Here is a 52984-nt window from a genome sequence, read left to right on the forward strand (position 1 = left end):
TGGTCTGGTCGTACCGGTCGTTGTAGACGTAGTCGACGTGCGGGAACGCCTCGACGATCGTCTCAGCGCGGTAGCCGACCACGGTCGTGATCTTGGCGTCGCTGCCGAACGCGGCACGGATGTTGTCGTGCTGCTGCTGCATGATGCTGCGGCCGTCGCTGAGCTCGGTGAGCGGCTTGGGAAGGCTGCGTCCGAGACGCGAGCCCATTCCGGCTGCGAGGATGACGGTCTGAAGGGTCAAAATCTGCTCCTGAAGTGCGTGATTCACTGCCGGTTCACCGGCGCGACACCCCTTCGTGCCTGGACCAGGGTATCGAAGGCAACTGAAAAGGTGCAGAATGAGCGGCTCCCGTTGCCGTTTCGTGACATAACGCAATTGCAGAGACTCGGCGACACGATCTGCCCCGCGATCAGGCCCGCTTGATACGTTGGTGCGGTGACAGCCTCCCTCCCGGTGCCGAACGACATCGATCCGGAAGAGCCGGACCGTCACTCGAGCGCGCGCGTCGTGCGGATCTCGGACTCGGTGTCGCAGCCGTCCGAGAAGCCGCGGCGTCCGGCTCGCGCATCGCGCCAGGGCGGCAAGTCCGCCCCGCGCAAGAAGCGCGCGGCCGCCGCTCCGGTGGACCCCGGCCCTCCGCCGCCCCTGCCGAGTGATCTGGAGATCGCCGCATCGGTCGCCGCCGCCATCGTGGTGCCGCCCAGACCGCCGCTGCCCGCCGAGCCGCGCGCCGACGCGGGCGACGGCGCTGCGGCGGAAGTCCCGGACACCGACACTCCCGCCGCGGAGGCCCCGGCCGCGGAAGCACAGCCCGCTCCCGAGGTCGCCGAGCGCGTCCCCACCGTCGCCGAGCCCGCTCCCGAGGTCGCCGAGCGCGTCCCCGCCGTCGCCGAGCCCGCTCCCGAGGTCGCCGAGCCGGTCGAGGCGCCGGAGCCCGTCGCCGTCGCCGAACCGGCACCCGTCGTCGCGCCCGCGCCGCCCGCGCCTCCGGTGGCAGAGCCCGTCTCGGTCCCGCCTGCGGAGGCGGAGCCCGAGGCGGCCGCGGACCCCGCCGAGACGGCATCCCTTCCCGAGTCCATCGTCGTGCCGACACTGGCCGCCGCGGCGGGCGATGCGCTCGTGCTGCGCGGCGTCACCAAGCGCTTCGGCAGCACGCACGCGGTCGACGGCATCGACCTCACCGTGCCGGCCGGCACGTTCTACGGCCTGGTCGGCCCGAACGGCGCCGGCAAGACCACCACGCTGTCGATGATCGCCGGCCTGCTGGAGCCCGATCGGGGCACGATCCACGTGGCGGGGGTGGATGCCGCAGCCCACCCGCTCGCGGCGAAGAAGCTGATGGGCGTCCTGCCCGATCGGCTGCGCACCTTCGACCGGCTCACCGGTCGCCAGCTCCTCTACTACTACGGCGTGCTGCGCGGACTGCCGCCGGCGGTCGTCGAGAGTCGCACCGCCGACCTCGCCCGCGCGTTCGATCTGCAGGATGCTCTCGGGCGCAGCGTCTCGGACTACTCCGCGGGCATGCTCAAGAAGGTGATGCTGGCGGGCGCCCTCATCCACTCGCCGCGTGTGCTGGTGCTGGACGAGCCGTTCGAGGCCGTCGATCCGGTCTCCAGCGCGATCATCCTCGACATCCTCTCCGCGTACGTCGCGCACGGCGGCACGGTGATCCTCTCCAGCCACGGCATGGAGCTCGTCGAGCGCGTCTGCACGCGCGTAGCGGTCATCGTGGCGGGCCAGGTGCTCGCCGAGGGGACCGTCGACGAGGTGCGCGGCGAGCTCACACTCGAACAGCGGTTCGTGGAGCTCGCCGGCGGCCTCAGCGACGTGGAGGGCCTGGAGTGGCTGCACACGTTCTCCGGCTGAGGCTCGCGCTGCTGTTCGGCGCGCTGCGCGGCCATACCGGGCACGTCGTCCGTGTCGTGCTCGGGCTGATCGCGCTCGTCGTCGCCACGGCCGCGGCCTGCTGGGCCCTGCTGACGATGCGGGATGCCTCGACCGACACCGTGCTGACGGTCACCGTACTGGGCGGCTCGGCCGTCACGCTCGGGTTCGCGCTCGCGCCCCTCTTCGGAGCCATCGACGATCCGCTGGACCCGCGGCGGTTCGCCCTGTTCGGCCTGTCACGCGGGCGGCTGTCGGCGGTGCTGGCGGTTGCCGGGCTCATCAGCGTCCCGATCCTCGCGCTTCTCGCGGTGGCCGTGTGCTCGGCGATCGTCTGGGCCGACCGCGGCGTACCCGTCGCCATGGGCGTGATCAGCGTGATCCTGGGCGTCCTCACCTGCTCGCTGCTGGCCCGCGTGTGCGGAGCGGTGGCGTCGCTCTTCCTCCGCGAGCGGCGCTCTCGCGAGCTCTCGGGCGTGTTCGTCCTCGTCGTCCTCGTCGTCGTCGTGCCGGTGGGCGTCTTCCTGGCGTCGCTGGAATGGCGAGGCGCGGTGCCTCAGCAGCTGCTGCAGGCCGTCGATGCGCTCGCGCTGACCCCCTTCGGCGCGGCGTGGGCGCTTCCCGGCGCCGTGGCCACGGGGCGATCCGTCTGGCTCGTGGCCCTCGTGGCCGTCGCGACGGTGGTCGCGCTGAGCCTGCTGTGGCTGTGGGCGGTCCGGCGTCTGCTCACGACCACGGAGCGTCCGGGCACCGGGCGCGAGCGGGCCGGGCTCGGCTGGTTCGGCGTCGCGCCGGGCACGCCCGGCGGCGCGATCGCGGCCCGCAGCCTCGTCTACTGGTTCGGCGACCGCCGCTACGTGGTCAACGCCCTCGTGATCCCCGTCGCCGCGGCGATCACGACGGTGCCGCTGCTGATCGCGGGAGTGCCGCCCGAGATCGTCGCGCTCGTGCCCGTGCCGTTCGCCGCGCTGTTCCTCGGCTGGCTGCCGCACGACGACGTCGCCTACGACTCGACGGCGATCTGGATGCACATCTCGGGCGGTGTGCGCGGAGTGTCGGATCGCGTCGGCCGCCTCGTGCCGGTGCTGCTCGTGGGAATCCCGCTGCTGGCTGTCGCCGTGCCGGTGGCGACGGCGCTGCACGGTCGCTGGGCGATCCTTCCGGCCCTCACCGGCGTGAGCGCCGTCCTCTTCCTGGCAGGCCTCGGACTGTCGAGCATCTCGTCAGTCGTGGCGCCGTATGCCGTGTCGCGGCCGGGCGAGAGCCCGTTCCAGCAGCCGCAGCGCACAGGCGCCGGGGGAGCGGTGGCGCAGGGTGTCGTCATGGCCGGAGTGCTGGTGCTGTCGGCACCGGTGGTGTGGTGCGGCTGGCTCGCGCTCGACGGTGACGCCGAGGCCGCGACGACCGCGCTGTGGGGCGGGCTCGCGATCGGGCTGGGCGTGCTGGTCGTCGGGGTCGTGATCGGCTCGATCGCGTTCGAACGTCGCGGAGGACGCCTGATGGAGTTCGCCGAGTCCACCTGAGTCGTGTCGACCCACCCCGGGAGGGGCTGGCCGCGACTACACTGGCAGACCATGAGCACGCCCCTTGACAGCCCCGACCAGGGCGGTATCGCGACCCTCGATCGCGAGCTCGAAGAGCTCCTGCGCGAAGAGCAGATCGAGCCGGGCGATCATGAGCGTTTCTCGCACTATGTCAAGAAGGACAAGATCCTCGAATCCGCGATCACCGGCAAGCCGGTGCGCGCACTGTGCGGCAAGAAGTGGACCCCTGGCCGCGACCCCGAGAAGTTCCCGGTCTGCCCGACCTGCAAAGAGATCTACGAGTCGCTCGGCAGCTGACGCTCCGACAGGCTCAGCGACCTCGACGGCGGCCGGCGGCTACTCGGCGTCGACGTAGACCGTCGGGATCGCAGGGTCGGACCGGCTGAGCGCGAGCGCCCGCACGGGCAGCTCCTCGCGCACGCGCAGGTGGTGCGCCCGCGCCGCCTCGACACCCGCGGGGCCCTCGTGGGCGGTATCCGACTCTCCGTCGACGACGAGGGAGACCTGGAGCGGCCGGGCGTCCGGGTACGACGCGGCGGTGCCGAGCGCCTCGAAGCCGTCCGACACGACGATGAGCTCGCTCGTGGCGGTGCCGGCGTCGAGGGTGCGGAAGGCGGCCTTGCGCCCGCCCTTTGAGGCCTTGTCGGTCGACGCCTTCGCGACGCCCACCCAGCCGCCCGCCGCGTCCTGGCGAGCGACCAGCTTGTAGACCATGCCTGCCGTGGGGGTTCCCGATCCGGTGACCACCGACGTGCCGACGCCGTAGGCGTCGACAGGGGATGCCGCCAGCGCCGCGATCGCGTACTCGTCGAGGTCGCTGGTCACCGTGATGCGGGTGCCCGTCGCGCCCAGCCCGTCGAGCTGCTCACGCACCTGGGCCGCCACGGTGGGCAGGTCGCCGGAGTCGATCCGGACGCCGCCGAGGCCGGTGCCCGCGACGCGGATCGCCGTCTCGACGCCCGTGCGGATGTCGTAGGTGTCGACCAGGAGCGTCGTGCCGACTCCGTGCGCGGCGATCTGGGCGCGGAACGCATCCTCCTCGGTGTCGTGCAGCAGCGTCCAGGCGTGCGCGGCGGTCCCCATGGTCGGGATGCCCCACCGCCGCCCCGCCTCGAGGTTCGAGGTCGCCCCGAACCCGGCGATGTACGCCGCGCGGGCCGCGGCGACGGCGGACGACTCGCCGGCGCGGCGCGAACCCATCTCGGCGAGCGGCCGGTCGCCCGCGGCGAGGCTCATGCGCGCGGCGGCGGTCGCGACGGCGGAGTCGTGGTTGAGGACGCTGAGGGCGAGCGTCTCGAGCACCACGGCCTCGGCGAAAGTGCCCTCGACGGTCAAGAGCGGCGATCCGGGGAAGTAGGGCTCGCCTTCGCGGTACCCCGAGATCGATCCGGTGAACCGATAGCCCTCGAGGAAGGCGAGGGTGGCGGCATCCACCACCCGTTCGTCGCGGAGGAAGCGCAGCTCGTCGTCCCGGAAGCGGAAGTCGCGCAGCAGCGACAGCAGCCGACCGGTGCCGGCGACCACGCCGAAGCGGCGTCCGCCCGACAGTCGACGGCCGAACAGCTCGAACACGCAGCGGCGGTGGGCGGTGCCGTCCCGGAGCGCGGCGTCGAGCATCGTGAGCTCATAGCGGTCCGTCAGCAGAGCGTTCGAATCACCCATGCGGGTCAGCCTAGTGAGCGCCTGGCGTAGGCTGGAGCATCGTGAACGACGCGCCGATCGGAATCTTCGACTCCGGAGTCGGCGGACTCACCGTCGCGAGGGCCGTGTCTGCGCTGCTGCCCCGGGAGTCGATCCTCTACATCGGCGACACGGCGCGCTCGCCGTACGGACCGAAGCCGATCGCCGACGTCCGCCGCTACTCGCTCGAGGTGCTCGACGACCTGGTCGACGAGGGCGTGAAGATGCTCGTGATCGCCTGCAACACGGCCTCGGCCGCCGTGCTGCGCGACGCACGGGAGCGGTACGACGTGCCGGTGGTCGAGGTGATCAACCCGGCCGTGCGCACGGCGATGTCGACGACCCGCAACGGGCGCGTGGGCGTCATCGGCACGGCGGGCACGATCGGCTCGGGCGCCTACCAGGACATGCTGGGCGTCAACGAGCGCCTGACGGTCTTCGCGCAGGCGTGCCCGCGTTTCGTGGAGTTCGTCGAAGCCGGTGTCACCGATTCGCCCGAGGTGCTGGCGGTCGCCGAGGAGTACCTCGCACCGCTCCGGCACGCCGGCGTCGACACGCTCGTGCTCGGCTGCACCCACTACCCGTTCCTCGAGGGCGCGATCAGCTACGTCATGGGTCCCGACGTGTCGCTCGTGTCGAGCGACACCGAGACCGCCAAGGACGTCTACCGTCAGCTCGTCTCGCGCGACCTCCTCGCGGGGACGGATGCCGCACCCCGGCACGTCTACGAGGCCACCGGAGCCTCGGCCGACGACTTCCTGCGTCTCGCACATCGCCTGATGGGCCGCGAGGTGACCGACGTGCGGCTCGTGCAGACAGGCGCCATCGACCTGCCCCGCTTCGGCGAGGCAACCGTTCCCGTCCCCAGAGGAGAATCCGCATGACCGACATCACCCGTGCCGACGGCCGCCGCGTCGACGAGCTGCGCACCGTCACGATCGAACGCGGCTGGAGCGCCCAGGCCGAGGGGTCGGCGCTCGTCTCGTTCGGCGGCACGAAGGTGCTGTGCACGGCGTCGTTCACGAACGGCGTGCCGCGATGGCTGACCGGCAAGGGCAAGGGATGGGTGACGGCCGAATACGCGATGCTGCCGCGCGCGACCAACAGCCGCAACGACCGCGAGAGCGTCAAGGGCAGGATCGGCGGGCGCACGCATGAGATCTCGCGCCTGATCGGCCGGGCGCTGCGCGCCGTCGTCGACACCAAGGCCCTCGGCGAGAACACGATCGTCATCGACTGCGACGTGCTGCAGGCCGACGGCGGCACCCGCACGGCCGCCATCACGGGCGCCTATGTCGCACTCGCCGACGCGATCGAGTGGGGCCGCGGCAAGAAGTTCATCGGGCAGAAGGCGAACGTGCTGTTCGATTCCGTCTCTGCGGTGTCGGTCGGCATCATCGACGGCGAGCCCATGCTCGACCTCGCGTACGTGGAGGACGTCCGCGCCGAGACCGACATGAACGTCGTGGTCACCGGCCGCGGCCTGTTCGTCGAGGTGCAGGGCACCGCCGAGGGCGCGCCGTTCGACAAGCGAGAGCTCGACGCGCTGCTGGAGCTCGGCGTCAACGGCTGCGCGTCGCTGCGCGACATCCAGGCCGCCGTCCTGGCCACCGAGTCGTGACCGGAACCCTGGGCCTGCCGCAGGGGCCGCGCCGGATCGTCCTCGCCACGCACAACCCGCACAAGGTCGAGGAGTTCCAGGCGATCGTCGCCGCGACGCGCCCCGACATCGAGGTCGTCGGCTACGACGGGCCCGAACCCGTCGAGGACGGCGTGACGTTCGCCGACAACGCGCTCATCAAGGCCCGCGCCGCGGCGGCCCACACGGGGCTGCCGGCGCTCGCCGACGACTCGGGCGTGTGCGTGGACGTGCTGGGCGGGTCGCCGGGCGTGTTCTCTGCCTACTGGGCCGGTCACGCGAAGGATGCCATCGCCAACCTGAACCTCCTGCTCGATCAGATCTCCGACATCGCCGACCCGCACCGCGGCGCGCAGTTCGTCTCGACGATCGCGCTCGTCGTGCCGTCCTCCGCCGGCGGCGAGCCGGCCGAGCATGTGGTCGAGGGTGTGTGGCCCGGCCGGATCGCGGCGGCGCCCTCGGGCCGCGGTGGGTTCGGGTACGACCCGGTGTTCGTGCCGGACGGTCAGGAGCCCGGCGCCGAGCGCAGTGTCGGCGAGTGGACGGCCGAGGAGAAGAACGCGGCATCCCACCGTTCGCGGGCGTTCATCGCGCTCGCACCGCTGCTCTCGTCGCTGTGACGTCGATGCCGCCGGCGCGGCGCTGCGAGTGAGAATCACGATCATTCCCGACTAGCGAGGACAGCGCTTCCCGCTGCCGGCCCGGGCTTAGCCTGGGCACATGCACGATCACGCGCCCACCGGGATCCGAGGCTCCGGCAATCGCCGGCTGCTCGCGATCTCGCTCGCGATCACCTCCACCGTCATGGTGGTGCAGGTGGTCGGCGCCGCGCTGTCGGGGTCGCTCGCGCTGCTCGCGGACGCCGCCCACATGTTCACCGACGCGGCGGCGCTCGTGGTCGCACTGATCGCGAGCACGGTCGCCGCGCGGCCCGCCAACGACCGCCGCACGTTCGGGTATCAGCGCGCCGAGGTCTTCGGTGCGCTCGTCAACGGCATCATCCTCATCCTGCTGTCGGCGTGGGTGGCGTTCGAAGGCGTCACGCGCCTGCTCCACCCCGCCGACGCCGAGGTGCAGGGCGGCCTCATGCTGGTGGTCGCGATCGTGGGCCTGGTCGCGAACGGCGTCGCGATGTGGCTGCTGAGCTCGGCGCAGCGGCACAGCATCAACGTCCGCGGGGCCTACATCGAGGTGCTGGGCGACCTGATCGGCTCCGCCGCCGTCATCGTCGCGGCGATCGTCGTCGTCACCACCGGCTGGAACCAGGCCGACGCCATCGCGTCGCTGTTCATCGCCGCCATGATCGTCCCGCGGGCGTTCAGCCTGCTGCGCGAGGTCGTCTCGGTGTTCGCCGAGTCGGCACCCAAGGGCACCCACGTGCAGGACATCCGTGCGCACATCCTTCGCACTCCGGGCGTCGTCGACGTCCACGACGTGCACGTGTGGCAGCTGACTCGCGGCGCGCCGGTGTTCACCGCCCACGTCGTGGTCGACGAGGACGCGCTCGCCGACGGACGGGCCGCCGGCATCCTGAGCGGCCTGCAGAACTGCCTGTCGGAGCACTTCGACGTCGAGCACTCCACGTTCCAGCTCGAACCGGCGGGGCACGTCGAGCACGACGCGCACGCGTGACCCCCTTCGGTCGAGTCAGGACCCGGGCGGCTCGGGCCGCACCTCCCGCGGAGATTTGTCGGGCCGCAGGCCCCGCCAGCGCGCCTGGCGCAGGATGCCACCCGGTGTGAACTCCGCGAACTCGACCTCTCCGACGACCTCGGGCCGTACCCACAGCGCGTCGCGCGCGTCGAGGTCGGGCACGCCCTCGAACGGGTTCTCGTCGCTCCGCAGCGGCCGGAGCACACTCTCGAGCGTGGCGAGGGTCGCGTCCGAGAACCCCGACCCCACGCGCCCCGCGTACCGGATGCCGCCGGTCGCGGCATCCGGGATCCCGACGAGCAGTGAGCCGATCGCACCCGAGCGCCCGCCCTTTCCGGGGCGGATCGCGCCGATCACGACCTCCTGCGTGCGGGTCAGCTTGAGCTTCAGCCAGTCCTCCGACCGCAGCCCACGGCGGTAGGCCGAGGCGGGGTTCTTCACGACGATGCCCTCGAGCCCGAACCGCCGCGAGGCGGCCAGTGCGTCGTCGACGTCGTCGAACACCGGCGGCACGACGATCGCGGGGATCGCGTGGCCGCCGAGCTCCTCCAGCAGTCCCCGGCGCTCCTGCAGGGGGAGGGATGCCGCATCCGCCGCGCCCCGCGCCAGCACGTCGAAGAGGTAGTAGTGGACGGGGGTGCGGGGCGCTTCGCGCTCGATCTCGCGGGGCTTGGAGAGGTTCATGCGGCTCTGCAGCCGGGGGAAGCTGGGGCGTCCGGCGGCGTCGAGGGCGACGATCTCGCCGTCGACGACGGCCGGCTCGGGGCCGAGTCCCGCAGCGACACGGGTGAGCTCGGGGTACTTGGCGGTGATGTCGTTGCCGCTGCGGGCGCGCAGCCGCAGGCGCTGTCCGTCCCAGACGCCGATGGCCCGGATGCCGTCCCACTTCATCTCGACCCACGCTTCGCCGTAGCCGCTCGCCTCGGCCCACTCGCGGGCGGCGGAGCGGGCGAGGCCGACGGTCGTCGAGGTGGCGAGCATCGGACGCAGCTGGGAGGGGGCGGGCATCGGCGCAGGCTCGGTCGGCGCCCTGTCCGTCCGTGCCGCGTCGCCGCGCGGGACATCGGCCTGCTCGGACGCGACGACCACAGGGCCGTCGTGCTGGGGCCGGCCACCGGCATCCGTCTTCATCCGATGCAGCAGCCACTGCGACTTCTCGCCCTGCCCCGACGTGCGGATGAGCGCAAGCCGTACGCGGCCGAGCGGGCCGCCGGGGCGCCCCTCGGCGGTGAAGATGACCTCGTCGTCGCGCCACTTCTCCAGCTCGTAGCGGCCGTCGTCCCAGATCGTCATGCTGCCCGCGCCGTACTCGCCGCGCGGGATCGTGCCCTCGAACGTCGCGTACTCCATGGGGTGGTCCTCGGTGCGCACGGCGAGGCTGTTGCGCGAGGTGGTGGGAGGGATGCCGCGCGGCACCGCCCAGCTGGCCAGGACGCCGTCGCGCTCCAGGCGCAGGTCCCAGTGCAGGGCGGTCGCGTGATGCTCCTGGATCACGAAGCGTGGCAGTTCTCCCGACGCGGATGCCGCGCCCAGCGCGTTCGACGGCACCGGCTCGGGGGTGCGCGACGCGCTGCGCTTCGCGATGTAGGCCGCCAGCGGGCCGTCGGCGGCCTCGCGCCCGCCGGCGTGGAACCCGAGCGCGGCCATCGGGTCGCCGATCGCCGCCGCGCGCTCCAGCACCTCGTCGAACAGCAGGTGCCGCAGCCCTGGGTCGTCGAGCTCGTCCCACGTGCGCGGCGCGGCGACCGTCGGATGCGCGCGACCGCGCAGCGAGTAGGGGGCGATGGTCGTCTTGGCGCCGTTGTTCTGGCTCCAGTCGATGAACACGCGCCCGCCGCGGGCGGCCTTCGCCATCTCGCTGACCACCAGGTCGGGGTGGTCGGCCTCGAGCGACCGGGCCAGCTCCTTCGCCACCGCTGACGCCTGCTCGGTGGAGTGACCCGGCGGCAGCGCCGCGTAGAGGTGGATGCCCTTGCTGCCGCTGGTCACCGGGTACGGCTCGAGCCCCGTCGCCACGAGGATCTCGCGCGCCCAGCCGGCGACGGCGGCGCACTCGGTCAGGCCCACGCCGGGGCCGGGATCGAGGTCCAGCACCAGGCGGTCGGCGTCGCCGCGATCGCCGTCAGGAGTGAACCGCCACTGCGGGACGTGCAGCTCCAGGCTCGCCACCTGGGCGAGGTAGACGAGCGTCGGCACATCGCCGATGAGCGGATAGTCCTTGGTGCCCGTGGAGTGGGGGATCGGCATCCGCCTCACCCACGACGGCGCGCCGCGCTCGAGGTCCTTCGCGAAGAACTCGGGATGGTCGACGCCTTCCGGCCAGCGCTTGCGGGTGACCGGACGCCCGACGACGTGCGGGATGAGGAGCGGCGCGATGCGCGAGTAGTAGTCGATCACCTCGCCCTTGGTGGTGCCCGTCTCGGGATACAGCACCTTGTCGAGGTTCGTCAGGCGCAGGCGGCGGCCGTCGATGCGCACCAGCTGCTCGTCGCCCGCCATGGGGCCAGGCTACTGGCGCCGCGTCGCGCAAGGGGGTGGCTCGCTGTCGGCGGCCTGGTGTTCACTGGTGGGGTGAGAGCGATCTGGAAGGGTGCCCTGACGTTCGGCCTCGTGAACGTCCCGGTCAAGGTCTACGCCGCGACCGAGGACCACGACGTCTCGCTGCATCAGGTGCACAACAAGGACGGCGGCCGCATCCGCTATCAGCGCAAGTGCGAGGTGTGCGGCGAGATCGTCGCGTTCCAAGACATCGACAAGGCGTACGACGACGGCGAGCGCACGGTCGTGCTGACCAAGGACGACATCGACTCGCTGCCCGCCGAGCGCAGCCGCGAGATCGATGTCGTCGAGTTCGTTCCGAGCGAGCAGATCGACCCGCTCATGCTCGACCGCTCGTACTACCTCGAACCCGACTCGATGTCGCCCAAGGCGTACGTGCTGCTGCGCAGGACGCTGGAGCAGACCGACCGCACCGCGATCGTGCGGTTCTCGCTGCGGCAGAAGACCCGGCTGGCGGCGCTGCGCGTGCGCGACGACGTGCTCGTGCTGCAGACGCTGCTGTGGGCCGACGAGGTGCGCGAAGCCGCGTTCCCGGCCCTCGACGAGCCGGTGCGCATCTCGGCGAAGGAGCTCGAGCTGTCGGCATCCCTCGTCGAGAGCTTCGCGGGCGACTTCGATCCCGAGGCGTTCACCGACGAGTACCAGGACGAATTGCGCACCCTCATCGAGGCGAAGCTCGAGAAGGGCGACGCGCTCGACACGTCCGAGACGTTCGGCGAGCAGGAAGAAGAAGAGACCGGCGGCGAGGTCATCGACCTCATGGCCGCGCTGCGCGCCAGCGTCGAGAAGTCGCGCGCGGCCCGCGAGGGCGGCGCCGCGAAGGCGGGGAAGACGAAGGATGCCCCGGCCCCCGCGAAGAGCGAGGCCGAGGCATCCGCCGACAAGCCGGCTGCGAAGAAGGGCGCCAAGAAGAAGGCCTCCTGACGCCCGCGGTGGATCAGGCCTTGGGGGCCTCGCCGTGCTCGGGGCCGCGCTCGAACACCTCGGGGTCGAGGACGAGCGCCTCGGCTTCGGCGTGGTCGGTGACGACATCCATGCCGGCAGCGGCCTCCTTGCGGGCCTTGCTGCGCTCGCGCAGGTAGTGCCACAGCGTGACGACCGCGGTGCCGCCGACCGCGGCGAGCAGGATCAGGTCGATGTAGTTCTCGACGAACGTGGCCACGGGCGGGATGAACCCGATCAGGTAGCCGAACATCGTGAGGCCGAAGCCCCACAGCACCGCGCCGATGAAGTTGTACAGCGTGTACATCCACTTGTTCATGTGGCCGACGCCGGCGGCGACGGGCGCGAACGTGCGGACGATGGGCACGAAGCGGGCCAGGATGACGGTGACGCCGCCGAAGCGCTCGAAGAACGCGTTGGTGCGTTCGACGTTCTTGACGCTGAACAGGCCCGATTCCTTGCGCTCGAAGATCGCAGGTCCACCCTTGTGGCCGATGTAGTACCCGACTTCGCCGCCGATGAACGCCGCGACGCCGATGAGCAGCGCCACCCACCACACGCTGAGTCCGAACACGCCGTGGGGCGCCTGCGGGGAGGGGTGCGAGAGCAGTCCCGAGATCACGAGGAGCGTGTCGCCCGGCAGCAGGAACCCGATGAGCAGGCCGGTCTCGGCGAAGACGATGAAGCAGACGACCAGCAGGGCCCAGGGTCCTGCGGCCGAGATGATCATCTCGGGATCCAGCCAGGGGATCAGGGCGGTAGGAACAGCGTGCACGGTTTATCCCGTCGTTGTCGGCGGAGGGCGCGAGAGTTCGCGTGCGGAAGGTGGGACTTGAACCCACACGCCCGAAGGCACAGGAACCTAAATCCTGCGTGTCTGCCGATTTCACCACTCCCGCGAGTGGGTTTCAGTCTACTGAGGCGCCTGACGATCGGCTGTGGGGCTGACCCCCGGAACGGCTGCGAGCCGACGCTGTGCCGTCAGCGGCGGATGCCGAACAGGAAGTAGCTCGCGGGCCCGATCCAGTTGACGAGGATCGCCGGAATCCACGCGGCCTTCGGTCCCCGGACCTCGTCGGCGTCGCGGTGCGCGAGATCCCAGAACGCGAGGAACGCGAAGGCCACCTGCACGATCCCGGCGAGCCCCAGCCCTGCCTGCACCCGGGGGGAGAGGTCCTTCTTCGCCTGCGTCATCATCGTCCCTTCGTCGGTGGGTTCCATCCTGCTCCACCCCGCCGGCGCGCGCACGTCTGTGGATAACTTTCCGGCCGCATCTGCGTTTCTTGCGAGGATGCTCCGGTGACCTCCCCGACCACCCCCGTTGCGACCCTGGTCGCGGAACGGGTGCGGGAGCGGCTGCGCGCCGAGCGCTCGGACCCGACGCGCGACCCCGAGTTCGCCGCCCAGGTGGCGCGGCACGAGGTGCGTCGCCACAACGACTACGCCCTCGCCCGCGGGCTCGCGACCGTCGACGACGAAGCCGCCTGCGTGCGCGACGTGCTGGCCGTCGTCGCCGGGTACGGGCCGTTGCAGGCGTTCCTCGACGACCCGACGGTCGAGGAGCTGTGGATCAACGCGCCCGACCGCATCTTCGTCGCGCGCGGCGGTGTCGCGAAGCTCACGCCGCTGACCCTCACCGACACGGCGGTGCGCGACCTCGTCGAACGGATGCTGCAGTCCAGCGGCCGGCGCGTCGATCTGAGCCAGCCGTTCGTGGATGCCTCGCTGCCGGACGGCTCCCGGCTGCACGGTGTTGTGCGCTAGCCGACAGGAGCCCACGTGGGTGTGATGACGACACGCTCGCGCCACACACCGATGCCCTGACGCGCAGGCTTCACGATGTCCACCCGGCGCACGACGGTGCGGAGTAGCCGGCGCCGCTCGTCGGCAGTCGCGTCCTCCCACCGCTGGTCCAGTTCGATAAGGATCTTCGTCGGGTCGACCTCGACGCGCTGGCGCGGTGTCGCGGCCCGCCGCCGCTGCTCATAGGTTTCGAGGTCGGCGTCGAGCTGTGTGGTCGCGGCGTCGTACGCGGCGTCGGACATCTTCTGCGCAGACCAGCGGACGGCGAGGCGCCCGAGCTGCTGCTTGATGTCGGCGATCTTCTTGTCGAGGGTTTGCACGTTGTCGAGGCGCACGACGGTGCGCGCCCGGTGTGCGGCGGCGACGGCCGCGAGCTTGTCGACGTCGGTCGCGAGTTCGCCGACCCATTCGCGGACGCGTTGTTCGACGAGCGCTCGCGTCATGTACATGCCCTTCACGTCGCGCTGCTGCGCGGCGCGTGAGCACTTGTAGTCCTTGAGTCCCTGGTTGCCGACGTGCATCGGTGCGCCGCAGTCGCCGCAGAAGATCAGGCCTGTCAGCATGTACTTCCCCGCGATGACGCGGGAGGGTTCGGGGGCCTGAAGGCGACGGTCGCGGTACTCGGTCCACTCGGCCTCGGTGATGACGGCGGGGTGCGCGCCGGGGTGGTAGGTGGCGGTCGCGATGCGCCAGTCGCGCTTGCCGCCCTTGCCGACCTTCCTGTGGATGAGCAGCCCGGCGCCGAACCCGGCATCCAGCATGTGAGTGAGGACGACGCGCGACCACGGCCGGTCGCTTCGGGTGAGGTGCCCGGAGCGGTTCAGCCAGGCGACGATCTTTGTGTACCCGTCGCCGGCGAGGTAGCGCCGGTACATCTGCGCGAGAAGCTGCGCCTCTTCGGGATGGGGCAGGTACGTGCCGTCGGGCTGCTTGACGTATCCGTAGCGGGGTCCGCCTTCGGCGGTGAGGCCGGCGCGGCGGCGGCGCATGTGGGTGTCCTTCCACGACTCCGACATCAGGTCGGCGTAGTAGGCGTTGAACTCGCCCGTCATGCCGCGGAACAGCTTCCCTGATGCAGTGGCCGCTTCGACAGGCTCGGTCACCGCAATCAGCTCGCCGTCCGTGCTGTCGACGCGGTCGAGAGCAATCGCCCACTTGAGCCGGTTGCGTGCGGTGCGAGAGAACTTCCACACGAGGATCAGGTCGACCTCGCCTGACTCGACACGGTCGATCGCGTCGTCCAGCTTCGGCCACCACAGTGAGTCCTCGCGCGATCCGGAGTACTTCCGCTCGTCGACACCCTCGATCCACCCCACGATGTCGACTTCGTGGGCATCTGCGTACGACTGGATGGTGTGCCGCTGGATGTCGGGAGACGTGCCGCCGTCCTTCTCCATCGACACACGGATGAGGCCGAGCGCGCGCCGCCGCGGCCGCACGATACGGATCGGGGCGGGGCTCATTGCTCAGCGCCCCGTATGCGGATCGGATGGGAAGCGTCAGGCGACGAGCCAGCGGCGACGAGTTCGCGCGTCAGCGAGTCGCACACCGCGGGGGAACAGCTCATGCGCCGACCTCCGCCCGGTAGACCCACTGGCCGAGGCCCATCTTCGGCCGCACGTACGTGATCCCGCGCACGCGCTGCAGGCAATGAGCTTCGAACGCGTACACGACGTCGACCGTCACGTCGAGCTCCTCAGCGAGGTAGTGCTGATCGGGGTTCACCCGCTCGTGGCGTGCGTACTCCTCGGGATCGATCAGCAGTCGTGCGGCGTAGATGTCGGCCTGGCGCTCGGCGACCGCATTGTCGGCGCACTGGTAGCGGTGACCGTGGAACGCATGCCCCAGCTCGTGGGCGAGCACGGACCGCTGCTCCGCCGGAGTCAGCCTGAGGTCGAAGTAGACCTCCCGCTCGTCGGCGTAGTACTCCCCGAGCACCCCCTGCTCGAGCCGTGCGCTGTGGACGGTCACTCCCAGCTTCGCCGCGTGGCGCAGAAGTCTCCTCATAGTTCCCCCGATCCGGAACGGCTAGTCGGCGTGCTCAGCGCTGTCGGCCTTCCGCGTGCCGTTCTTGGCCGCATCGGCCTGCCGTGCCGGTGGCTGCTTCATGGTCGGCTCATCCTCCGATGAGGCACCGACACCGAAGGGCGCGTGGATGACCTCGCCCGCCCGCTCGACCGCCTCACTGATCGGCGCATCGAACAGGGGCGACAGCTCGACGACACCAAGTCGCCGGCCGATCTCCAACACCACCTGCTCGTCCGACGCAGCCCGCAGCGCGGTGTCGATGTCGCCGACTCCGGCATCACTGGGCGCGAGGTGACCAGTCGCGATGAGGTCGGCCAACACCGGCCGCTCGTACGCGCGCGCGATGTCTCGGACCGACTCGAATGTGAGCTGGTCGAGGTTGATCTGCCTGCTCAGCGTGGCCTGATGCACGCGCGCACGGCGTGCGACTTCGCGCAATGAGTCGGCTCCTCGGACTTCGTCAATCCACTTCATGGCGAGGTTCATGTCTCAAGCATGAGGCATCGGCGATGCATCTGCAAGACAAATGTTTCACAGGCTTGACACAGTGAATCATGTATCAGACGATCGACTCATGACTCATTCACTTGATGCGGCAACGAGCCAGCCGACGATTCGGATCCGTCCGAACCTGCTCGAGCGGCTCAAGGACAACGCCGGCATCCGCACCGACGACGCGTTCGCTCGCACCATCGGCATCAGCCGCGCGACGCTCGATCGACTCCGCACGGGCGGCGAGCCGAACCTGCGCACGGTCATCCAGATCGCGCAGACATTCGGCCTCGGCCTCGGTGAGGTCGTCGTCTCCGAGGAGGCCCCGGTCGAGCACGTCGCGGTGGCGTCATGACGACCTCGGCACCCGTGCAGGTCACGCGCGAAGAGGCGCTCATGGCCGCTGCTGAGGTGCTCGTCGACATCGCCGTCCGCGTCGAGACCGAGAAGGCGCTCGCAGCGGCCGCGGCAGAGTCGACGGAGCGTGCCGCGTGAACCGCGCGCTCGCCGAGGCTCGCCGCTGGTTGGTCGGTGGCGCGATCGTCGCTGGCCTCGTAGTCGGGGTCCCAGCCCTGGTCGCGTTCGCCGAGTGGGTGCGGACGCTGACGGCACCGGACCTCGTGATGCTCGCCTACTGGATCGTCATGGTGGCGCTGATCGTGATCGCGGTCGCCTACGCGCTGTGGTTCTCGGGGCTCAGCCACCGGCCCGCTGCCCGCGAGTCGCTCGACTGCATGGACGGGAAGCACCTCGCCTGCGACGGGTGCGAGGGCTGCGCGTGCCACCGAGGCGGCGTCCGATGATCGTCGCAGCGTTCGATACGTCGCTGACGTGCTCGGGATGCGCGACGGTCGAGTTCGGTGACGCGCTCGCGGGTGACGGCGTGAGCTGGCAGACGTGGCGGGCGAAGGCGCCCGTCCCCGCCGACACCTCGCCGGCGGCCGAGCGTCGCCGCATCCGGATCATGCTGCGCGAGATCCTCGCGCTCGTCCCGTTCTCCGTCGACCTGTCGGTGGTCGAGGGGCCGGCACCGCAGGCGAAGTTCTCGGGGAAGGCCGACGAGCGGTCGGGGCTGCGGTGGATGCTCATCGATCAGCTCTGCGCCCGCGGCCCGGTCGTGATGGTCGACCCGCAGACGCGCGCGGTTCTGGCGTGGGGCAAGGGGATGCCGCGCCGACGCAAAGGGCAGTCGTCCGCGGCGGCGAAGGCGCCGGTGCTGGACGCGGTGCGGGCGCTGGTGCCCGGGGCGCACGTGCCCGATCACAACGTGGCGGACGCGGTCGCGCTCGCCGTCGCCGGGGCACACCGCCTCGGCATGCCGGTCGAGTACTCGGCCGCGCAGCTCAAGGCGCACACGAAGGTCGCGTGGCCGCAGGAGACAGCGGCCGCGTAGGCCGCTGGAAGGGATGAGAGACATGGCAGTGATGTTCTCGGGCCAGCGGCCCGGCGAGGAGCTGAACGGGCTCGAGCGTCTGCACGACGCGTTCATGGAGGCGGACGCTGACGACGTGGTCGTGGTGGCGCTGGTGCGTCGCTCGAAGCGGACGATCAATGACGAGAAGGGCGAGGCGTACCCGACGGTGCGGTTCGCGCGGGTCGAGCCTGTCACCGACAACGACCATGCGGCAGCGCTGGCGATGCTCGACCGGGCGTACAAGGCGCGCACCGGCAACGAGGCACTCGAGCTGCCTGGGTTCGACGACGAGCAGGTCGACTGATGGCCCGGGCAATCGAGCTGATCGCGGCTGAGCGCGATCGTCAGGTGTCCGAAGAGGGCTACTCGCCGGAGGGCGACCGAGGTCGGGGTGCGCAGCTTGCGTATGCGAGCACCGCCTACGCCGTCGAGTCGGCCGTCGTCATCGAGGAGCTACAGGCCGGACGTGCGATCGGGCAGGACGGGCTGGCGCTCGTTCCGCAGTGGTGGCCGTGGGCACCCGAGCACTGGAAGCCGACCGGCGACCCCGTCCGCGACCTCACCAAAGCTGGCGCGCTCATCGCGGCTGCGATCGACACGCTGCTCGCCGACAACGACGAGGTGCGGTCGTGAGCGGGTGGCCGCCGGAGGACGGCGCGACGCTCGTCGAGGCGATGCCCGAGGAGGAGTACCACGCTCACCCCGCGCTGTCGGCGTCGGGCATGAAGCAGCTCCTGCGCTCGCCGCTGCACTACCAGCAGTCGCGCGCAGTGCGGGTCGAGAAGCCGGCGTTCGACGTCGGGCACGCAGCGCACTCGCTCGTGCTCGGTGTCGGCAAGGAGCCGGTCGAGATCCCCGAGAACCTGCTCACGACCCGCGCTGACGGTGTCGTGGTGATCGCGTCGGCGAAGGCGAAGGAGTGGCGCGACAACGCGTACGCCGAGGGGAAGGTGCCGCTCAAGCCGAAGACGTACGCCGAGGTGATCGGGATGCGCGACGCGATCCTCGCGAACCCGAAGGCCCGTGCGCTGCTCGAACTGCCGCGCATGACCGAGGTGTCGCTGTTCGCGCTCGACCCGGAGACGGGCGTGCCGCTGCGTGGCCGCCTCGACATCCTGGCCGGTGCGAAGTGCGGCGACGTCAAGACGACGTCGGACGTGCGGACATTCAAGCTCCGCTCGGTCATCTACGAGTACGGGTACGACGTGCAGGGCGAGGTGTACCGGCTGCTCACGCAGCTCGTGCTCGGGGTCGACCCGGAGCCGGTCGAGCTGATCTTCGTGGAGAAGGCGGCGCCGTACGAGGTGCGGGTGGTGCGTCTCGGCGAGGGGTGGCAGGTCGGTGGGTATGCGCGGATGCGCACGGCGATCGACATCTTCCAGTCGTGCATCGAGTTCGACGTGTGGCCCGGTGACGACTACGAGGACGGCCCGGTCGAGGAGATCGAGCCGCCCGCGTACTACCTCTCCGACGTGGATCGGCTGACCGGGGCGGGGGTGCTCTGATGGTGCTGCAGACCAGGAAGCCGACGGGGCTGCCGTCGTGGCCGGTGGTGCTGCTCGGCGGCCGTGAGAAGGCGGGCAAGACGTGGACGGCTTTGCACGGGTCGACGTCGCCGCTCGTCGGCCGGACGCTGTACATCGGCATCGGTGAGGACGACCCGGACGAGTACTCCGCCATCCCGGGCGCCGACTTCGACATCGTGCTCCACGACGGCACCTACGCGGGCATCCGTGGCGCCGTTGAGGACGCGGTCGCGGAGCCTCGCGTTGACGGGAAGCCGACGCTGATCGTGCTCGACTCGGCGACGCGGGCGTGGAACCTGATCGTCGACAACGCGCAGGCAGTCGCGAACCGGAAGGCGAAGGGCCGTCAGGACCCGCTCACGGGCGACTACTCGGTGACGCCGGATCTGTGGAACGCCGCGGCGGCGCAGTGGGCGGGGATCATCAACCCGCTGCTGCGCCACCAGGGCCCCGTCGTGGTGACGGCGCGCATCGACAACGTCATGGTGATGCGGAACGGGCAGCCGACGCAGGAGAAGGAGTGGAAGATCCAGGGTCACAAGACCCTGCCCTTCGACGCCTCTGCCGTGGTCGAGATGCACGAGCGCGGGCACTTCCTGCTGACCGGTGTGCGCTCGGCGCGCATCGCCCTGCCGGAGCCGCGTGCGATCCCGGAGTTCTCGCTGCCGTGGTTCTGGGAGCTGCTCGGCCTGGCGGCCGGCGCGGTCGGTGAGCGCAGCCACTCGGCGATCGTCGGCGACTCGGGCCTGGAGGATGCCGTCGCGGCGATCCAGGGTGCGCGCACCATGGCGGAGCTGCAGAAGGTGTGGGGCGACGTCGTGAAGGCTGGGCTCGGCAAGGAGCCGGAGCTGATCGAGGCGAAGGACATCCGCAAGCACGAGCTGTCGGCAACGCCTCCCGCTGACGCGACGACCGCCGACGAGGCACCCGTCGCCCCCGACGTCGCGCCCGACGCGGCACCGGAGACCACGGAGCCGGAGAACACGTCTCCGGCCGAGGGATGGCCGACAGCGGACGTGCCCGCCGACGAGGTGGTGCCGGCATGAGCCCGACCCTGACGCGGTGCCGCGCTGACGCCGTGCGCGTGGGCGACGAGGTGGAGCTCGGCGGCGAGATGGTCACGGTCACGAACAACGTGCTCGGCGCGAACCTGCAGCGATACGTGATGACGGAGTCGAAGGACGGGACGATCGTCGTCGTCGAGCGCGACCCCGCCGAGCCGATGAGCGTGTGGCGATGAGCGCGCCGGAGCTGCCGGAGAAGATCCAGTCGGCGGCCGACGTCGACGCGTGGGCGGACTACGTGCGTGAGCGCGTGACGCCTGTGCTCGACGGCGGCTTCGTGCGGGATCCCGACTGGGTGATCTACGAGCTGGAGAAGGTGTCGGGCGCGGCCGCTGTGATGGTCGTCGTCGTGCGCGATGCCGACAAGGTGCGTCGGGCGACGGCGCGCACGCTGGCGAAGGCGAAGGCGCGTGAGGCTACGCGTCTCGCTGACGCGAGGGTGCCCCAGGTCGAACGGTCGGCCCGGGTCATCGCGGCGACCGAGGACGAGGCGGACGCCGATGCGATCGCCCGTGCCTCGTACGACTATGCGAAGGCCGTCGCCGGGCTCGTCGACGACCGCATGTCGGCCGTGCAGACGATCGGCAAGCAGGTGCTCGCCACGTACTCGGGCGGCGCGTGATGGTCGCGCCGTCGCCGAAGGTCCGCTCGCTGGTGCTGCTCCGTGACGGGCAGGCGTGCGTCTCATGTGGGGCGCGCACCTCACCGCTCGAGATGCAGCACCGGCAGCGGGTGGGCGCGGGTGGGTCGAAGGTGCGGCCCGACGCGCACGAGCTGGCGACGGCGTGCGCGCTCTGCAATATGCGGTTCGAGTCGGACTTGCAGCGGCAGGCGCTCGCCGCCGGCTGGAAGGTCCGGTCCTGGGTTCCCGACCCGGGGCAGGTGCCGATGTTCAACAAGCCCCGCAGTGCGTGGGGACTGCTCACCCCGGAGGGCGGGGTGGCGCTGCTGTCGCCCGCAGCGGCGGTGGCTCAGATGCGTGAGGTCTACGGGCCGGAGTGGGACCGGTGGGCGGATGCCCTGCCGGTTGGAATGCAAGGGAGGACGACGCGATGAGCGTCAAGGTATCGAGCTGGGTCTGGCACGGCGAGGAGTGCGCCGACCTGGCGGGCAACGAGCTGGTGCTCATGCTCGCGCTCGCCGATGTGGCCGGCGACGAGGGTCGCTGCAGGTTCCTCGATGACGAGTCGGACCTGTCGTACGCGTCGCTGGCCGAGAAGGTGCGCGTCGACCGTCGCACGATCATCCGGCTGGTCGCGAAACTTCGCGCCCGCGGGCTGCTGTCGCAGGTGGCAGGTCAGAACGGGCGACCGAACGAGTTCACGGTGATGGTGCCGTGGGCGCGGCAGACCGGTGACAAGTTGTCACCGGTGTCTGCGGGGCAACCGGTGACAGCCGTGCACGAACCGGTGACAACGGACGCACGAACCGGTGACACCAGTGGCGTGAGCACATCTCTTATACGTACAGACGTAAGAGACGTAGTTAACGCTCAGGGCTTCGACGCCTTCTGGTCGATCTGGCCGAGGAAGGACTCGCGCAAGACCGCCGAGGCTGCCTGGAGTCGCGCTGTCCGCCGTACCGAGCCGGGCGTGATTCTCGCCGCCGCTCGCGCGTACGTCGACTCGCCCCACCGTCCCGAGAAGCAGTTCGTCCCGTACGGGGCGACATGGCTCAACGGCGACCGCTGGAACGACCCGCTCCCCGAGGGGCCGGGCGTGCGCTGCACCGGACCGAACGACCGCATGCGCGCCGGGCTCGACATGGGCGCGCGCCTGCAAGCCGAGTACGACGCACGACAGAACGGGATCCCCGCGTGAACATCCAGCAGACGAGCGAGCTGCTCGCCCGCGTCCAGGTCATCGACAACCGGCGCGTCGAGGAGGCGACGATCCTCGCGTGGCACGAGCTGCTCGACGACGTCGACCTGCCTACTGCGGTCGAGGCGGTGCGGCTCCACTTCCGTGAGTCGACGGCCTACCTCACCCCGGCGCACGTGCGACAGAACGTCGACCGCATCCGCCGCGCCGACGACGACCCGACCGACGAGTGGGGCAACCACCTGCCCGTCGACGAGCCCGCGCTCGCCGCCCATGCCCGCCTCTCCGCAGCGGGCGTGCTCGCGATCGAGCCGCTGCCCGAGGGATGGGGGCGGGACCGATGAGCGTCGTCGCGAAGCTCCAGACGAAGTGCCCCGAGTGCCACGGCACGATCGACCTCGGCGACTTCATCGAGCAGCGTCCCGTCGACGGCGACCAGCGGTGGGTGCACGCCCACTGCCCGCCCGGACGCCTCGACATCGTCCGCCCGGTGTGTCCCGGCTGCTGGACCGAGAAGGCGGTCGACGGGTCGTGCCTGTGCGGTGATGCCGCGTGAGCGAGTACGACGACATCCCGCCCGAGGACCCTTACGAGTCGGGCCCGGCGAAGGTCGACGAGCAGCTCGTGACCGAGCAGTCGGTCCTCGGCGGCATGATGCTCTCGCCGACGTCGTGCACCGACGTGCTCGGCACGCTCCGTGGCATCGACTTCAGCGTGCCGCGCCACGAGGTGATCTTCGACGCGATCCGCACCTTGCACGCCGCCGGCGACCCGACTGACGTCATCGCCGTGACGGACGAGCTGATCAAGACGGGGCAGCTGCAGCAGGCCGGGGGAGTCGAGTACCTCCACACGCTGACGTCGATCGTCCCGACCGCGGCGAACGCCGGGTACTACGCGTCGATCGTGTCGGACCGGGCGAGCGTCCGCACCCTCGCGACCATCGGCGCCCGACTGCAGGCCGGGATCACCGACCCCGGCGTGACGATCGCACGAGCGCTCGACGACCTCCGCGACCTCCGCGACGGCGCCCGCTCGACGACAGGCGTCCGCGCCCGCACCCTGCGCGAGGTCCTCGACGTCGCGCCCGAGGAGGACGTCTACGACTGGGCCGTTCCCGGCCTGCTGGAGAAGCGGGACCGGCTCGTCCTCACCGGCACCGAGGGCGGCGGCAAGTCCACCTTCCTTCGGCAGATCGCGGTGCTCTCCGCCGCGGGCATCCACCCGTTCCGGTTCTCACCCATCGACCCCGTCAAGGTGCTCGTCGTCGACGCGGAGAACAGCGAGCGGCAGTGGCGGCGCGCGGTGCGCGACATGGCGCAGAACGCGGCGATGCTCGGCCACGCTGACCCGCTGGAGAACGTGGCCATCCACTGCCTGACGAAGCAGATCGACATCACCCGCCCGCAGGACGTCGGGATGGTGCACCGGCTGATCGACGAGAACACGCCGGACCTGCTGCTCATCGGCCCGCTGTACAAGCTCGTCCCCAGGTCGATCAAGGACGACGACGACGCGGCCCCCGTGATCGCGGCGCTCGACTCCCTCCGCGACCGCGACGTCGCGATGCTCATCGAAGCGCACGCCGGCCACGCGCAGTCCCACCGTGGCGAGCGAGACCTCCGGCCCCGCGGCTCGTCAGCGCTGCTCGGCTGGCCCGAGTTCGGCCTCGGCATCTCCCGCGACCGCGAGATGGTCCACGGCTCGTACCCGTACTCCGTCGTCCGCTGGCGCGGCGACCGCGACGCCCGCGCCTGGCCCGACCGCCTCTTCCGCCGCGACCGCAACCGGCCGCACCAAACCTGGCCGTGGGCTCCCGCGGTCACCATCTGAAAGGACACCCACCATGGCTGCCACCAGCAAGCCGAAGGCCCCTCGCATCGCCGATGTGCTCGGCGAGCTCGTCGCCGAGCTGCGCCTCGCGAACCGGCTCCGCGCCCTGTCCCTCGGGACGTCCGCGCTCGAACATGACGCGGGTCCCCGCTCGACGACGGACGCCGCGCGCGCCCGCCTCGATCGCCGCAACGCCCTGCGCGCGGACGTGCGCCAGGCGCTCGGCCTCGACGACGAGGAGGCCGACCGTGGCTGACGACGTGCAGATCCAGGTCTTCGGAGGACGGCTCGCCCGCGAGTTCGGGTCGTTCCTCGCACACGACCCCTACGACCCCGAGGCGTTCTGGACCGGCGCAGCTCGCGCCCTGATCTCGGACGGGTACGGGCCTGCGGCCGAGCGGCTTACGGCCGGGCGCACCAACCACCTCGGATGGGCTGCCGAGTTCGTCAACGCCGCCCTCGACGCGTTCGATCCGAACGAACCGGGCACCCGCGACGAGGCGACCGTCGCCGAGCACCTCGCGCTCGCGCAGGTGCACGCGACCCTCGCGCTCGTCGAGCAGAAGCGCATCGAGAACCTCATCGCGCTGGCCGGCTGGGTCGCCGACGCCGACAAGGAGAGCGTCGGCATCGCACTCGACGAGCTGCGTGTCGGGGTCGCGGGCGAGATCTGGGAAGGACTCGGACTGTGAGCGTCATCGAGCGGGACACGATCACGACCCTTGCGACCGTCGACATCTCCGACGGATACGGCGTCGAGCTGAGGCAGTGCCGGAAGCGCGTCGACTACACCCCTGAGGAGGCCGCCGCGCTTGCACGCGAGCTGCTGCAGGTCGCCGCGGAGGCGAAGGCCGCACAGGAGGAGGACAAGGCCGCGGCACGTGCGCTGTCCGGCGGTGTGCGCCCCGTACACGGCTTCGACGCCGCCCCGGTGTGCCGCGAGTGTCAGGAGGGCAAACACGGCGCCTGTACCGGCATCGCGCTCGTCGACGCCGACGACGTCGAGGAGCACCCCTGCGGCTGCTCCCGCGCCGACCACGAGCTGATCGGGGGCGCAGCGTGAGCGACTGGCCCGAGACGATGAAGATCGGCCCTATCCGCGAGTGGCCGGGTGATCTCACTGCCCATCGCGAGCAGTCACGATTCCGGGTGTCAGGCTCCGGATACACGACGAGGGCGACGCCACTGAGCACGACGCTCGGACAGCTGGATATCGAACTGCGCGCGCTCCGCGCGCAGAACGCGGAGCTACTCATTGCCGTCGCATCGAGCGACTTCCGTCTCGACGGGCGACCGCGCGCTACCGCCAAGGCCGCACATCCCGGTGTGATTCTGAGCTTCGACTCCGACCATGGGCACCTCTCGTACCCGTGCGACACGTTCACGACTTGGCAGGACAATCTCCGCGCCGTCGCGCTCGCACTGGAGGCGCTGCGGAAGGTCGACCGCTACGGCGTCACCAAGCGCGGCGAGCAGTACCGAGGCTTCCTCGCGATCGAAGCCACAGCGGCGCCCGCCGGGTTCGCGACCGCCGACGCCGCGCTGATGTGGCTGACCAATGAGTTCGGCGACAGCATCCGCGGCTGGGACACGGCGCAGATCCTGCGGTTCGCGAAGCGGCGCAGCCACCCCGACATCGCCGGCGGCGACGCCGACCGGTTCCACCGTGTCTCGCTCGCCGAGACGAAGCTCCGAGAGGCAGGCCTCCTGTGAACGACATCTACTGCTCGACGCCGCCGTGGCCGACGACCTGCCTCGACAGCCTCGCCCGCATCCTCGAAACCGGGGACCGCGACCTGCTGCGCGCGTGGATCGGGAACCACGTCGACGACGAGGAGACCGCCTGGCTCGCGTACGTCGTCGCGGTCGCCGCGCTCGCCTCGGAGCTGCAGGCCCGCGCCGGCCGTGTCGCGGCAGCCCTGTTCGGTGAACCGGTGACCTTCGCCCCGGCGAACGAGCCCAACGCGACGGAGTCCGTGCGCGACGTGGAGCAGGTCGTCGCGATGCTGCTCAACAACGACATGGCGGGCATCGTCGGCCACGTCGCCGGCATCCGCGACCGAGGCGCGTTCGATGAGTTCTGCGACAGCCTCGCCGACCTCGCGACCGCGGTCCTGCGGCTCGAAGCATCGGGGGCCCACCCGTGATCCCCGTGCTGACCGTCCGGAACCCGTGGGCGTGGGCGCTCATCCACGCCGGGAAGACCGTCGAGAACCGCACCCGCTCGCTCGGCGCGTATCGCGGCCCCGTGCTCATCCACGCAGGTAAGACGTACGACGACGCCGGATCGGTCGACAGCCGCCCGATGCTCGACGCCATGAACGCCTGGCTCGACCAGCACGGGCACGCGCCGCTCGGGGATGCCCCCTGGGACGTCCGCGGCGCGATCGTAGGTGTCGTCGATCTGGTCGAGACGCATCACGCCGACTGGTGCTGGGATGGCCCCCGCGTGCACTGCTCGCCGTGGGGCGAGTCAGACGTCCACCACCTCGTCATGGCGAACCCGCGGCAACTCGACGAGCCCATCCCGTGGAAGGGCGCCCTCGGCCTCCGCAAGACCCGGTTCGACATCGCCGGCCATTGGCTCGTCGAGGCCACAGACCTGTGCACCTGCGGCCCTGGTCCGCTGAGCCCGCACCACGAGCCCGGCTGCGGACTGGAGCCTGTCGCTCTGCTGAGCAGCACCACCGAGAGGGCCGTGCGCGCATGACGCCCCACTACGAGGACGCCGGCCTACGCCTTTGGCACGGGTCGAACAAGGACATCCTGCCGGCGTTCGCGGACGCGTCGTTCGACTCGATCATCACCGACCCGCCGTACGAGCTCGGCTTCATGGGCAAGGGCTGGGACTCGTCGGGCATCGCTTTCGACGTCGAAGTCTGGCGTGAGTGCCTGCGGGTTCTGAAGCCTGGTGGCCACCTGCTCGCCTTCGGCGGGACGCGCACGTGGCACCGCATCGCCGCCGCGATCGAGGACGCCGGGTTCGAGATCCGCGACTCGATCGCCTGGCTCTACGGGTCGGGGTTCCCTAAGTCGATGAACGTCGGAGTCGCTATCGACAAGATGCTCGGGAACGAGCGCGGTGACGTGTTCGCCGACCGTCAGCCGGTGACCAGCAATGAGGTGTACGGCAAGTGTCTGGGCGTCAGCAAGATCGCGAGCGTGCCCGGATCGGCTGAGTCGGCCATGTGGGAGGGATGGGGGACCGCGCTCAAGCCCGCGTTCGAACCGATCATCGTCGCGCGCAAACCGCTCAACGGAACGGTGGCGGCGAACGTGCTCGCGTACGGCACAGGCGCACTGAATGTAGATGCCACGCGCGTCCCGACAGACGACTCGCTCGGTGGCGGGAGCCAGACTCGCGGCCGGACGATGAACGGCGGGTGGGATCGCCCGTGGATGCACGACGCCGAAGCCGTGGAGGCATCCGCCGCACGGGCTCGCGCCCAGGTGGAGAAGGCTGAGTCGCTCGGGCGGTTCCCCGCGAACGTTCTGCTCGATGAGTCGCAGGCGGCCGCCCTGGACGAGCAGACAGGCATCCTGACCTCGGGTGCCAACCCCGCGGTGCGCGGGGGAGATACCGACAAGCGTGCCGTGTACGGCGGGTTCACGGGTGGCCGCAACGAGCAATCACGCCGCGGCACAGACTCGGGGGGCGGATCTCGGTTCTTCCCGGTGTTCCGGTACGAGGCGAAGGCTCCGTCGAGTGAGCGCCCCGAGGTCAACGGCACCGTGCACGCCACGGTGAAGCCGCTCGGGCTCATGCGCTGGCTCGTTCGCCTCATCACCCGCCCCGGAGGCCGAGTACTCGACGTGTTCGCCGGATCCGGCACGACCGGCGAGGCCGCACTGCTGGAGGGCATGGAGGTCGACCTGATCGAGCTCGAGGCCGCCCACCTGCCGCTGATCCTCCAGCGGGTGCGGAAGCCGCTGCAGCCGTCGATGTTCGGCGACTGGGACGGAGCCGCCTAATGCCTGAACTCACCGCGATCCCCGAGAACGCGATCGACCCGGACGCCGCGTACGAGCGGTGGGTGGCGTCATACCTCTGGCACGTCGACCAACTCCCGAACGTCGTCCAGGCGAGCGGAACTGTCGCCATGGCTCCTCGCATGATCCGCGCGCAGCAACTCCGCGAGAAGGTGTCTGGCGGCGGTTACGTCGACAACATGCTCGTCGTCGACGGCCCCGAGTCGCGCAACGCGGCCGCCGTCTGGCAGGCGCTCCGCGGCTACCTCACGGTCGCGGCATCTCGGCTCGGCGTCGAGGCTCCGCTGCTGCCCGGCGTACTGCCGGACGATGTCGAGCTCGCGCGCCTGTGGGCGTACTCGGCGAACGAATGGCTCGCCGCGGTGGTCTACGACATCCTCGACTGGCCCGACCTCACCGCCCGCCAGGACGAGCTGTTCCGCCTCATCCGCCGCGCGAGGACCCGCCTCGACGCCGGCACCGTCCGTCGCGCCCGGCCGGAACTCTGCGACACGTGCGGCGAGCACGCCGTGATCGTCGACTGGGTCGACGGCCCCGACGGGGGAGCGGCGCTCACGAAGGCGTGCCGGATGTGCGGAGAGACGTACGCCCAGTGACCGACGAACCGCCGCGCCAGCTCACGTATCGCGAAGCCGCGACCCGCGTCCGCCGCTCCGTCCGCACCATGTGGCGGTGGCGGAAGGGCGGCATGCCGATGGGATGGGCGATCCGTGAGGGGCAGCGGGTCCGCGTCGTCGACGAGCGCGTGCTGCTCGCCTGGTGGCGCGACCGACTGAAGAACGACCCGGTGCACCAGCTCCGGATGCGGAAGAGACGAGAAGGGATCCAGGGCTGATGTCGAAGGAGTACGGCAACTACGGCGCCGAGTCGACGCTGCCGAGCGCCGGAGTCGCTGCGTTCGAGCACCCGCTTGCGTGCAATCGCTGCGGCGGCGAGCGGACCTCGTCGGGCGGCCGCTGGGGGCTCTGTCGTGACTGCCGGGGCTCGATGTCGACCTTCGAGCAGAGGGCGTGGCGATGAAGCACACAGCGAAGGACATGATCGAGATGCTTCGCGCGCACTACATCGCCCCGAGCAAGCCCGCGGGCGGCTACTTCGTGCCGGAGCTGACTGCGCCGCACAGCAACCGCCGCGCCGACCTGATCTGGCTCCCGCTGACCAGCCAAGAGCGCGGCCGCATCATCGGCCACGAGGTGAAGGTCTCCCGAGCCGACATCATCCAGGAGCTCGCCGACCCGACGAAGGCCGACGCGTGGGCACGATACTGCTCGCAGTGGTGGCTCGTCGTCTCGGATCCCGACCTGCTGTTCGGACTCGCGGTGCCGGAACACTGGGGCATCATGGCGCCGCCGTCGGGTCGACTTCGCCGGAGCATGACCGTCGTCCGGCCGGCGCCCGAGCTGCGGCCAGAGGACCGCGCCGACGCGCTCGGGACGATCCTCGCGCGCATGTTCTTCGCGGGCGACGATGCCGACACTCGACTGTCCGAGGCCGAGCGGCGGGCCGAACGCGCCGAGACACGCGAGGAGAACTGGCGGGCGCAGCACCGCGAGATGCGCGACAAGCTCTCAGCCCTCGGCGAGCTGGGATACGAGCAGGACCTCGCGAGCGAGCTGATCCAAGCTCTCCGCACTGAGCGTGTCGGCGAACTACTCCGCTACGCCCGCCCCGACGCGAAGGTCATCGCCCAGGCCGCACTCAACCACGCCGCCGTCGACCAGCGCACCGCGCAGATGATCCAGCGCCTCGACCGCACCGTGAAGCAGATCGGCCAGATGCAGGACTTCTCGGACGTCATGGAGAAGCTGACCGGCATGCGCCGCCGCATCGAGGCCGACAGCGGGCGGCAGGAGTCATGAGCGACGGACCGATCGCGCACTGGTGGAAGTCGCACGCCCCGGTCCGCGTCTCCACACCCGACAACAAGCGTGTGTGCGCGTCCGGGCCCGTGAACGGGCGCGGCTATTGCGGCCGCTCGAAGGCGCCCATCGTGCAGGTCCCACAGGACGCCGCCAAGGTCACCTGCGCCGACTGCCTCGCGGCGGCGCGAGCGGACGCGGCGGAGGCGAGTCCGGGTGTCGTCGGCCCTGGCTAGCCTGGAAATCCAACTACCTGAAAGGACCTCGCACCAAATGACCGACCGCGACGAGTATGGCGAGCAACTGCACGCCGCCAAGCAGAAGACCATCGAGACCTGGACGGCGTTCCGCGCCGCGCAGATCGCAACCACAAAGACGACGCTGTCCGAGCAAGCGAAGCTGACCGTCATCAACCAGGAGGAGGTCTCCGCCGGGCTGGACCTCCCGCGGCTGCGAGCCGATGTCGATGCCATCATCGAATCCATCCAGGCTGATGTCGAGAGCGTGCTGGACCGGATCGACGACGTCGACATCATGCAGGGCCGTGACATTTCGGATCAGGTTTGGCACCGGGTTTACGCTCCGTTCGCTGAGATCCTCATCTCGAACGGCTATCGGGCCACCGACATCTCCCACCTGTGGCGCAGCGACGACCCCCGTCCGATGGAATGGCGCTACTACGAGAAGGTGCCGCGTACAGATCCCGCGGAGTACAGGCGCAGCTCGGAGTTCCGCTACCCGATGGCTTTCGCCGAGTACGCAGCCTGGCGCACCGCGACCGCCACGTTCGGGCAGCGCCTCCAGGAACTCCAGAAGCACGACCAGAACGTACGGCGCGAGTCGATCGCCGAAGCATGGGGAGACTGACCGCCCCGCGCGCGAACCTGCGTGTACGACGCGACACGCCGATCTGACGCGACATATTGACACCCGAGCGGTGTCAGACCCTAACTTGATTCTCGGACGCTCCTGGGGACACACACCCACGGAGCGTCCGGCGCTTGGTGGCAGCCAGATACGGCGAGAGCCGGTCCGCTGAACAGCCCTCCCTCTCATCCCGGGGTGTTGCTCGTGCAGACCGGCTCTCGCCGTTCACCGACTCATCGGACGAGCGTGACCGGGAACCCGGTCTGCACGTCCTGCCCGTGAACGCTGAGGTACGCCTGGATCGTCCCCACCTTCGGCAGACCGATGCTCGCGTCGCGGTAGAACACGACGAGCCCGCTCTCGATCGGAACCACACTCGAAGCGTCGTAGTTCGCGTTCGTGTTGCTCGACCACTCAAAGACGTGCGCGCTCGGCTCGTCGAAGAAGCCGACATCAAACCGCTTTCCACCGTTCCCATCGGGACCGTAGTAGTCGACCCCGTACTCGAAGTGATCGGCTCCGCCGGGCACCACATCGCCGAGGCCCCAGGTGATGATCACGGAGTTGTCGCGCTCCTCGACCAACACAGACGTGATGTAGCGGGGTTCCTGCCGGTAGCTCATGCGCAGACCGTATCGCCGTCCACCGACGGCAATCAATCGTCATCCCTCGGCCGGGAGTTGAGCCCATCCCGCGCGTTCCCCCGCGCGCCGCTCCTCCCGGCTGAGGGCACCATCCCGGGAGGCCACGGATGCCGAGACGTCACACCTGCCCCGGATGCGGGCAGCCCGTCCGAGGTCTACTCCGGTCCCTGCTGCACTGCGACCCCATCGAACCGATCGACGACCTCGACGACAACCCCGACATCATCCTCGGGAGCGACTGAGTGGCCGGCGGCAAGCGGACCAACACGCGACGGCAGCACCGGCAGCGTGAAGAGTTCCGCGCCGAGTGCGAGAACGAAGTCCAGCCCGACGGGTCAACCGGCCGCCCCTGCTGGATCTGCGGCCTCCCCATCGACTACGAGGCCGAGTGGGACGACTACGCGAACGACGACCGCTTCCAAGAGGACCACTTCTGGCCGGTGTCCACCCACCCGCACCTGCAAGAGGACCCCGACAACAAGCGCCCCAGCCACGCCGGCTGCAACCGCGAACGCGGCAACGGTGCCCCCGTCGTCGACCTCGGCATCCCGTCCCGCCAATGGGCGTAGATACACGCCAGGCCCTAGAGTGCCGCTGTGGACTGCGCTTCTACTCCGATCGCCTGCCAGCTCGACCGCATCGCCGACGCTATGACCGGGTTCGACTGGAACGGCTTCGCCACGACACTCATCGCGACCATCATCGGTGCGCTCGTCGCCGCCGGGATCGGCCTCGCCGTAGCGCGGATGGAGCGTCCGCAACCGTTCTTCACTGCAGAGGCGACGCCTGACGACTTCCATTGGCTACCCGAAGGAGGTAAGGCCACCATCTCCCTCACGGTCACCAACGTCGGCGATGGTCCGGCATACAACGTCCGCGTCCGTGGCGTCGGCGGCGCTGGCGCTGCATGGGAGGCACGAACCGCGAAGCTCGATCCGGGTGACAGCATCAGAGGCGCGATACTGGTCCCCGCGTCAGGCGACTACGATCTCGACGCGACCACGGTGCAGTACATCGACACGCGGGTGTTGGAATGGCCAGCCACGGCCGCTGCGCTCATCGAGTGGCAGCAACCTCCACAGCGACACCGCGTCCGCTCTCATCGCGTGCGCCTGGCGGATCCCACCCCATGAGCGCCGAGGACTACCACCCCGACGACCTCGGACAAGCCGAACGCGTCACCCGCTCCCGCCGCCACTCCGCCCTCACCGGCACCGGCCACGCCGACTACCTCGCCAACAGGACCGAACGCGACCTCCGACGCTTCGAGATGGGCGACGACACCGACGACTGACCCCGGGCACACGCTCCGCACCAGTCGCCACCGACCGCGCACACCGTCCGCCAGAAAATCCAGGCACAGCCCGGGGAGGCGGACCACCACGGGAGGGGTATTCCTCTCCCCCCGGGCGTCTCGGCCGGATTCCACCCCCTCGGAGGTGCGCTGATGGCTTCGCGTGCGTGCCTGGTGGCAGTGAATCGGACGATCCGGGCGGGTGGTCTGGAGGAGGACGGCCCGCATGCGGCGCTGATCGACATGGCGCGGAATCTCGCGCGTCGGATGGACAAGGCGGGGCCGGACGAGGCGCCGCTGAATCTGCTGCGGATGTACGACTCGGCGGTGACGAAGCTCGAGCGCGCTGTCGCGCCGAGGCCCGCTCCGAGAACGCGTCGAGATGAGGGCGAACCTGAGGCGACGGCAGATGCCGTGCCGGCGGGTCCGCCTGACCTCAAGATCGTGGAGGAGACGGCCCTTGACCGCATCCGGAGGCAGAAGCGTCGAGCTGCTGGGTGACGAGTATCAGACCGCGCTGTTCGCCGACGCGAAGCGGTACGGGAAGCACGTCGGGTCGACCGAGCCGCGCATCGCGACTCAGCCTCTGCGGCCGCTGACGCCGGAGACGTCGCACGGCTTCTCCGTCATCGACTTCGCGCTCACCGTGCTCGGGGTGCGGCTCTACCCCTGGCAGAAGGCGCTGCTCATCCGGGCGCTGGAGCTCAACGAGGACGGGACCTACCGGTTCCGGAAGGTGTTCGTTCTCGTCGGCCGTCAGAACGGCAAGACGACGCTCCTCACGGTGCTCGCGCTGTGGTGGCTGTTCACCGATGCCGAGGAGTTCCCCGAGCATCTGCCGGCGGACGAGTTCCTGATCCTCGGCACGGCGCAGAACCTCGACATCGCCGAGGAGGCGTGGGATGCCGCGCTCAAGCGCTGCGACCCGAACCCCGACGAGGATGACGCACGGTTCGTCGTCGGCGACCTCGCGACCGAGACCCGCAAGCCCGTCAAGACGAACGGGAAGAAGTCGCTCCGCCTCAAGAACGGCGCGAAGTACGAGCCGCGCGCGGCGTCGCGCATGGGCGGCCGCGGCAAGTCCGCGGCCCGCGTGATCATGGACGAGATGCGCGAGCAGCAGACGTGGGACGTCTGGGGTTCGGTGTCGAAGACGAAGAACGCCATCTTCAACTCGCAGCTCTGGGGCATCTCGTCCGCCGGCGACGCGAAGTCGGTCGTGCTGCGCTCGCTCCGCGACGGCGCCATCAAGACCATCAACGAGTACGAGCAGTACGTCGAGACCGGCATCCAGACCCTCGAAGAGTTCGCCAACACGCACGACGTCGCGACGGCCCTGTTCGAGTGGTCGGCCGCTCCCGGCCGCCCGCTGCTCGACATCGACGGCATCCTGCAGGCGAACCCCTCGGTCGGCTACAAGCCGATGTTCTTCGACTCGATTTGGTCCGACCTGCTCGGCGACGAGCCCGAGTCGACGAAGCGCACGGAGATCCTGTGCGACTGGGTGACATCCCGCGTCGAGGCGTACCTCGACGGCGCGCAGTGGGCGGATGGCGCCGACGCGCCGCAGCTCGACGACGACGGGGAGCTGGTCGACCTCGGGTCGGTCATCGCCGACAGCTCGCGCATGGTGATGGGCATCGACGTCCACCGCGAGAAGCGACTCACGCGCGCGAGCATCGGTGTCGCCGGCTTCCGCGACGACGGCCGTGTGCACCTCGAACTGATCGCGCAGCGCACCGGCATGACGTGGGTCGTCAAGTACGCCAAGGCCGTGCGCGCCAAGACCGGCATCAAGCAGGTGGCGGTGCAGACGAAGGGGTGCGACGCGGCCGACCTCGTGTCGCTTCTGGAGGATGCCGGGTTCGACGTCGTCGACATCTCCGGCACGACACTCCTCATCTCGGCCGGCCGCCTCGCCGACCGGCTCCGCGAGGACAAGATCCGGCACCGCTCGCAGGGGCCTCTCAACCTGGCCATCGCGAACGGCACGACCAAGAGCCTGAGCGGGATGCCGGTGTGGGATCGCGACGCATCGCCGGTCGACATCGCGCCGGTCATCGCAGTAACGAACGCGCTCATCGGCCTCGAGTCGTTCAAGCCGAAGCCGAAGAAGCCCGCCCCACCGCCGCTCCCCGGACGCGTGCTGACAACGCACGAAGCCGCCCCGCGCTCCGAGGACAACCTCGCCACTGCGCGCTTCTGAACTGGAGGTTCCCTTTGGCCGAGATCGGATACCAGAAGGGGGCCCTCGTCGGATGGTCGTCGCTGCTCGACGAGACGCACGAGGAGAACCCTGACCTCGTCTGGCCGAAGTCGATCGACGTGTTCGATCGCATGCGCCGCGAGGACCCGCAGGTGATGTCGGTACTACGCGCCGTCATGCTCCCCATCATGCGGACCGAGTGGGCGCTGGACGCGACAGGCGTCCGGCCTGAGGTAGCGAAGCACGTCGCCGACGACTTCGGCCTGCCGATCAAGGGGCAACCGTACGTCGCGCCGCTGCGGACCAAGGGGCGGTTCTCGTTCGGCGAGTACCGCCGACTCGCGCTGCTGTCGCTCGTGTTCGGGCACTCGGTATTCGAGCAGGTCTACCGCGTGGACGCGTTCGGGCTCGCGCATCTCGGCAAGCTCGCATGGCGGCCGCCGCGAACGATTGCCGAGTTCGAGGTCGCACGCGATGGCGGGCTCGTTGCAGTCAAGCAGCACGCGCTCGCCGGCGGCGCCGACGTGCGGATCCCGGTCGCGCGACTCGTCGTCCAGGTGAACGAGCGTGAGGGCGCGAACTGGATCGGCCAGTCGCTGCTCCGACCGGCGTACAAGATGTGGCTGCTCAAGGACCGGGTGCTGCGCATCCAGGCGCTGGCGGCCGAGCGCAACGGCCTCGGCCTCCCGACGTACACGACGCCGCCTCCGCCCACCGACAACGACTTCACCAGCGAGCAGTACGTCGAGTGGATGGACAAGGAGATCGAGCGCGGCCTCGACATCGCGAAAAACGTGCGAGCTGGGGACGCCGCCGGCGCCTCGCTGCCGCATGGGGCAAACCTGTCTTTCGTTGGCGTCACGGGCAAGGTGCCCGACCTCGACAAGCCGATCCGGTACTACGACGAGCAGATCGCCCGCGCGGTGCTCGCCCACTTCCTCAACCTCGGCACTGAGACCGGGTCGTGGGCGCTCGGGTCGACGTTCGCGAACTTCTTCACCGACAGCCTGAACGCCGTCGCCCAACAGATCGCCGATGTCACACAGCAGCACGTCGTCGAGGATCTCGTCGACGCGAACTGGGGACCGAACGAACCGGCGCCGCGACTGGTGCCAGCGACGATCGGCGCCGAGCACCCCGCGACCGCCGAGGCGATCAAGGCGCTCATCGAGTGCGGTGCGCTGTCCGCCGACCCCGCGCTCGAGGCCCACCTCCGGGCGCTGTACGGCCTCCCCGTCAAGGAGCAGGCCGCCGACGCCGAGCCGGACCCCACGGCCGAGCCGGACGCCACCGCCACGCCAGAGGACCCGGCGGCGCAGAAGGCCCGAGCCATCGCTGAGGTCGTTCAGAAGGTCTACCTCGGTGTCGGCCCCGTCCTCACCAAACAGGAAGCTCGCGCGATCGTCCGGGGCGCGGGTGCCGATCTCGGCCCGGACGACGTGCTGGACCAAGAGGCTGAGGAGGCCGCATGAGCCACGAGATGAAGTCGCCCAACCGGTACTGGGGGAATCAGACGCCGCCGAAGTCGAAGCTCGAATTCTTCAACGCGGTGACGTCGCCGCCGGCAGAGGACGGAGGGAGCGTCGCGACCATCCGCATGTACGGGCCGATCGACTCGTGGGGCGGATGGTGGGGCATCTCGACGAAGGACGTCGGCGAGGTGCTCGACACGCTCCCGGACTCGGTGACGCAGATCATCCTGCGGATCAACTCGCCGGGCGGTGAAGTGTTCGAGGGCGTCTCGATCCTCAACATGCTCCGCGCTCACAAGGCGAAGGTGACGGCGGTCGTCGATGGCCGAGCAGCCTCGGCCGCATCGTTCATCGCCGCTGGCTGCGACGAGACGGTCATGTCGCCCGGCACGCAGATGATGATCCATTCCCCGCTGGTCATCACCTACGGGAACGCCGCGGAGCTGCGCAAGACGGCCGAGGTCCTCGACGGTATCGAGGACTCCATCATCGAGATCTACGCCGCCAAGGCGGGCGAGAAGGACTGGGCTCAGCTCCTCGCCGACGAGACCTGGATGACCGCAGCCGAGACCGTCGAGCAAGGACTCGCCGATCGCGTTGCCGTGGTCCCCGATGCAGGCGAGACGTCGACCGTCGGCGAGGACGACGACCCGCTCGTCGTGGTCGTGCCCGATGAGGACGCCGACGACTCCATCCCTATGCGACTCGCGACATCCGCGCGACTCGCATCCAAGCTCCCGGTCTCAACCGAGCCGGGTGACCCCAACCAGAAGGAGAAGCTCAACATGAGCGACACCATCAAGGCTGGCCTCCGCGAGCGGCTCGGTGTGACCGATGCCGAAGCCACGGACGAGGAGCTGCTCGCGGCCCTCGACGAGGCGCTCGACGAGCAGGCCGACGACACCCCCGCGGCATCCGCCGCACCGAAGCTCCCCGAGGGCGCCGTCGTCATGGACGCCGCGGTCCTCGCGGAGCTGCGCGAGCAGGCCGCCCTCGGCGTGCAGGCACGCGAGGAGCAGGTCAGCGACCGCCGAGACGCGGTCGTCGCGTCGGCCGTCGCGTCCGGCCGCATCGCCTCGTCGACGCGCGACACCTGGCGCGCCGCGCTCGACAAGGACGAGCAGGGCATCACCGCACTGCTCGACGGCATGCCGGCCAACACCGCCCTGCCCGTGAAGGAGCTGGGCCACGCCGACGGCGTCACCAGCGCGGACGACGCCCTCTACGCGGCCGCGTGGGGCGAGACCACGAAGGAGGCCTGAGGTGGCTGACTACACGCCCAAGTTCAACTCGATCCCGGCGTTCACGCTGACCGCATCTGCGGACGTCACCGGAGGCCGCCTCGTCGAGGTCACCGGCAACTCGACCGTCGGCCCCGCCGGCGCCGACGTGGCGGACGTCGTCGGCGTCGCCGGCTTCGACGCGAAGGCCGGAGAGATCGTCACCGTCTACCCGCGGCCGACCGGCGTGCACCGTCTCGTCGCGAACGGCGCGATCGCAGCGGGCGCGAAGGTGATCGCCGCGACCGGCGGCAAGGTCGCGACGATCGGCGCCGGCACCAACCCCATCGGCATCGCGCTCGAGCTCGCTGCCGCCGACCTCGACGTCATCGACGTCCTGTTCATCTAAGGAGAGACCGACATGGCGTCGTACACCTACCCGGTGAAGCACCCCGAGGGGACGCTCACCCCCGAGCAGATCCACGCGCTGCTGTCCCGCTCGTCGATCGTCGCGAAGCGGCTCGCCGAGATCACCAAGATGCGGTTCATCGCGGACTACCTGCTCTCGCAGCGGTTCAACGCGCAGGGCGGCGGCATCTACTACGAGACCGGCGAGGAGATCTTCGCCGCGGACGCGCCCGAGGCGGTGGCTCCGGGCAGCGCCTACCCCAAGACGGTGATGACACGAGGCGACCTCGCCGCGGCGCGCACCGCGAAGTGGGGCCTCGACTCGGACGTCACGGACGAGAAGATCGGCCGCGAGGGCGTGGTCGTCCTCAACCGCGCGCTGAACCGCCTCGGCAACTCGATCGTGAAGCAGGTCGACTCCGTCGCCATGGCCGTGATCATGGCGAAGGTGACGTCGACGTTCGCGTCGCCGTCGACCTGGACCACGGCGGGCAAGATCGCGGAGGCGCTGCTGAGCATCCAGCAGACGCGCGGCGACCTCGGCACCGGCCTCGAGCTCGACACCGTCGTGCTCAAGCCGACGCAGTGGGCGAAGCTCGTCGGCATCCTGATCGACGACAAGGCGCTCCCGCGCGAGCAGGGCAACGTCGTGATCGCGGGCCTGACCCCGTTCGACGCGCTCGGGTTCACCTGGACCACGTCGCCGTTCTACACGGGCGCGAACCCGATGCTCGTCGACCGTGAGGAGCTGGGCGGCATGGCCGACGAGAACCTCGGTTCGCCCGGCTACGTCCGCTCGGGCGACGTCGGCATCGAGGCGAAGTCGATCCGCGACGACGACACGGACAAGTACACCGTGCGCGGCCGCCGCGTCGTGGTGCCCGTCGTGACCGAGCCCCTGGCCGGCGTCACCCTTACGAACACGGCCCTCTGATGGCTGGCGCGCGCAAGCAGCTCGCCGTCGTCGGCGCCGCGGTCGTGCTGCCGACGAAGGACGGTTCGGAGCGGACCCTGTTCCGCAACGCCCCGGTCGATCCGGAGGCGTACACCGCGGAGGGCATCAAGCACGCTGTGAAGCTCGTCCTCGTGGCTGAGGTCACGGCGAAGACGGAGCCTGACTCCGACGCGGGCCGCGGGCCGTCGTTCACGCAGGCCGACATCGACGCCGCGGTGAAGGCCGCCGAGGACGCCAAGGACGCCGAGCTCGCCGACGCCCGCAAGGCTGTCGAGGAGAAGGCGGAGGAAGTCGCCGAGGCCATCAAGACGCTCGAGGCTGCCAAGGCTGAGGCCGAGAAGCCGAGCACGCCGGCACCCAAGGCGCCGGCACCCAAGCAGTCCTGACCCGACCGGGACTGAACAGGTCGGCCCCCGCGTGATTCGTCAGCGGGGGCCGACCCACACCCTTGTTTCCCCGACGCTGTGCGCCTCGCTGCCGCGTCGGATGCCGCCGCGGGTCCGCTGACCCATCGACGAGGACTGTGCGACCTGTAGCGGCCGCACGGTGAGACGCGTCGTCGAGGTCCTCCGCGACGCGTGCCGAGTACTCACGCGACGCGTCGCGTCCACCTGGCGCACGAGACGCGTGCCGCCGATCCGCACGACGCGTCGCGCGTCGACTCACGACCGAAGGGCGGACCCATGCCGATCACCCACAGCGACGTCGGCGCCGACGAGCAGCTCGCCCGCCGCATCCTCATTCGGGCGCGCGGCATCGCACCGTGCATCGCCGGGCTCGACGTCGAGTCCGAGGAGGGGAAGGACGCGCTCGCGATCCTCAAGGGCGTGTATGCCCGCGCGGCCGACGTCGGCACAGGAGCGGTGTCGTCGCGCAGCCGGAACGGGACGAGCATCTCGCTCCGCGACATCAAGTCCGCGTTCGCCGTCGAGGACATTGCCGGGCTGCGCTCGCTGTGCGGCGACGTATCCGTGGAGCTGCCCGCCGCGCACGCTCGCGGGTCGTTCCCGACCGACCGTCCCGTCTCACGGCTGTGGCCGGAGGGGGAGTACACGTGACCACCTGGGACGAGTTCTTCTACCCGCACACCGTGAGCATCCGCGCCCGCGTCGGTGGCGGCAGCTTGGGCTCGCGATACGCGGCCGCGCACGACGTGTCCGCCGAGGTGCTCGATGAGCAGCAGCTCGTGCGTGATCGCGACGGCCAGGAGGTCGTCTCGTCGACGAGGGTCACAGTCCCGCTCGACACGAACGCGCCGGTGGGGTCGCTCGTCACCGTCTGGCCGGGAGCCGGCGCAGGGGTGACCCGTGAGGCCGAGGTGCTCGCCGTCGCCCGCGACGACAACGGCGACGACCCGCTCGATTCGCATCTGGTGCTGCGGCTCAAGTAGCCGGGAGAGGGGACCCGCCATGGTGAAGATGCACATGCCGATCCTGTCGACCGCCGAGCAGGCAGCGCAGGCAGGACTCCGCAAGGGTATGGGGGCGCTCCGCGATCGTGCACGCGAGCTGTCGCCCACCCTGACGGGAGAGTCGGACAAGTCTGCGTTCGTCGCGATCGACGACCTCACAGGGCAGGTCGGGTTCACGTCGCTGGTGTCGCTGCTGCAGCACGAGCACCTCGAATGGCAGCACCCCGACGGCGGGATCCCGAAGTTCCTGGAAGTCGCCGCGCAGGAGGTCGACGTGATCGAGTACGTCGCCGACGAGATCCGGAAGGCGTTCAGCTAGTGGACGACGACGAACTCACCTTCCGGCTGGGCGAGATCCTCGGCCGCATCCCCGGATGGATGTGGGACCCCAATGCCGACGCGATTCCCGAGGGGTCGGTCCCGATCTTCTACGGCCGGATCCTCGACGAGCCGGACCGCGCCGTCGGCGTCCGCGTCTACGGCACTGAGGACCGGCTCACCGAATCGCTCTCGGAGCGCCGCGCGCAGATCCGCTTCCGCGGCGCGCGCGGCGACGCCCGAGGCGCGAACAAGCTCGCAGCGCCCGCGTTCACGCTGCTCCAAGGTCTCTCCCGAGTGGGGGGAATCAGCGACATCCGTCGCCTGTCCATGGCCCCGCTGGGTGCCGACAACAACGGCCGCGAGGAGCGGACCGACAACTACATCATCACCCTCGACAACACGGAGGCCTCAACATGACCACTCCCACGCTGCCCGCGGGGACGACCCTCGGGAAGTCCTTCGAGTACGGGCTCGACCTCAACCTCTCCACGTTCGCCGCGCCGTCGTGGCAGTTCATCCGGCGCATGTCCGGCTGGGCGCCGACCTTCCCGAAGGTCACGTCCGACGTCGCGACGTACGACGACGGCGGCGCACCGAACGAGGACGTCACCGGCCGCGGCTTCGCGGCGGCGTTCACCGTCCAGGCGAACCGCTCGCTCACGTCCGGGCTGTACCTGCCCGAGGTGGAGAAGATCCTCCTCGCAGCGCGGGCGAAGAACGAACTCGCCGTGCTCGACGTGCGGTTCTACCACAAGCCTGCGATCGGCGTCCCGAACCCCAACGACGCAGGCCGCGCGTTCGTCACCGTCGAGGTGTCGCGGCAGAACACCGGGAACGCCGAGATCGAAGTGCTCGCGGTGTCGCTCGCCGGCAAGGGCGAGTTCACCCCGATCGCGAACCCGTACACCGGGACCGTGATCGCGGCGCCGGTCGTCGGATCGATCACCCCGCCAGTGCCCACCGACGGCGAGCTGCTCACCTTCACCGGCTCGGGCTTCCTCACCGCCACTGCGGTGACGATCGACGGGGACCCCGCCGACTTCGTCCCGGTCAACGACGCGACCATGATCGTGCAGCTCCCCGTCGGCGACGCCGGCGACGTGCCGGTCATCGTCACGAACCCGATCGGAGCGTCGGCCGCGTACAACCTGACCCGAGGAGCGTGACCTATGGGCGCCGTTGACTTCGAACAGTGGGCGGTGCCCAATCTCACGTTGACGTTCCGGGGGCAGACGTACATCGTCGAGCCCCCGGACGTCGAGTCGGCAGCGATGATCCTCGCGACCGCTGCCCTCGGCGAGGTCAAGTTCGGCCTCGCCGAGGGCCCGGTCCCTCCGGAGATCCAGTCCGTGCTCGACACCATCGGCACCAAGCACCCCGCGCTCGGCCAGGCGGTCTACGACCAGATGGCCGCCGACGGCGTGCCCGCCCTGACCATCGACCGGTTCTCCGTGTACGCCGCGTTCTACTGGGCGCGCGGCCAGGCCGCCGCCGACTGGATCGCGGCAGTTCTGTGGACGCCTCGCGAGACGGCGGACGAGGTGCCGGCGGGCGGTGGTGCTGGCCCAAAAGGCTCGTCACGGCCGAGGACTGGGCGCCGTACGGCATCGGGGAACCGGACGCCGACGGCTGGTACCCGGACTATCGGCCGGTCCCGGAAGAGCTGAAGCCAGAGAACGTCGCTGCGCCCGCCAAGAGCAAGACGCCCGACATCGACTTCTCGCTGATCGCGCTGCTCTCGCAGTGGCAGCTCGTCGTCGCCGAGCTGGCCGAACGCGGGGTCGACCTGTACGACCCGGCCGTGCGCCGCCGCCCGTGGCCGGGGATCCGTGCCCTGATCTTCAGCCTGTACGACTCGCCCTCTCGACTGCGGGCGGTCCTCACCCGGAGGTGACCCATGCCGCTGCGCGCCGCCGAGATCGAGGCCCTCGTCACCGTCAACACGGACGACGTCGGCCGGGCCGAGAAGGACATCAAGTCGACCGGGCAGCGGATCGAAAAGAACCCGCTCAAGGTCGACGCCGACGCGAAGGGCGCCATCGCCAGCCTCGACCGGGTCGACGCCGAGGCGAAGAAGCTCGTCTCGAAGCCGACCGCCGTGCAGGTGAACGCCCGCATCGAGTCGGCCGAGAAGTCCTTCAAGCGCGTGTACGAGCGGCTCGAGTACCTCCGCTCCGTCGAGGCCGACGTCGACGTGAAGGCCGACGTCGCGCGCGCCGAGGCGAACCTGCAGAAGATCCAGCGCAGTCTCGACGGGCTCCGCAACGCGCGCGCGAAGATGGTCGTCGACGTCGACGACGACCCTGCGAAGCAGAAGCTGCAGGCCGTCGAGGACTACGCGGGTGAGGCCGGAGCTGACGCGGGCGACGAGATGGGCGACAGCCTCATCAATGCGCTGACCGCGATCCCGATCGCGGGCGCTGTCGTCGGCATCGGGATCCTCGCCGGGAAGGCGATCCTCGACGGCTTCAACAAGGGTCTCCAGGTCGAGGTGCGGTACGACCGCCTCGCCGCGCTCGCTGGCCTCGATGAGACGGACGCGCGCCGCCTCGGCTTGGCCGCCGGCGAGGCGTATGCGAACACGTTCGGCGAGTCCATCGAAGCGAACATGGACACGACCCGGCTCGCGCTGCAGTTCGACATCCTCGACGAGGACGCCACGACGCGCGACGCGCAGAAGGTCATCCAGGGACTCTCGGGTATCGCCGGTGTTCTCGAGGAGGAAGTGCGCCCGACCGCGCAGGCAGTCTCGATCATGCTGTCGACCGGCATCGCGAAGTCCGCCGATCACGCGTTCGACATCCTCGCCGCTGGCGCCCGGGAGGGCACCAACCGCGCCGAGGACCTGCTCGACACATTCACCGAGTACCCGGCGCTGTTCGCCCGCCTTGGTCTCTCCGGAGATGAGGCGCTCGGCCTCATCAACCAGGGCATGAAGGCGGGGGCCCGGAACAGCGACCTCGTCGCCGACGCGCTCAAGGAGCTGCAGATCCGGTCGACGGATGCCAGCAAGACGAGCGCAGAGGGCTACCGTCTCATCGGCCTGGATGCGGAGGCGATGACCTCCAAGATGGCGCGGGGCGGAGCCGAGGCGCGTGAGGGGCTCAACCAGATCCTTGACGGGCTCCGCAACATCGAGGACCCGGTCGCACGCAACGCAGCCGGCGTCGCGCTCGTCGGCACGCAGTGGGAGGACCTCGGCGACGCGGTGCTCGCACTCGACCTGTCGACGGCAGTCGCCCAGCTCGAAGGCGTGACGGGCTCAGCGCAGAAGATGTTCGACGCCCTGTCGGACAACGACGCGACCAAGGTCGAGCAGGCGCAGCGGAACATCGAGGTCGCGGTCGACGGCATCCAGGGCGCCCTCGCGGGGGCGTTCTCCGAGCCGCTGGGCGACTTTGCCGACTGGGTGTCGCAGAACCGCGGCCCGCTGCTGTCGTTCTTCCAGGACCTCGTCAACGGGGCACTCGACTTCGCCGAGGGTGCGACGGAGAGCGTCGGCGCGTTCGTGTCCGGCCCGCTCGCCGAGATGGTGTCCGGGCTCGCCGTCGCGATCAAGTTCTTCGACTGGGGCGCCGACACCTCCGAGCTCGACGCTCTGGCGGAGTCGATGCGTGGATTCGAGGGCACGACGGATGCCGCGGTCGACAAGATCGAGGAGATGCGGGGCCAGTTCAACGGCTTCGCCGACGGACAGGTCGCGCTCGGCTACCTCAACGACGCCGCGCTACGCACGGCCGACGCCATCGGCAAGGTCGGGTCCGAGCACGGCACGATGGAGGAGCAGGTGCGCCGGGCCGTCGCTGCCATGGGCGAGGAAATCTCCGCGGCCGAGGCGGCGGGGGAGTCACAGACCAACCTCACCGACCGGTACAACACGTCGACGCAGGCGCTCGTCGATCAGATGGTGCAGTCGGGCATGACCCGCGAGGCCGCGCAGCAGCTCATCGACACCGTGCTGCAGACGCCACCGACGGCAGAGACGACGTACAGCTCGAACGCGCCGACGGAGCAGGCGAAGGTGCAGTCCCTCGCGGACCGCATCACGACCCTGCCTGACGGGTCGGTGGTCGTCACGGCCGACACGTCGCCTGCGCGCAACGGCCTCGAGGGCTTCATCCAGTCCGCGACCGGACGACGCATCGCCGTGTACGTCGATGCCTACGGGGGACGCTCGTACCAGAACGAAGGCAGCAGCATTCGCTATCAGGCGGGCGGCGGCGTGCTCGAGTTCATGGCGGCGGGCGGCATCCCCGGTCTGACGCCCATGCAGTCCACTGCTGACGTCGTCCCGTCGAACACATGGCGGGTCGTGGGTGACCGCGGCGACGTGCCTGAGTCGTTCATCCCATGGGACGGCTCGGACCGATCCCGCCAGATACTCGACCGCACCAACGAGGCGTTCGGGGTCACGTCCTCGAAGGTCGTCAACAACAACCTGACGGTAGTCAACCCGGTGGTGCGCGACCTGCAGCAGGACGCGTGGGAGGCCGCGCAGAACCTCGGAGGTGACCTGTGACCTACAGCGTCGCGGGGATCCCGCTCAACAACCCGACGTTCGGGTGGGTGTTCCGAGCGCCGTCGAAGCCAATCAGCGAGCTTGTGCGCGAGCGGACGAACGTGCGCACGCCGAGTGGGGATGGGATGGTCGCCGGAATGCCGGCGACCATCTCGCCCGTGACACTGTCGCTCGTCGTGCGCACGCCGCGTCAGCATCTCCAGACGCTCGTCGCGCTGTTCGCCGCTGAGGGCGCGCTCACCCTCACAGCCGATACGTCGCGGTCGGCCACGTTCGAGCTGCTGTCGTGGACCACCGAGGGCTCCGGTCCGAGCGAGTCGTGGCTGGACGTGAAGTTCCTGATCCGCCTGCCGCAAGCATTCTGGCGCGACGCGCTGGTCACGACGTCGGCGGCGACGGCGCTCGACAGCGCCTCCGTGTCGGTCGCGGGCCTTTTCCCTGGGATGTCCGCTCCCGTGCAGGACGCGTTCGTGCGCGTCAAGGGTGCGGCATCAGGGCTGCAGGTTTCCGATCTGGCGTCGATGGCGTGGTTCACGTACGACGGGGCCCTGACATCGACGCAGTACCTCCGGTTCGACTCCGCGACCGGCCGCGCGTACGTCACCTCCACGAACACGTGGAGCGGTGGCACGGAGGTCTCCGGAGATATCGACTTCGGAGGCCCGCGCGGTGTGTTCGAGATCACCCCACGCCTGTCGCCGACGAACCCCTCGACGCGAGACGGGCGCCTCGTCGTGACGACCGCGACACGGTCGGCCGCGACGGTCGAGGTCCGCGGTCGCGGCGCCTACCTCATCTGACTGCCTGCGCGCCCGCTCGGTGTGCCGTCGCCCACGGAGGGACACCATGCTCGACATTCGCCTGCGCCGGTACAACGACAACGGGACGCGGTCGCGGGTCCTGAAAGCGGCGCGGATCACGCACACCGACGTCGACTCGGCGTCGCCGGTCGTCGAGTTCACCGTCTCCGAGCAGGTCGCCGGGCAGCTCGACGCGCCAATGCTCGTTGGTGTCGAGTACACGACGGGCAAGGTCACGCCGTGGGCGCCTCCGCGTAACGACCTCTTTGTCGCGAAGGCCGAATCCAGCGACAGCACCGACCAGACCGGCACGGTGACGTTCACCGGGATTGGGTTCAACGCGTGGCTGCTGCAGTACTACCGCGTGTGGTGGGTGGCGGGTGCCTCCGACGGGAACCGGGTGTGGACGAACGTCACCCCGGGGAAGCTGCTGCGCGACATCATCACGGAGGGTCAGGGCGGCGGGTGGGCCCCGCTGCTCACGGTCGACTTCACGAACACGCACGACTCGTACGGGCAGCCCTGGCCGGAGACGCTGTCCCAGACGTTCCGCTACTTCACCACGCCGTTGTCGCAGGTGGTCGAGTCGCTGTCCTCCCAGGGGTACATCGAGTGGTGGTCGGAGGGCACGATTCTCCGAGCGGTCAAGCCGGGGTCGGGTGTGAGCCGCCCGAACGTGATGCTCGGCGGGCCGGGCGCAACGCGGGCGCCCGCCAAGGTCGAGTTCGACGTGTTCACGCACCTGCTGTTCCCGTACGGCGAGGACGGCTACTGGACGCATGTCGCGAACCCCGGCGCCGACGACCGCTTCGGGACGCTCTACGCGGCCATGTCGCAGGCAGGCACGCCGACGCTCGCGGCCGCGACCCGCAACGCGCAGCCGGCGCTCAAAGAGGGCCGGTCGATGAAGCGCGAGCTGGCGTACGAGTGGACGCCGACCGACGTCCTCCCGAGCCCGTGGACCGGCTTCAACATCGGCGACATCGTGACAGCTCGCACCCGCCGTGGGAAGTCGCTCCAGCGCGTCATCGGCACCGTCATCACCAAGAGTGAAGCGGGCGTCACTGCTCGCGCCGTCGTCGGATCGAAGATGCTGACCCTCGCGGCCAAGACGGCCCGGCGAGCTGCGGCGGCATCGGCGGGCTCGATCATCGCTGGCAATGGCGACGCAATGCCCCGCAACCCGAACCCGTCGTCGCCGACACCGGTCGCGCCGACCGGTCTGCACGTGGAGTCGAACGTGGCCCGGTGGGCATCGGACGGCTCGGCGGTCGCCAAGGTGAAGTTCGCGTGGAACGAAGTTTCGCAGGCGCTCGACCTGTCGAACATCGACGTGGATCGCTACGAGCTGTGGATCCGCGAGGCCGACGAGACCTCGCGGTTCGCGACCCGGACGGGCGCTCTGAGCGTCACCCTCGACAGCCTGCGCTCGGAGACCCCGGTGTGGGTGAAGGTGCGGGCGCTGTCGGTGAAGGGCGCGCGGTCGGCGTTCTCCGATGAGATCACGGTCACACCGGCGTCGCCGCTGTCGATCGTTCCGAAGACGCCGACCGGGCTCGCTCTGACGTCCAACACGGCAGCGTTCCAGGCGGACGGGTCGTCGCTCGCCACACTCCGCGTGCAGTGGGACGCCGTGGTCGAGTCGATCGATGACCTCCCGGTGACGATCGAGCGGTACGAGCTGCGGATGCTCGACGACGGGGTGCGGACCCCGGTGTCGGCTTCACCGTCGCGCGACGTCACGATCACCGCCACGTCCGGCCGCGCCCTGTCGTTCGCTGTCCGCGCCTACACGACGCTCGGCGTGTGGTCGAGCTTCACCGCGCAGGTGGACGCGATCGCCGCGTCGCCCGACGAGCTGACGGACGCTCCGACCGAGCCGACGCTGACGACGAGCCTCGGGTTCGTGCAGGCGCAGTGGAACGGCGTGCTCACCAGCGGCGACCTGCCCGCCGGCGTGCAGCACGTGCTCGTCGAGTACGCCGCTGAGGCAGCCGGGCCGTGGACGCGACTCGCCGTCCCTCTGCCGCACGGCGGTGGCTCGGCACCGATCCGCGGTGTCGTCGGTGAGGAGATGTTCGTCCGGTTCGTCCCCGTCGACACACTCGGCCGGGAGTTCACGCCCTCCGACGTCGTCTCGATCGTCGTGGCCGGGATCACCGGGCCCGACATGGAAGCGAACTCGGTCACGGCGAACTCGATCGCCGCCGGTGCCATCGAAGTGCAGCACCTGTCGAACGGGCTCGGTGCGCAGATCGACCTCGGCGAGAACCAGGTCATCATCCAGTTCGCCGCGGACCAGCAGGCACTCTCCGACCAGCTCGGCGAGACCGCCGGCGCGGTCGACGAGCTGTCGGCGTGGTTCCGCGTCGACGTCGACGGCGCGCATGTCGGCGCCGAGGGGTCGCCGTTCCAGACGCACGTGAAGCCGGACCGGTTCGAGATCACCGACAACGGGGTGGTCACGTCCTACTGGGAGGGCGGACGGATGGTCGTCCCCGTCCTGGAGACCACCCAGGTGGTGCTCGCGCAGCACAAGTTCGAGCCCTACGGAGACGGAACGGTGGTGAGGTCCATTGGGTAGCTCCACCTTCCCCAGCCGCCCGTTCCAGCTCCGCGACTACGTCGGCCTCGTCAAGCAGGACATCGCGACCAACCGGTCGCTGATCGCGTGGCAGGTGTGGGTCGACAAGCTGTCGTACTCGCCCACCAGCTCGGGCGGCACCGCCGACCGGCAGTACTTCCTCGCCGGGATCAAGGTGGGCGAGAACTTGGGGTCGGGGTTCGACTTCACCGGGGCCGGGCCGTGGCTGATCCTCGAGGGTCAGAACTGGATCGACCACCTCGCCGACGGCACCCAGTCGATCCCGGTGAAGGCGGCGGCGTCGTACGACATCCTCGGCTACACCGAGGTCAACTACACGCTGAACCTGCCCACGATCCCGCGTGCGTCGACCCCGACGTTCGTCGGCGGGGCGGCGTTCGATGCCGGCTCCGCGGTGACGATCAACACCAACCGGGCGTCGTCGTCGTTCACGCACGACGTGACGTTCTCGTTTGGCGATGTCGACGGGATCATTGGGACCGGCGTGGGTGCGTCGGTGGCGTGGACGCCGCCGCTGTCGCTGCTGCAGGAGATCCCGAACGCCACGTCGGGGACCGGTGTGCTGACGGTCGTCACCAAGAGCGGCGCGACGGTCATCGGCAGCAAGAGCATCAGCTTCACGCTGCGGGCCGGCGTCAGTGTGGTGCCGACGATCTCGTCGCTGACCGTGTCGGACGACAACCCGACGGTGGCGTCGCTGGTGGGCGCGTTCGTGCAGGGTCTGTCGATCCTGAAGGCCACCGTGGACGCGGCCGGTGTGCAGGGGTCGACGATCAAGTCCCGGTCGTTCAAGATGGGCGGCACCACGGCCGCGTCCGGCGGTGTGATCCCGATCACGGCGTCCGGGACGGTGCCGGTGACCGCCTCGGCGACGGACTCGCGGGCGCGCACGGCGGCATGGTCGGGGTCGATCAGCGTCCTCCCGTACGCGCAGCCGCGGCCGACGTCGGTCAACGTGCGGCGGTGTGACGCGGGCGGCACGCTGAACGAGAACGGCATCAGCCTGCGGGTGGACCTGAACTGCGCGGTGCAGTCGCTGATCAACGGCACCCAGCGCAACAGCCTCACGATCAAGGTGTTCACCCGCCCGTACGGGACGACCACGTGGACTGCCCGCAACGTCATCAACGTGGCCGCGGGGACCGTCACCTACAACTCGAACTTCGTGATCTCCGGTGGCGCGAACTACCCGATCGACGACAGCTTCGAGGTCCGCGTCGAGATCTCCGACAAGTTCAAGACCGCTGCCGCACAGCAGGTGGTCCCCACGGCCGCCATCTTCATGCACTGGTCGAAGACGGGCGCTGGCTTCGGCAAGTTCTGGGAGGGACTCGCCACGTGGGAGTTCGCCGGGACGATCATGCAGGACGGCAGCCTCGTCGTCGACCAGGGCGACGCGGCCACCAACGCGGAGACGCAGGCGGGATCCCTGACGTCGAAGTTCGTCACGCCGGCCTCGCTGGCTGCGCGCACGGCGACGACTGGTCGCACGGGTGTCGTCGAGCTGGCGACCGATGCGGAGACGCAGGCGGGCACCGACAGCGCGCGGGCGGTCACTCCCGCGAGTCTTGGGTCGGGGTGGACTGCGCTGCCGCTCGCCTCTGGGTGGGCAGTGGAATCCGGGTTCACCGCGCCGATGTACCGCGTCATGGGCGGACAGATCGAGATCACTCCGACGATCCTCGTCCGCACCAGCACGCTCGCGGTCGCCGCCGGCACCCTCTACACCGTCGCGACGCTGCCGACCGGGTCACGACCGTCGGCCGGCGTTGGCTCCGCGGGTGCGATCGGTGTCGCCGGCACCCTCGGCGCGTGCCAGTGGCGGATCAACACGACCGGGACTCTGCAGTTCTCCCCGTACGTGGCCAGCGGCACGATCGCGACCGGCGGCGGTGTGCAGAACTCCGTCATCCTCCCCACCATCAAAGCCCCCATCTAGGAGAGACACACGCCATGGCGACGACCACTCAACACATCAACGCCCGCAGCGACGTCGACCTCCAGGAGCGCTTCATCGCCGTTGCCGAGCAGCGCGGTATCGGCGGCGCTCGTCAGTGGGTGCAACAGAACATGGGCCAACTCGTTACGGCGGAGGTCGACGGCGCGCAGACCGTCGCGGACGTGCACGCGTACGCAAAGGAGACGCGTGACCAGTACATCGCCGCGACTGCGCCGCCACCCGGGCTGAACCTCGGCGCGGTTACTGACACACACCTCGCGACGGCCATCACGGCCGTGCACGGAGAAGGGAGCAGCCCCGCATGACACCCCTCATCACACTCCGCCCCGGCCTGACGCTCGAGGCCGAGGCCGCCGCGGCATGGGCGCGCGCCGAGGCCGAGCTCGGCCGTCAGATCGACGTGAACCGGACCATCGCGGACTGGGACACCCAGATGCGCCTCTACCTCGCGTACCTGGCATACAAGGCAGGGACGGGCCCGTGGGCACCGCTGGCGCTGCACCCGTCGAAGTCGATGCACGTCATCGGCCTCGCCTCCGACAGCGACGACGGCAACAACCCCGCCGTCGTCGCGCTGCTCGCCCGCCACGGCTTCATCCGCACCGCGCTCGACGCAGGGGAGTGGTGGCACTTCGACTACATCCCGTCCCGCGACCAGTACCGCGGCACGGGGTTCCCCGCCGGATGGGCAGCCCGCCCGTTCGAACCGACCAAGCACAAGGAGGACGACACCATGTCGATCCAGATTCAGTGGAAGAAGTCCGGCCTCATCGCGCAGGTCGGCCCCGACTACTTCGCCGCCATGCCCGACATGGCCACCGCCAACATCGTGCGCAACGTGTCGTCCGTCGTCGACGAGCGCCACGTGCTCGACGACGTCGACGCGTTCCGGGTGACCGACAGCTACGGCATCCCGCGCGACGTCATCAAGCCCGGCTCGTACTGGTCCCGCGAGTACGCGAACCAGGCAGCAATCGCCGCGCTCACGAGGTCGGTGAGCACGCTCGACACCAAGATCGCCAAGGCGCTCGAGAAGTGACCGGCGGCCCGCACCGACCCGGGCACCCGGTGGTGTGGGTCGTCCTCAGCGCCGCCCTGCTCCTGGTCGGGCTCGTCGCACTCGGCTACCTCAACGCGGCCGACGGCACGCCGCTCGTCGACAGCCCGGCCACGATCATCGGGCCCGGGCTGCTGATGCTCGGCGGCGTGCTGTCTGCGGTCCTTCCGCCCATGCTTCGCACCCAGAAGGACGTCGCCGAGACCCGGGAGCACGTCGCGAACTCGCACGTCGATGACCAGGGCAACCCGATCATCATGCGCGACGAGATGGACGCCCGACACCGGGAGTCCATGGCTGCAATCGCGGAGATGCGTCGCCACGTCGACAGCAGGTTCGACGCGCAGGGCGCTGACATCCGCGGCGTGCGTCGCGACGTCGGCCGCCTCACCGACGCTGACACCCACCTCGACGGCCGCATCACCGCGATCGACGACAAGCTCGGCGCCCACCTGGAGTGGTCGCGCGAGTACGTCCAGAACCAAGAGAAGGAGAAGGAATGAACCTGGAGATTCCCACCGCGCCGGCCGGCGTGCTCGTGCTGCTGTCGTTCTTCGCGCCGTACGCTATCGCCGCGCTGAACGGCGTCCTGCCGTTCGTGAAGAGGTCGTGGCAGCGGAAGCTCGTTACCATCGTCGTCGCCTTGCTGCTGACGGCCATCGTGTTCGTGCTGTACTACGCGATCACGGCCGACACGATCCCGTCGTGGCCCGTGCTCGTGCTGCTGTCGCTGGTCGTGATCGCCACGTCCTACGCCCTCGTCACGAAGAACTCCGCCACCAAGATCGAGGAGAGGCTCTCCCCACCCATCGACGCCGGCACCGCAGATGGCACGACCGCCGCCGTGATCACCTCTCTTCCGGAGGCATCCGCGCCTAAGTTCCTCGGCGGCGCGGCGTTCACCATCGGACCGCTCCCGGAGATCACTTCTGCCGACGCCGGCGGAGCTCCGGCCGGCACCATCTGGCAGGCCCCTGACGGCACGTTGCACCGAGTCGTCTGAGTTAACGCCCACGCCATGAACGCCCTCACTCTCCTTCGCGGAGGGTGGGGGCGTTTCGTCGTTGGGGGCTACCGCTTTCCGCGACTGACCCCTAGCCTCGTGCACAGGGTCGTCGGTTCCACCCCCATGAGGCCGACGAGACTTAGGCTCGGCGACGCTGAGCGCCCTTCGGCACTTCGGGTGTGCCGCTCGCGTCGCTGGGTCGTCCTCCGCGCAGGCCACTGTCGCCGCCGGGGTGACAGTCGTACGATGACGGCTGAGAGAGCTTCGGTCGCGCTCGCAGACTGGGGATAGGTCGGCGGCGGGCCACAGATCAGGGTCCCGCCGCCGACCGCTCGCCCTCGCCTCGGGACTCGGGGGGTCGTCTCCATGGGCTCGGGCTTCGTCGCCACCCGGAGGGGCAGCCGCGCGCCCAGCGTGGGCAATGGCGAGCGGCTTGCACCACTATCGCGGCCACAGCGTCTGGGCGTCAAGGTTCACCCTCAGCAGGTGGCTGACCGGTGGCGCGCGC

The 52984-nt window shown here is 69.9% G+C and carries 69 protein-coding genes and 1 tRNA gene (1 of these 70 running past the window's edge); 60 read left to right on the plus strand and 10 right to left on the minus strand.

From position 1 onward, the window contains the following. Positions 1-241 carry the beginning of an NTP transferase domain-containing protein gene (locus ACFWJ8_RS00250; protein ID WP_378807621.1) on the minus strand. Its footprint begins 452 nt before the window's first position, so 241 of the gene's 693 nt are visible here — the first part of the coding sequence; its start codon is at positions 239-241; the stop codon falls past the left edge of the window. 195 nt (positions 242-436) lie between these two features. Here ACFWJ8_RS00250 and ACFWJ8_RS00255 point away from each other — a divergent pair, with 195 nt between their 5' ends. Genes ACFWJ8_RS00255 through ACFWJ8_RS00265 form a run of 3 tightly spaced genes read left to right on the plus strand, consistent with a single transcriptional unit; the run spans position 437 to position 3726 of the window. After that, positions 437-1867, plus strand: coding sequence for an ABC transporter ATP-binding protein (locus ACFWJ8_RS00255; RefSeq protein ID WP_378807622.1), 1431 nt, complete (start codon positions 437-439; stop codon positions 1865-1867). After that, entirely contained in the window at positions 1843-3408 is a 1566-nt protein-coding gene (locus ACFWJ8_RS00260) for a hypothetical protein (RefSeq protein WP_378807624.1), read from the plus strand. The genes ACFWJ8_RS00255 and ACFWJ8_RS00260 overlap by 25 nt, the downstream gene beginning before the upstream one ends. A gap of 51 nt (positions 3409-3459) precedes the next feature. Then, complete coding sequence (locus ACFWJ8_RS00265; RefSeq protein WP_378807626.1) at positions 3460-3726, plus strand: DUF3039 domain-containing protein; 267 nt, start codon at positions 3460-3462, stop codon at positions 3724-3726. A 39-nt stretch (positions 3727-3765) separates the two neighbouring features. On the opposite strand, the gene ACFWJ8_RS00270 is transcribed toward ACFWJ8_RS00265, so the two are convergent. Further along, entirely contained in the window at positions 3766-5091 is a 1326-nt protein-coding gene (locus ACFWJ8_RS00270) for a nicotinate phosphoribosyltransferase (protein WP_378807628.1), read from the minus strand. A gap of 41 nt (positions 5092-5132) precedes the next feature. Here ACFWJ8_RS00270 and murI point away from each other — a divergent pair, with 41 nt between their 5' ends. The 4 genes from murI to ACFWJ8_RS00290 all read left to right on the plus strand — a co-directional run bounded on the left by murI (position 5133) and on the right by ACFWJ8_RS00290 (position 8380). After that, positions 5133-5993 carry a glutamate racemase gene (gene murI / locus ACFWJ8_RS00275; RefSeq protein ID WP_378807629.1) on the plus strand — a complete coding sequence of 287 codons (861 nt, stop codon included), beginning with the start codon at positions 5133-5135 and terminating at the stop codon, positions 5991-5993. Further along, a complete protein-coding gene (gene rph, locus ACFWJ8_RS00280; RefSeq protein ID WP_378807631.1) occupies positions 5990-6730 on the plus strand; it encodes a ribonuclease PH in 741 nt (246 codons plus the stop codon). The genes murI and rph overlap by 4 nt, the downstream gene beginning before the upstream one ends. Further along, entirely contained in the window at positions 6727-7368 is a 642-nt protein-coding gene (rdgB, locus tag ACFWJ8_RS00285) for an RdgB/HAM1 family non-canonical purine NTP pyrophosphatase (RefSeq protein ID WP_378807632.1), read from the plus strand. The genes rph and rdgB overlap by 4 nt, the downstream gene beginning before the upstream one ends. 100 nt (positions 7369-7468) lie before the next feature. Continuing rightward, entirely contained in the window at positions 7469-8380 is a 912-nt protein-coding gene (locus tag ACFWJ8_RS00290; RefSeq protein WP_378807635.1) for a cation diffusion facilitator family transporter, read from the plus strand. Between the two features lie 15 nt (positions 8381-8395). Here ACFWJ8_RS00290 and ACFWJ8_RS00295 read toward each other — a convergent pair whose 3' ends face one another. Beyond that, the gene (locus ACFWJ8_RS00295; RefSeq protein WP_378807637.1) at positions 8396-10900 is read right to left on the minus strand and encodes an ATP-dependent DNA ligase; all 2505 of its coding nucleotides are present in this window, start codon (positions 10898-10900) and stop codon (positions 8396-8398) included. A 72-nt stretch (positions 10901-10972) separates the two neighbouring features. On the opposite strand from ACFWJ8_RS00295, the gene ACFWJ8_RS00300 reads away from it, so the two are divergent. Beyond that, on the plus strand, positions 10973-11884 hold the full coding sequence (locus tag ACFWJ8_RS00300; RefSeq protein WP_378807640.1) for a Ku protein: 912 nt from the start codon (positions 10973-10975) through the stop codon (positions 11882-11884). A gap of 13 nt (positions 11885-11897) precedes the next feature. On the opposite strand, the gene ACFWJ8_RS00305 is transcribed toward ACFWJ8_RS00300, so the two are convergent. The 3 genes from ACFWJ8_RS00305 to ACFWJ8_RS00315 all read right to left on the minus strand — a co-directional run bounded on the left by ACFWJ8_RS00305 (position 11898) and on the right by ACFWJ8_RS00315 (position 13123). Beyond that, a complete protein-coding gene (locus ACFWJ8_RS00305; RefSeq protein ID WP_378808637.1) occupies positions 11898-12632 on the minus strand; it encodes a DedA family protein in 735 nt (244 codons plus the stop codon). An 87-nt stretch (positions 12633-12719) separates the two neighbouring features. Then, a tRNA-Leu gene (locus ACFWJ8_RS00310) sits at positions 12720-12801 on the minus strand. An 82-nt stretch (positions 12802-12883) separates the two neighbouring features. Next, complete coding sequence (locus ACFWJ8_RS00315) at positions 12884-13123, minus strand: PLD nuclease N-terminal domain-containing protein (protein WP_378807641.1); 240 nt, start codon at positions 13121-13123, stop codon at positions 12884-12886. Between the two features lie 78 nt (positions 13124-13201). On the opposite strand from ACFWJ8_RS00315, the gene ACFWJ8_RS00320 reads away from it, so the two are divergent. Continuing rightward, positions 13202-13666, plus strand: coding sequence for a hypothetical protein (locus ACFWJ8_RS00320; protein WP_378807643.1), 465 nt, complete (start codon positions 13202-13204; stop codon positions 13664-13666). On the opposite strand, the gene ACFWJ8_RS00325 is transcribed toward ACFWJ8_RS00320, so the two are convergent. The 3 genes from ACFWJ8_RS00325 to ACFWJ8_RS00335 all read right to left on the minus strand — a co-directional run bounded on the left by ACFWJ8_RS00325 (position 13663) and on the right by ACFWJ8_RS00335 (position 16219). Then, positions 13663-15168: a recombinase family protein gene (locus ACFWJ8_RS00325; RefSeq protein ID WP_378807645.1), complete on the minus strand. Its 1506-nt coding sequence runs from the start codon at positions 15166-15168 to the stop codon at positions 13663-13665. The two genes, ACFWJ8_RS00320 and ACFWJ8_RS00325, sit on opposite strands and share 4 nt — an antisense overlap. A 100-nt stretch (positions 15169-15268) precedes the next feature. Further along, positions 15269-15712: an ImmA/IrrE family metallo-endopeptidase gene (locus ACFWJ8_RS00330; RefSeq protein ID WP_378807646.1), complete on the minus strand. Its 444-nt coding sequence runs from the start codon at positions 15710-15712 to the stop codon at positions 15269-15271. Positions 15713-15733: 21 nt separating this feature from the next. Next, positions 15734-16219 carry a hypothetical protein gene (locus ACFWJ8_RS00335; protein ID WP_378807648.1) on the minus strand — a complete coding sequence of 162 codons (486 nt, stop codon included), beginning with the start codon at positions 16217-16219 and terminating at the stop codon, positions 15734-15736. An 88-nt stretch (positions 16220-16307) separates the two neighbouring features. Here ACFWJ8_RS00335 and ACFWJ8_RS00340 point away from each other — a divergent pair, with 88 nt between their 5' ends. From ACFWJ8_RS00340 to ACFWJ8_RS00470, 27 genes are all read left to right on the plus strand, one after another. Beyond that, entirely contained in the window at positions 16308-16580 is a 273-nt protein-coding gene (locus tag ACFWJ8_RS00340) for a helix-turn-helix domain-containing protein (protein WP_378807650.1), read from the plus strand. Beyond that, positions 16577-16720, plus strand: a complete 144-nt coding sequence (locus ACFWJ8_RS00345; protein ID WP_378807652.1) for a hypothetical protein — start codon at positions 16577-16579, stop codon at positions 16718-16720. Before ACFWJ8_RS00340 ends, ACFWJ8_RS00345 begins: the two co-directional genes overlap by 4 nt. Beyond that, positions 16717-17028 carry a hypothetical protein gene (locus tag ACFWJ8_RS00350; RefSeq protein ID WP_378807654.1) on the plus strand — a complete coding sequence of 104 codons (312 nt, stop codon included), beginning with the start codon at positions 16717-16719 and terminating at the stop codon, positions 17026-17028. Before ACFWJ8_RS00345 ends, ACFWJ8_RS00350 begins: the two co-directional genes overlap by 4 nt. After that, positions 17025-17618, plus strand: coding sequence for a hypothetical protein (locus ACFWJ8_RS00355; protein WP_378807656.1), 594 nt, complete (start codon positions 17025-17027; stop codon positions 17616-17618). Before ACFWJ8_RS00350 ends, ACFWJ8_RS00355 begins: the two co-directional genes overlap by 4 nt. A gap of 22 nt (positions 17619-17640) precedes the next feature. Beyond that, on the plus strand, positions 17641-17943 hold the full coding sequence (locus tag ACFWJ8_RS00360) for a hypothetical protein (RefSeq protein ID WP_378807659.1): 303 nt from the start codon (positions 17641-17643) through the stop codon (positions 17941-17943). Then, a complete protein-coding gene (locus ACFWJ8_RS00365) occupies positions 17943-18272 on the plus strand; it encodes a hypothetical protein (RefSeq protein ID WP_378807660.1) in 330 nt (109 codons plus the stop codon). Before ACFWJ8_RS00360 ends, ACFWJ8_RS00365 begins: the two co-directional genes overlap by 1 nt. Then, entirely contained in the window at positions 18269-19144 is an 876-nt protein-coding gene (locus tag ACFWJ8_RS00370; RefSeq protein WP_378807661.1) for a PD-(D/E)XK nuclease-like domain-containing protein, read from the plus strand. Before ACFWJ8_RS00365 ends, ACFWJ8_RS00370 begins: the two co-directional genes overlap by 4 nt. Next, positions 19144-20211 (plus strand): hypothetical protein, encoded by a 1068-nt coding sequence (locus tag ACFWJ8_RS00375; RefSeq protein ID WP_378807663.1) that lies wholly within the window; start codon positions 19144-19146, stop codon positions 20209-20211. The genes ACFWJ8_RS00370 and ACFWJ8_RS00375 overlap by 1 nt, the downstream gene beginning before the upstream one ends. Continuing rightward, positions 20208-20405 (plus strand): hypothetical protein, encoded by a 198-nt coding sequence (locus ACFWJ8_RS00380; protein ID WP_378807664.1) that lies wholly within the window; start codon positions 20208-20210, stop codon positions 20403-20405. The genes ACFWJ8_RS00375 and ACFWJ8_RS00380 overlap by 4 nt, the downstream gene beginning before the upstream one ends. Continuing rightward, the gene (locus ACFWJ8_RS00385; RefSeq protein ID WP_378807665.1) at positions 20402-20851 is read left to right on the plus strand and encodes a hypothetical protein; all 450 of its coding nucleotides are present in this window, start codon (positions 20402-20404) and stop codon (positions 20849-20851) included. Before ACFWJ8_RS00380 ends, ACFWJ8_RS00385 begins: the two co-directional genes overlap by 4 nt. Then, complete coding sequence (locus ACFWJ8_RS00390; RefSeq protein ID WP_378807667.1) at positions 20848-21285, plus strand: HNH endonuclease; 438 nt, start codon at positions 20848-20850, stop codon at positions 21283-21285. The genes ACFWJ8_RS00385 and ACFWJ8_RS00390 overlap by 4 nt, the downstream gene beginning before the upstream one ends. Next, complete coding sequence (locus ACFWJ8_RS00395) at positions 21282-22049, plus strand: helix-turn-helix domain-containing protein (protein WP_378807670.1); 768 nt, start codon at positions 21282-21284, stop codon at positions 22047-22049. The genes ACFWJ8_RS00390 and ACFWJ8_RS00395 overlap by 4 nt, the downstream gene beginning before the upstream one ends. Continuing rightward, the gene (locus ACFWJ8_RS00400) at positions 22046-22393 is read left to right on the plus strand and encodes a hypothetical protein (protein ID WP_378807671.1); all 348 of its coding nucleotides are present in this window, start codon (positions 22046-22048) and stop codon (positions 22391-22393) included. The genes ACFWJ8_RS00395 and ACFWJ8_RS00400 overlap by 4 nt, the downstream gene beginning before the upstream one ends. Further along, complete coding sequence (locus ACFWJ8_RS00405) at positions 22390-22605, plus strand: hypothetical protein (protein WP_378807673.1); 216 nt, start codon at positions 22390-22392, stop codon at positions 22603-22605. Before ACFWJ8_RS00400 ends, ACFWJ8_RS00405 begins: the two co-directional genes overlap by 4 nt. Continuing rightward, positions 22602-23882, plus strand: a complete 1281-nt coding sequence (locus tag ACFWJ8_RS00410) for a DnaB-like helicase N-terminal domain-containing protein (protein WP_378807674.1) — start codon at positions 22602-22604, stop codon at positions 23880-23882. Before ACFWJ8_RS00405 ends, ACFWJ8_RS00410 begins: the two co-directional genes overlap by 4 nt. A gap of 13 nt (positions 23883-23895) precedes the next feature. Further along, on the plus strand, positions 23896-24138 hold the full coding sequence (locus ACFWJ8_RS00415) for a hypothetical protein (RefSeq protein WP_378807676.1): 243 nt from the start codon (positions 23896-23898) through the stop codon (positions 24136-24138). Next, positions 24131-24574, plus strand: coding sequence for a hypothetical protein (locus ACFWJ8_RS00420; RefSeq protein ID WP_378807678.1), 444 nt, complete (start codon positions 24131-24133; stop codon positions 24572-24574). The genes ACFWJ8_RS00415 and ACFWJ8_RS00420 overlap by 8 nt, the downstream gene beginning before the upstream one ends. Further along, positions 24571-24945 (plus strand): hypothetical protein, encoded by a 375-nt coding sequence (locus ACFWJ8_RS00425; RefSeq protein ID WP_378807680.1) that lies wholly within the window; start codon positions 24571-24573, stop codon positions 24943-24945. The genes ACFWJ8_RS00420 and ACFWJ8_RS00425 overlap by 4 nt, the downstream gene beginning before the upstream one ends. After that, positions 24942-25595, plus strand: a complete 654-nt coding sequence (locus ACFWJ8_RS00430; RefSeq protein ID WP_378807682.1) for a hypothetical protein — start codon at positions 24942-24944, stop codon at positions 25593-25595. The genes ACFWJ8_RS00425 and ACFWJ8_RS00430 overlap by 4 nt, the downstream gene beginning before the upstream one ends. Beyond that, positions 25592-26029: a hypothetical protein gene (locus tag ACFWJ8_RS00435; RefSeq protein WP_378807683.1), complete on the plus strand. Its 438-nt coding sequence runs from the start codon at positions 25592-25594 to the stop codon at positions 26027-26029. The genes ACFWJ8_RS00430 and ACFWJ8_RS00435 overlap by 4 nt, the downstream gene beginning before the upstream one ends. After that, positions 26026-26592, plus strand: coding sequence for a hypothetical protein (locus ACFWJ8_RS00440; RefSeq protein ID WP_378807685.1), 567 nt, complete (start codon positions 26026-26028; stop codon positions 26590-26592). Before ACFWJ8_RS00435 ends, ACFWJ8_RS00440 begins: the two co-directional genes overlap by 4 nt. Then, entirely contained in the window at positions 26589-27854 is a 1266-nt protein-coding gene (locus ACFWJ8_RS00445; protein ID WP_378807688.1) for a DNA-methyltransferase, read from the plus strand. The genes ACFWJ8_RS00440 and ACFWJ8_RS00445 overlap by 4 nt, the downstream gene beginning before the upstream one ends. Then, positions 27854-28468, plus strand: a complete 615-nt coding sequence (locus ACFWJ8_RS00450; RefSeq protein WP_378807690.1) for a hypothetical protein — start codon at positions 27854-27856, stop codon at positions 28466-28468. Before ACFWJ8_RS00445 ends, ACFWJ8_RS00450 begins: the two co-directional genes overlap by 1 nt. Next, positions 28465-28707 carry a hypothetical protein gene (locus ACFWJ8_RS00455; protein ID WP_378807691.1) on the plus strand — a complete coding sequence of 81 codons (243 nt, stop codon included), beginning with the start codon at positions 28465-28467 and terminating at the stop codon, positions 28705-28707. The genes ACFWJ8_RS00450 and ACFWJ8_RS00455 overlap by 4 nt, the downstream gene beginning before the upstream one ends. Before the next feature lie 181 nt (positions 28708-28888). Beyond that, positions 28889-29731: a hypothetical protein gene (locus tag ACFWJ8_RS00460; protein ID WP_378807692.1), complete on the plus strand. Its 843-nt coding sequence runs from the start codon at positions 28889-28891 to the stop codon at positions 29729-29731. After that, complete coding sequence (locus ACFWJ8_RS00465) at positions 29728-29967, plus strand: hypothetical protein (RefSeq protein ID WP_378807694.1); 240 nt, start codon at positions 29728-29730, stop codon at positions 29965-29967. Before ACFWJ8_RS00460 ends, ACFWJ8_RS00465 begins: the two co-directional genes overlap by 4 nt. A gap of 37 nt (positions 29968-30004) precedes the next feature. After that, the gene (locus ACFWJ8_RS00470; protein WP_378807695.1) at positions 30005-30598 is read left to right on the plus strand and encodes a hypothetical protein; all 594 of its coding nucleotides are present in this window, start codon (positions 30005-30007) and stop codon (positions 30596-30598) included. Between the two features lie 233 nt (positions 30599-30831). Here the strand turns inward: ACFWJ8_RS00470 and ACFWJ8_RS00475 are convergent, their stop codons facing one another. Continuing rightward, on the minus strand, positions 30832-31221 hold the full coding sequence (locus tag ACFWJ8_RS00475) for a hypothetical protein (protein ID WP_378807698.1): 390 nt from the start codon (positions 31219-31221) through the stop codon (positions 30832-30834). 263 nt (positions 31222-31484) lie between these two features. Between ACFWJ8_RS00475 and ACFWJ8_RS00480 the strand changes: the two genes are divergently transcribed. The 24 genes from ACFWJ8_RS00480 (at position 31485) to ACFWJ8_RS00595 (ending at position 52473) form a co-directional block, all read left to right on the plus strand. Then, positions 31485-31811 (plus strand): hypothetical protein, encoded by a 327-nt coding sequence (locus ACFWJ8_RS00480; RefSeq protein WP_378807699.1) that lies wholly within the window; start codon positions 31485-31487, stop codon positions 31809-31811. A gap of 27 nt (positions 31812-31838) precedes the next feature. Next, the gene (locus ACFWJ8_RS00485) at positions 31839-32375 is read left to right on the plus strand and encodes a hypothetical protein (protein WP_378807700.1); all 537 of its coding nucleotides are present in this window, start codon (positions 31839-31841) and stop codon (positions 32373-32375) included. Beyond that, positions 32372-32536: a hypothetical protein gene (locus ACFWJ8_RS00490; protein WP_378807701.1), complete on the plus strand. Its 165-nt coding sequence runs from the start codon at positions 32372-32374 to the stop codon at positions 32534-32536. Before ACFWJ8_RS00485 ends, ACFWJ8_RS00490 begins: the two co-directional genes overlap by 4 nt. A 153-nt stretch (positions 32537-32689) precedes the next feature. Further along, entirely contained in the window at positions 32690-33037 is a 348-nt protein-coding gene (locus tag ACFWJ8_RS00495; protein ID WP_378807702.1) for a hypothetical protein, read from the plus strand. Then, positions 32997-34742 carry a hypothetical protein gene (locus ACFWJ8_RS00500; RefSeq protein ID WP_378807703.1) on the plus strand — a complete coding sequence of 582 codons (1746 nt, stop codon included), beginning with the start codon at positions 32997-32999 and terminating at the stop codon, positions 34740-34742. Before ACFWJ8_RS00495 ends, ACFWJ8_RS00500 begins: the two co-directional genes overlap by 41 nt. 14 nt (positions 34743-34756) lie before the next feature. After that, the gene (locus tag ACFWJ8_RS00505) at positions 34757-36214 is read left to right on the plus strand and encodes a hypothetical protein (RefSeq protein ID WP_378807704.1); all 1458 of its coding nucleotides are present in this window, start codon (positions 34757-34759) and stop codon (positions 36212-36214) included. After that, the gene (locus ACFWJ8_RS00510) at positions 36211-37476 is read left to right on the plus strand and encodes a head maturation protease, ClpP-related (RefSeq protein WP_378807705.1); all 1266 of its coding nucleotides are present in this window, start codon (positions 36211-36213) and stop codon (positions 37474-37476) included. The genes ACFWJ8_RS00505 and ACFWJ8_RS00510 overlap by 4 nt, the downstream gene beginning before the upstream one ends. 1 nt (position 37477) lies before the next feature. Then, entirely contained in the window at positions 37478-37843 is a 366-nt protein-coding gene (locus tag ACFWJ8_RS00515; RefSeq protein WP_378807707.1) for a DUF2190 family protein, read from the plus strand. Between the two features lie 12 nt (positions 37844-37855). Further along, complete coding sequence (locus ACFWJ8_RS00520; protein WP_378807708.1) at positions 37856-38776, plus strand: hypothetical protein; 921 nt, start codon at positions 37856-37858, stop codon at positions 38774-38776. Further along, the gene (locus ACFWJ8_RS00525) at positions 38776-39183 is read left to right on the plus strand and encodes a hypothetical protein (RefSeq protein WP_378807709.1); all 408 of its coding nucleotides are present in this window, start codon (positions 38776-38778) and stop codon (positions 39181-39183) included. Before ACFWJ8_RS00520 ends, ACFWJ8_RS00525 begins: the two co-directional genes overlap by 1 nt. Positions 39184-39480: 297 nt before the next feature. Beyond that, the gene (locus ACFWJ8_RS00530; protein WP_378807710.1) at positions 39481-39855 is read left to right on the plus strand and encodes a hypothetical protein; all 375 of its coding nucleotides are present in this window, start codon (positions 39481-39483) and stop codon (positions 39853-39855) included. Beyond that, on the plus strand, positions 39852-40187 hold the full coding sequence (locus ACFWJ8_RS00535) for a hypothetical protein (RefSeq protein WP_378807711.1): 336 nt from the start codon (positions 39852-39854) through the stop codon (positions 40185-40187). Before ACFWJ8_RS00530 ends, ACFWJ8_RS00535 begins: the two co-directional genes overlap by 4 nt. A gap of 19 nt (positions 40188-40206) precedes the next feature. Then, positions 40207-40527 (plus strand): hypothetical protein, encoded by a 321-nt coding sequence (locus ACFWJ8_RS00540; protein ID WP_378807712.1) that lies wholly within the window; start codon positions 40207-40209, stop codon positions 40525-40527. Next, positions 40527-40946, plus strand: a complete 420-nt coding sequence (locus ACFWJ8_RS00545) for a minor capsid protein (RefSeq protein ID WP_378807714.1) — start codon at positions 40527-40529, stop codon at positions 40944-40946. Before ACFWJ8_RS00540 ends, ACFWJ8_RS00545 begins: the two co-directional genes overlap by 1 nt. Beyond that, complete coding sequence (locus ACFWJ8_RS00550; RefSeq protein WP_378807715.1) at positions 40943-41695, plus strand: IPT/TIG domain-containing protein; 753 nt, start codon at positions 40943-40945, stop codon at positions 41693-41695. The genes ACFWJ8_RS00545 and ACFWJ8_RS00550 overlap by 4 nt, the downstream gene beginning before the upstream one ends. A gap of 347 nt (positions 41696-42042) precedes the next feature. After that, positions 42043-42423, plus strand: a complete 381-nt coding sequence (locus ACFWJ8_RS00555; RefSeq protein ID WP_378807716.1) for a hypothetical protein — start codon at positions 42043-42045, stop codon at positions 42421-42423. Positions 42424-42426: 3 nt separating this feature from the next. After that, the gene (locus ACFWJ8_RS00560; protein WP_378807717.1) at positions 42427-45048 is read left to right on the plus strand and encodes a phage tail tape measure protein; all 2622 of its coding nucleotides are present in this window, start codon (positions 42427-42429) and stop codon (positions 45046-45048) included. Next, positions 45045-45848 carry a hypothetical protein gene (locus ACFWJ8_RS00565; RefSeq protein WP_378807718.1) on the plus strand — a complete coding sequence of 268 codons (804 nt, stop codon included), beginning with the start codon at positions 45045-45047 and terminating at the stop codon, positions 45846-45848. The genes ACFWJ8_RS00560 and ACFWJ8_RS00565 overlap by 4 nt, the downstream gene beginning before the upstream one ends. Positions 45849-45894: 46 nt before the next feature. After that, on the plus strand, positions 45895-48432 hold the full coding sequence (locus ACFWJ8_RS00570) for a hypothetical protein (RefSeq protein ID WP_378807719.1): 2538 nt from the start codon (positions 45895-45897) through the stop codon (positions 48430-48432). Next, positions 48425-50392, plus strand: a complete 1968-nt coding sequence (locus ACFWJ8_RS00575) for a DUF859 family phage minor structural protein (RefSeq protein ID WP_378807721.1) — start codon at positions 48425-48427, stop codon at positions 50390-50392. The genes ACFWJ8_RS00570 and ACFWJ8_RS00575 overlap by 8 nt, the downstream gene beginning before the upstream one ends. 14 nt (positions 50393-50406) lie before the next feature. Next, positions 50407-50718 carry a hypothetical protein gene (locus tag ACFWJ8_RS00580; protein ID WP_378807723.1) on the plus strand — a complete coding sequence of 104 codons (312 nt, stop codon included), beginning with the start codon at positions 50407-50409 and terminating at the stop codon, positions 50716-50718. Beyond that, positions 50715-51452, plus strand: a complete 738-nt coding sequence (locus tag ACFWJ8_RS00585; RefSeq protein ID WP_378807724.1) for a hypothetical protein — start codon at positions 50715-50717, stop codon at positions 51450-51452. The genes ACFWJ8_RS00580 and ACFWJ8_RS00585 overlap by 4 nt, the downstream gene beginning before the upstream one ends. Further along, complete coding sequence (locus ACFWJ8_RS00590; RefSeq protein ID WP_378807726.1) at positions 51449-51973, plus strand: hypothetical protein; 525 nt, start codon at positions 51449-51451, stop codon at positions 51971-51973. The genes ACFWJ8_RS00585 and ACFWJ8_RS00590 overlap by 4 nt, the downstream gene beginning before the upstream one ends. Further along, positions 51970-52473 (plus strand): hypothetical protein, encoded by a 504-nt coding sequence (locus tag ACFWJ8_RS00595; RefSeq protein WP_378807728.1) that lies wholly within the window; start codon positions 51970-51972, stop codon positions 52471-52473. The genes ACFWJ8_RS00590 and ACFWJ8_RS00595 overlap by 4 nt, the downstream gene beginning before the upstream one ends. The last annotated feature ends 511 nt before the right edge of the window (positions 52474-52984 follow it).

The sequence above is a fragment of the Microbacterium sp. NPDC058389 genome (assembly GCF_042722305.1).
Lineage (GTDB): Bacteria > Actinomycetota > Actinomycetes > Actinomycetales > Microbacteriaceae > Microbacterium.

Bases quoted from the DNA above. Each gene is read 5' to 3' on its own strand.
- ACFWJ8_RS00540 (WP_378807712.1), top strand. From the start codon at position 40,207: ATGGTGAAGATGCACATGCCGATCCTGTCGACCGCCGAGCAGGCAGCG.
- ACFWJ8_RS00330 (WP_378807646.1), bottom strand. From the start codon at position 15,712: ATGAGGAGACTTCTGCGCCACGCGGCGAAGCTGGGAGTGACCGTCCAC.
- ACFWJ8_RS00360 (WP_378807659.1), top strand. From the start codon at position 17,641: ATGGCAGTGATGTTCTCGGGCCAGCGGCCCGGCGAGGAGCTGAACGGG.
- ACFWJ8_RS00580 (WP_378807723.1), top strand. From the start codon at position 50,407: ATGGCGACGACCACTCAACACATCAACGCCCGCAGCGACGTCGACCTC.
- ACFWJ8_RS00315 (WP_378807641.1), bottom strand. From the start codon at position 13,123: ATGGAACCCACCGACGAAGGGACGATGATGACGCAGGCGAAGAAGGAC.
- ACFWJ8_RS00385 (WP_378807665.1), top strand. From the start codon at position 20,402: ATGAGCGCGCCGGAGCTGCCGGAGAAGATCCAGTCGGCGGCCGACGTC.
- ACFWJ8_RS00395 (WP_378807670.1), top strand. From the start codon at position 21,282: ATGAGCGTCAAGGTATCGAGCTGGGTCTGGCACGGCGAGGAGTGCGCC.
- ACFWJ8_RS00530 (WP_378807710.1), top strand. From the start codon at position 39,481: ATGCCGATCACCCACAGCGACGTCGGCGCCGACGAGCAGCTCGCCCGC.
- ACFWJ8_RS00265 (WP_378807626.1), top strand. From the start codon at position 3,460: ATGAGCACGCCCCTTGACAGCCCCGACCAGGGCGGTATCGCGACCCTC.
- ACFWJ8_RS00460 (WP_378807692.1), top strand. From the start codon at position 28,889: ATGAAGCACACAGCGAAGGACATGATCGAGATGCTTCGCGCGCACTAC.
- ACFWJ8_RS00335 (WP_378807648.1), bottom strand. From the start codon at position 16,219: ATGAACCTCGCCATGAAGTGGATTGACGAAGTCCGAGGAGCCGACTCA.
- ACFWJ8_RS00560 (WP_378807717.1), top strand. From the start codon at position 42,427: ATGCCGCTGCGCGCCGCCGAGATCGAGGCCCTCGTCACCGTCAACACG.
- ACFWJ8_RS00465 (WP_378807694.1), top strand. From the start codon at position 29,728: ATGAGCGACGGACCGATCGCGCACTGGTGGAAGTCGCACGCCCCGGTC.
- ACFWJ8_RS00380 (WP_378807664.1), top strand. From the start codon at position 20,208: ATGAGCCCGACCCTGACGCGGTGCCGCGCTGACGCCGTGCGCGTGGGC.
- ACFWJ8_RS00520 (WP_378807708.1), top strand. From the start codon at position 37,856: ATGGCGTCGTACACCTACCCGGTGAAGCACCCCGAGGGGACGCTCACC.
- ACFWJ8_RS00270 (WP_378807628.1), bottom strand. From the start codon at position 5,091: ATGGGTGATTCGAACGCTCTGCTGACGGACCGCTATGAGCTCACGATG.
- ACFWJ8_RS00550 (WP_378807715.1), top strand. From the start codon at position 40,943: ATGACCACTCCCACGCTGCCCGCGGGGACGACCCTCGGGAAGTCCTTC.
- ACFWJ8_RS00450 (WP_378807690.1), top strand. From the start codon at position 27,854: ATGCCTGAACTCACCGCGATCCCCGAGAACGCGATCGACCCGGACGCC.
- ACFWJ8_RS00510 (WP_378807705.1), top strand. From the start codon at position 36,211: ATGAGCCACGAGATGAAGTCGCCCAACCGGTACTGGGGGAATCAGACG.
- ACFWJ8_RS00290 (WP_378807635.1), top strand. From the start codon at position 7,469: ATGCACGATCACGCGCCCACCGGGATCCGAGGCTCCGGCAATCGCCGG.
- ACFWJ8_RS00595 (WP_378807728.1), top strand. From the start codon at position 51,970: ATGAACCTGGAGATTCCCACCGCGCCGGCCGGCGTGCTCGTGCTGCTG.
- ACFWJ8_RS00570 (WP_378807719.1), top strand. From the start codon at position 45,895: ATGCTCGACATTCGCCTGCGCCGGTACAACGACAACGGGACGCGGTCG.
- ACFWJ8_RS00405 (WP_378807673.1), top strand. From the start codon at position 22,390: ATGAGCGTCGTCGCGAAGCTCCAGACGAAGTGCCCCGAGTGCCACGGC.
- ACFWJ8_RS00325 (WP_378807645.1), bottom strand. From the start codon at position 15,168: ATGAGCCCCGCCCCGATCCGTATCGTGCGGCCGCGGCGGCGCGCGCTC.
- ACFWJ8_RS00365 (WP_378807660.1), top strand. From the start codon at position 17,943: ATGGCCCGGGCAATCGAGCTGATCGCGGCTGAGCGCGATCGTCAGGTG.
- ACFWJ8_RS00490 (WP_378807701.1), top strand. From the start codon at position 32,372: ATGAGCGCCGAGGACTACCACCCCGACGACCTCGGACAAGCCGAACGC.
- ACFWJ8_RS00475 (WP_378807698.1), bottom strand. From the start codon at position 31,221: ATGAGCTACCGGCAGGAACCCCGCTACATCACGTCTGTGTTGGTCGAG.
- ACFWJ8_RS00355 (WP_378807656.1), top strand. From the start codon at position 17,025: ATGATCGTCGCAGCGTTCGATACGTCGCTGACGTGCTCGGGATGCGCG.
- rph (WP_378807631.1), top strand. From the start codon at position 5,990: ATGACCGACATCACCCGTGCCGACGGCCGCCGCGTCGACGAGCTGCGC.
- ACFWJ8_RS00470 (WP_378807695.1), top strand. From the start codon at position 30,005: ATGACCGACCGCGACGAGTATGGCGAGCAACTGCACGCCGCCAAGCAG.
- ACFWJ8_RS00345 (WP_378807652.1), top strand. From the start codon at position 16,577: ATGACGACCTCGGCACCCGTGCAGGTCACGCGCGAAGAGGCGCTCATG.
- ACFWJ8_RS00305 (WP_378808637.1), bottom strand. From the start codon at position 12,632: ATGATCATCTCGGCCGCAGGACCCTGGGCCCTGCTGGTCGTCTGCTTC.
- ACFWJ8_RS00445 (WP_378807688.1), top strand. From the start codon at position 26,589: ATGACGCCCCACTACGAGGACGCCGGCCTACGCCTTTGGCACGGGTCG.
- ACFWJ8_RS00525 (WP_378807709.1), top strand. From the start codon at position 38,776: ATGGCTGGCGCGCGCAAGCAGCTCGCCGTCGTCGGCGCCGCGGTCGTG.
- ACFWJ8_RS00415 (WP_378807676.1), top strand. From the start codon at position 23,896: ATGGCTGCCACCAGCAAGCCGAAGGCCCCTCGCATCGCCGATGTGCTC.
- ACFWJ8_RS00585 (WP_378807724.1), top strand. From the start codon at position 50,715: ATGACACCCCTCATCACACTCCGCCCCGGCCTGACGCTCGAGGCCGAG.
- ACFWJ8_RS00495 (WP_378807702.1), top strand. From the start codon at position 32,690: ATGGCTTCGCGTGCGTGCCTGGTGGCAGTGAATCGGACGATCCGGGCG.
- ACFWJ8_RS00295 (WP_378807637.1), bottom strand. From the start codon at position 10,900: ATGGCGGGCGACGAGCAGCTGGTGCGCATCGACGGCCGCCGCCTGCGC.
- ACFWJ8_RS00375 (WP_378807663.1), top strand. From the start codon at position 19,144: ATGGTGCTGCAGACCAGGAAGCCGACGGGGCTGCCGTCGTGGCCGGTG.
- ACFWJ8_RS00340 (WP_378807650.1), top strand. From the start codon at position 16,308: ATGACTCATTCACTTGATGCGGCAACGAGCCAGCCGACGATTCGGATC.